This is a genomic window from Stenotrophomonas sp. Br8, from assembly GCF_014763005.1.
In the GTDB taxonomy this organism is placed as follows: Bacteria; Pseudomonadota; Gammaproteobacteria; order Xanthomonadales; family Xanthomonadaceae; genus Stenotrophomonas; species Stenotrophomonas lactitubi.
The window spans coordinates 1-56,693 of record NZ_JACGTN010000013.1 but is presented as its reverse complement, the minus strand read 5'-3'; the positions used below and the strand labels follow the sequence as shown (position 1 = coordinate 56,693).

Below are 56,693 nucleotides of genomic sequence, written 5' to 3'. Positions count from 1 at the left end.
GCGCCAGCCCCACTCGGAGATTTCCGGCTTGGCCCAGAACGTCAGCATCACGAACAGGGTCAGCTGGGCCAGCACATGGCCGCCCACCAGGGTGACGTAGTGGAACGAGGACAGGAAGCCGCGGCGGCCGGGAATGGCGGCCTCGGACATGTACGTGGCGCTGGCACCGTACTCGCCACCGGTGGCGAAGCCCTGCAGCAGACGCGCGAACAGCAGGATGATCGCCGCCCAGATGCCGATGCTGGCAGCGGTGGGGGTGATGGCGATGATGAACGAGCAGAAGGCCATCAGCGTGACCGACACGGTCAACGCCAGGCGACGGCCATGACGGTCGGCGAAACGGCCGAAGAACCATGCGCCGATCGGGCGCATCAGGAAGGTCGCGGCGAAGATCGCCCACACGTACATGGTGGAGTTCTTGTCTTCAGGCGAGAAGAACTGCGATTCGAAGTACACGGCGAACACCGAGTACACGTAGACGTCGTACCACTCCACCAGGTTGCCGGCGGAGCCTTTGAGGGTGTTGGAGATGGAACGCCGCAGGGCGGCGCCATCGCTGGCGGGTACGGCGGGTTGGGACGTGGTGCTCATCTGGGTGGGAATCCTCGATGCGGTGCGTCCATGCGGGAAAGATCGGTGCCAGGGGCGCGCAGTGCGCTGCCGGCCAGCCTCCTGGGTACTGCATCCCACGTCAACGCCGGGTGCCGGAGGGGCGGGCGGGACATGGATGGATGACAGCGTGCCACCACATGGGCTGCCGGACCATAACCAAAACGTCCTAAAATCCGTTTTCCCCCGGCTCCCTGGTGTGTCATGTCGGCTCCCCCCGTTCCGTCTGCGGCTGCCCCCCGGGGTGGCCTTGTCGCGTTGGCGCTGCTGCTGGTCTACGTGGTCTGGGGCTCGACCTACCTGGGTATCGCCAAGGCCCTGCATGGCGGCGCGCTGCCGCTGACGATGGTCTCCGGCAGCCGGTTCATCATTGCCGGCGGCGTGATGTACCTGGCGCTGCGCCTGTTCTGGAAGATGCCGAAACCGAGCCTGCGGCAGTGGCGCAACCTGGCCATCATGGGCGTGACCATGCTGGTGCTGGGCAACGGCATGGTGGTGCTGGCCGAGCGCGAGGTGTCATCCGGCCTGGCCGCCACGGCGGTGGCCTCGGTGCCGCTGTGGATGGCGTTGTTCTCGGCCCTGCGTGGCCAGCACGCCAGCAAGGGCGAATGGCTGGGCATCGCCGTCGGCTTCGTCGGCGTGGTCTGGCTCAACGCCGGCAGCAGCCTGACTGCCTCGCCGACCGGGCTGGTGCTGCTGCTGATCGCACCGGTCGGCTGGGCGTTCGGCTCGGTGTGGGCACGCGGGCAGGACCTGCCGGGCCCGTTCATGACGGCCGCCGGGCAGATGATCTGCGGTGGTGTGCTGCTGGTGCTGATCGGCCTGGTCGTCGGCGAGCGCCCAACCACGCTGCCCGATACCGGTGGCCTGCTGGCGATGGCCTACCTGTGCGTGTTCGGTTCGATCGTGGCGTTCACCGCCTACGTCTGGCTGCTGCAGAACGTACGCCCGGCGCTGGCCGGCAGCTATGCCTACGTCAATCCGGTGATCGCGGTGCTGCTGGGTGCGGCGTTGAACGGCGAACGTTTCGGCTGGCGCGACTTCCTGGCCATGGCAGTGATACTTCTGGGTGTGGTGGTACTGACAATGGCAAGGACACGCAAGCGATGAGCATGGACGAGAAAGAACAACGCCGCGGCCTGCTGGTTACCGCGTCCACCTTCGTGCTGTGGGGGCTGGTGCCGGTCTACTGGCATCTGCTGAACGAGGTGCCGTCGTTCCAGATCATCGCCCACCGCATCATCTGGAGCACGGTGCTGGTGGTGGCCTGGCTGCTGATCGCATCGCGCTTCGGCTGGTGGAAGAAGATCGCTGCGCAGCCGCGCGCGCTGCCGATCCTGGCGGTATCGAGCCTGACCATCGCCTTCAACTGGGGCCTGTACATCTGGGCGGTCAATGCCGGTCACGTGATCGAGACCAGCCTGGGCTACTTCATCAACCCACTGGTGAACGTGCTGCTGGGCGTGCTGGTGCTGAAAGAGCGCCTGCGCCGCGTGCAGTGGGTGGCGGTGGCCATCGCTGCGGTGGGCGTGGCCTGGTTGACCATCGATGCGGGTACGCCGCCGTGGATCGCGCTGGGCCTGGCCTGCTCGTTCGGCCTGTACGGCCTGCTGCGCAAGCTGGTGTCGGTCGATCCGGTGGCCGGGCTGGGGGTGGAAAGCCTGTATCTGTTCCTGCCGGCGCTGGGCTTTGCGCTGTGGGCCGAGAACGGCCATGGCGGCGGCTTCTTCGGTGGCTGGGGCTGGGGCAACGATCTGCTGTTGATCTTCGGTGGCGTGGTCACGGCGGTGCCGCTGATCGGTTTCGCCTACGGGGTGAAGCGCATTCCGCTGTCGCTGGTCGGCATCCTGCAGTACATCGCACCGAGCCTGCAGCTGCTGCTGGGTGTGTTCTTCTTCCACGAGGCCTTCGACACCGGCAAGGCGATTGGTTTTGCGGCGATCTGGGCCGGGTTGATCCTGTTCGTCGCAGACAACGTGCGTGCGATGCGCGCTGCCAGGCGGTAGCACTGCGGGGTCAGAGCCCTCGGCGATGCGCAGGGATCCGACCCTGCAAAAAAGAACGGCGCCCCGAGGGGCGCCGTTCTGCTTCCATCCACGGCCAGGAGAGAGTTGGCCGGGGCGGGAACGCGGTTGCAGGCTTAGAAGCGCTGCTGGTACTTCATGTACATGAAACGACCGATGTCGAAGCCACCGTAGTAGGTGAAGCTGCTGTTCGGCTGGCTGTACATGATCGGACCCTGGTGGTCGAACACGTTGTTCAGGCCCAGCGACACGGTGCCATCCCACGGCAGGCTGTAACGCACCTGCAGGTCGTGGAAGGTGTTGGAACCCACCTTGCGGCTCGGCTGTGCATCGGTATACGGCGAAACGAAGTCGGCCATGTTGCAGTCCGGGCCACCGCCCAGATCGTACGAGCAGGCTTCCTTCATGCCCGAGTAGTAACGGGCGGTCCAGCCGATGCCCAGGTTGCCGTACTGCCAATCCAGGTTGACGGTCGAACGCACGCGGAAGTCGCCGGCCCAGCCCACGCGCTGCTCCACCGGGGTGGTGGCGGCGCTGTCGTTGCGCTGCTCCAGGTAGTCGGTGTAGGTGGTGTTCCAGTTGATGGCGAACTTGCCGTACGCGGTTTCCGGCAGGCGGTAACGCACACCGATGTCATAGCCGGCGGTTTCGCGGTAGCCGGCGTTGACCAGCGAGCGATCCAGCGCCGAGACCTGGCCACGGGTGGCCGCAGCAGTGGAACGGGTGAAGCGACCGCATGCCGAATCCACGCCCTGCACGTAGCACTGGTTGAGGATGTCGGTGGCCGACTCGCCGACGATGGCGTTGTCGATGCGGATCTTCCACCAGTCCAGGCTGACGTCCAGGCCCTGCACGAATTCCGGGCTGTAGACCAGGCCGACGGTCCAGGTCTTGGCGGTTTCCGGCTTCAGTTCCGGGTTGGAACCGGAGTTGAAATCGGAGGTGGCCTGCTGGCCCGGGCGGTTGGCAAGGTTGCCGTCCGAACCGGTCTGCTGACGGAAGTTGGCGGGCACGTTCAGCGCCTGGCAACGTGCCGCCACGGTCGGGCTGCTGGCGGCGATGCCGAACTTCGTATCACACGGATCGGTGAACGAATCGCGGCTGGACACTGCGCCGCCGTAGAGATCGTCGACGGTCGGTGCACGGAAGCCGGTGCCGTAGGTGGCGCGCACCAGCAGGCTGTCGATCGGCTTCCACTTCAGGCCGAACTTGCTGTTGGTGGTCGAACCGAAGGTGTTGTAGTCGGTGTAGCGACCGGCCAGGTCCAGCGACAGCTCGCGGGCGAACGCCATGTCGGCCAGCAGCGGCACCTGCATTTCCAGGTAGACCTCGTTGAGCGAGTAATCGCCACGGGTCGGCTGGCCGGTGGTACCGGCGATCTGGCCCTTCTGCACCATCAGGTCCGGGGTGTAGCTGGCTTCTTCGCTGCGGTGCTCGAAGCCCATCGCGCCCATGATGTCGCCGGCCGGCAGGGTGAACAGCGAGCCGGAGATGTTGGCGCTGGCGACCTTGGTGGTGCTGCGCATCTTGTCGACGAAGCGGGTGAACAGGTAGTCCTGCACATCCTGGTTGCCCAGCGAGCCCGGGCCGGTGTAGCCCATCGGCGCAGCCGGATTCCAAGGCACGCAGCCGGCGATCACCGCACCCGGCGTACCGCAGCGGGCAACGTCGCCGTCCATGAAGGACGGGCCGACGGCCAGGTTGGCGTGCGGCTGGTACATGCTGCCGGTGCCGACGCGCTCGCCTTCATTGCGGTTGTATATGTAGCTGACGTTCCAGTCCCAGTAACGCGAACCGGTTTCGAAGCTGCCTTCCAGGCCGAGGCTGGCACGCTTGGTTTCCAGCGTGTTCTCGGCACCGCGCGGCAGCTCTTCGGTGCGGTGCGAGAACAGCACGTCCTGGCCCCACTTGTTGAAGGTGCTGTCCTTGGACAGCGCAGCGCGGGTGCCGTTGCGCGACTGCGCAGCCGAGACCGAGTACGGGTAGCCGGCCAGGTGCTTGGTCGACTCGCGCTTGCTGTACAGCGCGTCGGCGACGATGCGCAGGTTGTCGGTGATCGAGAAGCCGCCGTTGGCGAACACCGAGGTGCGCTCCAGGCCGCTCAGCAGGCTCATGTTGGTCTTGGCGTTGGCGCCGTCGGCCGGGTTCGGCGTGTGGAAATTGCCAGCGCTGCTCGGGTCGCCGCCCGGGCCAACGGTCAGCGGCTTGCCACCGACGGTGACGGTGCCCCACTGGGTGGTCGGGCTCAGCGCGTCGACGTCGTCGGCGTGGCGCGGGCCACCCGGGTAACGGCTGAACTCGCGCGCATCGCCGAGGATTTCGTCTTCCTTGGTGCGCTCGGCACCGACGCTGAACCAGCCGCGGTCGAAGGTCTTGCCGAAGGTGGCGCTGTAGGAGCGCTTCTGGCCGTCGCCTTCACCGTACTGGCCGACATAGACGCTGGCTTCGCCACCATCGAAGTTCTTGCGGGTGATGATGTTGACCACACCGGCGATGGCGTCCGAGCCGTACAGCGCCGAAGCGCCGTCGGTCAGCACTTCCACGCGCTCGACGATGGCGGACGGAATCGAGGCCAGGTCGGAGTAACCGCCGGCGCTGACGCCCATGCGGCGGCCGTCGATCAGCACCAGGCTGCGTTCCGGGCCGAGGTTGCGCAGGCTGACATACATGCCGCCGAAATCGCGCGAGGAGCTCAGCGAGGACGAACGGCTCAGGCTCGGTGCGCCGGCTGCAGTGACGTCCTGCAGGATGTCGGCAACGTTGACGTAGCCCTTCTTCTCGATGTCGGCGCGGTTGATTGCCACCACCGGCTGCGCGGTCTCGACACTGGCCTGGCGGATGCGCGAGCCGGTGATCTCGATGCGGTCGAGGTTGGTGGGGGTATCACCGGCTTCCTGTGCGAAAGCGGGCGTGGTGCAGCTGGCGGCCAGCGCGATGACGATCGCGTTGCGCAGCGGGGTGGTCTTCAGGGACATCCGTGAAATCTCGTGTTTCAGAAAAAACATGCGTCCGTTCTATGGACGCGTGGGGTGCTGCAAACCAACGTGGGGGCGGGATTCTAGAGTGTTTTCATTGGTAACTGTTTGTCCGCGCGCGCTGTAACGCCGCGAAAATGAATCGCAACCAACAATCCACAGGTGCACTGTGCGCAACGTCACGCGCGTTGTGTCTGCGATGGGCAGAGGCATCGATAGCGGCGGTGTTCGCGCAATCTGTAGCGATGCGAGTGCGCATGCATCCATCCACGCATGGCGTGGATCTACTGGATCCCGCACGCGCCACATCGGTAGATCCACGCCATGCGTGGATGGCCCCACAGTAGATCCACGCCATGCGTGGATAGCCGCACAGTAGATCCACGCCATGCGTGGATAGCCGCACAGTAGATCCACGCCATGCGTGGATAGCCGCACAGTAGATCCACGCCATGCGTGGATAGCCCGCAGTAGATCCACGCCATGCGTGGATAGCCCGCAGTAGATCCACGCCATGCGTGGATGGCGCGCAAACAAAAAGGGACGGAGCCTTCGCTCCGTCCCCTGCGCAACGCTCATTCAATCAATGCCTGGTGCTCAGGTCTCGCGCAGCGCCGTGGTGATCGGCAGCCGTGCCGCGCGCAGCGCCGGGAACAATCCGCCCACCAGGCCGATACCCAGCGCCCACTTCAGTCCACTCCACAGCAGTTCCGGCGATACATGGAACTTGAACACCACCGCGCTGAAGTTGCTGCCGATGGTGGACACGCTGTAGCCGTTGAACAGCAGCCACGCCACCGCACACCCCAGCAGGCCACCGAGCAGCGCCAGCAGCATGGTTTCCAGCATCACCGCAGTCACCACCGGCAGGCCACGGAAGCCGATCGCACGCATCGTGGCGATCTCGCGTGCGCGCGTGGCCACGGCGGCATACATCGTGTTGAGTGCGCCGAACACTGCGCCTACCGCCATGATGGTGCCGATCACCTTGCCGAGGATGTCGATCAGCTTGGTCAACCCGCCACCCTGTTTGCTGTAGTAGACGCGGGTGGTTTCCACGTCCAGCTTCAGGCGCGGATCGGCGGCGACAGCGGTCTTGAACTGCTCGAAGCCGGCCTTGCCGTCGGTGCGCACGCTGATCGACTGCCAGGCACTGCGCTGATAGGTGGTGGCCAGCGTATCGGCGTCGGTCCACAGTTCCGAGTCATGCGCATCGCCGGTAGCGAACACACCCACGACCGTCCAGGTCTGGTTGCCCAGGGTGAGCGTCTTGCCAACGTCCATGTCGCGGAACTGGCTTTTGGCGCCCTGGCCGACCACGATCTCGCGCAGGCCGGCGGCGAACCGGCGGCCTTCGACGATCTTGACCTTGTCATGCACGGCCCACGCCTGCGGGCCGACACCGCGGAACTGTGCGTTGACGTCGGTGCCATCGGCCTTGGACACCAGGTTGACCACTTGCGAGAGCTCCGGCGACAGCAGCGGCCGCCCCTGCGCATCGCGGGTGATGCCGGGCAGGGTGGACAGCGTAGGGGCCTGTTCGCGGGTGATGACCGAGTTGGTCTCGGCCTGCGAACCGCCGCGCAGCACGATCGCGGTGGTGTCATCGCCGGTGTTGTTGAGCGTCGCCTGGAAGCCTTCACCCATCGCCAGCATCGCTACCAGCACGCCGACCACGCCGGCGATGCCGACCACGATCACCGAGGATGCACCCCAGCGCTGCGGCAGGCTGGCAATGCCGATGCGGGTGGCGGCCAGCGCCAGCCGTCCACTGCGGGTGAGCGCCAGCCACAACCCCACCAGCACCGCGATGGCCAGCACGCCGATCCACGGCAGGCCGATCCACACGGCCAGGCCGACGGCCAGCAACAGCACGGTCACCGCGTTTCCCAGCCACTTCTTGAGCTTGTTCATGTCGGTGTCCTCTTCAGCGGCCGGCGAGCGCGTCGACGATCTTCAGGCGCTTGGCACGCAGTGCAGGCAGCAGCCCGACCACGATGCCGATCACCACGATCAGGACGATGCCCACCAGCCAGGTCGGCGTCGGTACGTGCGGCGGCAGCATGCCCATGCTCTTCGGGCTGATGGCCGGCAGGATCAGCGCCGCCAGGCCCATGCCGAGCAGTCCACCGAGGCCGATCAGCAGCACCGATTCGACCATCACCAGGGTCAGCACCGTGCTGTCCTTGAAGCCCAGCGTCTTCAGCGTCGCCAGTTCCGGAACGCGCTCGCGCACCGCCTGCGCCATGGTGTTGCCGGTCAACAGCAGCAGGGTGAAGAACACCGCGCCCATGATCGAGGTGACGATCATGCCGATGTCGGCGAACTGCTTGACGAACGCCTGCTGGAACGCCGACTCGGTCTGGGTCTTGGTTTCGTGGTCGGAGTTGGCCGAGATCGCATCGATGGCCTGCGCCACCCGCGAAGACTGATCCGGGTTGTCCAGCGTCACCGTGTACCAACTCACCTGGTTCTTGATGTAGTCGTTGGACTCATCGAAGTACTTCCAGTTCATCATCAACTGGCGTTCTTCGTTGGCCGCCAACGCGCGATCCTTCGAGCGGTAGATGCCCTTCAGTTCCAGCGGCCAGTCGTTGCTGCCGCCGCGCGGGAAGATGGTGGCCTGCAGCGGGATGGTGTCGCCGACCTTCCAGCCGAACTGCTTGGCCAGCGTCTCGCCGACGATCGCGCCGGTGCGGGTCTGCTGCCAGTCCTGCAGCTGCGCCGGGTCGATCTGCAGTTCTCGGTAGACATCGAAGTAGTTCGGCGCCACCGAGAAATTGGGGAAGAAGTTCTTCGGGTCCTGGTAGATGCCGCCGAACCACATGCCGTAGGTGACATCGCGCACGCCGCTGACCTGGCGGATCTGCGCTTCCAGGCGGATCGGCAGCGACTGGGTGATCGACAGGCGCGAGGCTGTCACCAGCCGGTTGGCGCCTTCCACACTGCCACCGGAAGAGAACGCCACGCGTACCGAGTCGAGCATGCCGAACAGCAGGAACGCGGCCACCACCGACAGCAGCGTCAACAGGGTGCGGGTGCGGCTGCGGAACAGCTGCGCCCAGACCAACGAGAAGTATTTCATCGCTGTGGCCTCCGTCAGTGGGCCAGCGGGGCGTCAGCCAGCTCGCCCTTGTCCAGGTGCACCGTGTGGGTGGCGTACTCGGCGGCCTTCGGGTCATGGGTGACCATGATGATGGTCTTGCCGTGTTCGCGGTTGAGCTGCTGCAGCAGGCCCAGGATCTCTTCGGCGGACTGGCGGTCGAGATCGCCGGTCGGTTCGTCGCAGATCAGGAACGTCGGGTCGGAGACGATCGCGCGGGCAATCGCCACGCGCTGCTGCTGGCCGCCGGACAGTTCGTTGGGGCGATGGCTGCGGCGGTCGGCCAGGCCGACCAGGGTCAGCGCGATCTCGGCGTTGCGCTTGCGCTGCGCCGCGCTGAGGTGGGTCAGCAGCAACGGCAGTTCCACGTTCTTCTGCGCGGTCAGCATCGGCATCAGGTTGTAGAACTGGAACACGAAGCCGACGTGATGGCTGCGCCACGTCGACAGCTGGCCGCCGCTCATCTGGTCGATGCGTTCGCCTTCGATGCTGATCTCGCCGCCCGTGGGGTTGTCCAGGCCGCCGATCAGGTTGAGCAGGGTGGTCTTGCCGGAACCGGACGGGCCCATCAGCGCGACGAAATCGCCGCTGGCGATATCCAGGTCGATGCCGTGCAGCACCTGCACCTTCTCGGGGCCACGCTGGTAGGTCTTGGTGATGTTGCGCAGTGAAACCAGGGTCGACATGGGTGGTTCTCCACGAAAGGCGGGAAACGGGGAAGCGCACCGGCGGAGGCCGCGGGCGTGCGTCGAGCGGTGCTGCCGGCGGCGCCCGCGGGCGCCGGGCCGTTACTGCGCTTGCTTCTGCTTGACCTTGGTGCCGTCGCGCAGGGTGTCCGGCGGGTTGACCACCACTGACTCTCCCGCGCTCACGCCCTTGAGGATCTGGCGGTCCTTGCCCATCGCTTGGCCGGCTTCGACCGTGCGCTGCTGGACGCGGTTCTCGTCGCCCAGCACGAAGGCCACCGACGCGCCCTCGCGCTGGACCACGGCACCGCCCGGCACGCGAACACCCTGCGGCTTGGTCGCCGCCTGTGGCTGCGCCTGTTCCAGGAAGCTGACCCGCACGCCCATCTCCGGCACGATGCGCGGGTCTTTCACTTTCAGCGCCACCCGCACCTTTACCGTGGCCTTGCCGCGATCAGCGGTGGGAATGATGGCAATCACCTCGGCCGGGATCTTCCAGTCCGGGTAGGCGTTGAGCGTAGCTTCCACCGGCATCTTCGGCTGCACGCGGCCGATGAAGGCTTCACCGACCTCGACTTCGATCTCCAGCGATTCCATGTCGACGATGGTGCCGATGCCGGTACGGGTGAAGCCACCGCCGGCCGACAGCGGCGAGACGATCTCACCGGGCTGCGCGGCCTTGGCGGTGACCACGCCGGAGAACGGCGCGCGCACGATGTTGTTGTCCACGCCGAGGTCGGCGATGGACAGCTGGTCGTTGGCAACCTTGACGTTGCGTCGTGCGGTTTCCAGCTGCGCACGCAGGCTGTCGCGCTGGGCCACGGCCTGGTCGTACTGTGAGCGCGAGACCAGCTGCTGGCCGACCAGTGCCTGCAGGCGGCTGGCCTCGGCGGCGGCCTGCTTCTGCTGGGCTTCCAGGCCGGCCACCTGGCTGCGCGCGGACTGCAGCTGCGAGGCATACAGGCTGCGCTGCGCGTCGGCATCGATCGGGTCCAGGGTGGCCATGATCTGCCCCTGTTCCACCCGCATGCCTTCCTCGATCATCACCTCGCGCACCTTGCCGGTGATCTTGGCCGACACCGTGGCCATGCGCCGGGCGACAACGTAGCCGCTGGCATCGAGTACCGAGCTGCTGGCGCTGCCCTGCTGGATGGCCACGGCCGGCGCGGTGTCCACTTCCACGGTGGGCGCGCGGCCGAACAGTGCGAACGCACCGCCGGCCAGCAGCACGATGATCACGACCACGGCGACCCACAGCCAGCGGCGGCCACCACTGCCGCCACTGGAGGCCGGCGGCGGCGATTTGCGGTCAATACGGAGTTCCTTCAACAGCTCGGCAGAAGCGTTCATTCGTTCCATCACAGGCGTTCGGGCGGGTGTGACCGGAAGGGCAGGCAGCGGCGGTTCCGGCGGTGGAGCGTGCGGCACAGCATGAAGGCAGGTGCATCGGCGATGGCAGTGACAGCTGTCATCCGATGTCATTGACGGCGGCAACTGCGAAATGTGACCACGGCGGCACAGGATGGCAACGTCCCCGCTACCGGTACTGCCCATGGATCCGATCGCTCCGTCGCTGGCCCGCCTGCAGCAGGTGCAGGTGCGTTACCGCGACCATACCGCCCTGCACGGCATCGACCTGCAGGTCCGCGCTGGCCAGGTACTGGCCCTGCTGGGCCGCAACGGTGCCGGCAAGAGTACCGCGATCAGCGTGTTGTTGGGCCTGCGTCGCGCCGACGCCGGCCAGGTCGCGCTGCTGGGCGGTGATCCGCAGCAACGCGATCATCGGCTCGGCCTCGGCGTGATGCTGCAGAGCACCAGCCTGCCGCCGATGCTGCAGGTGGATGAACTGGTGGCGCAGGCCAGTGCCTGCTATCCGGATCCGCTGCCGCTGGGCGACGTACTGCAGCGTGTGGGCCTGCAGGACCTTGCCCGGCGTCGCTATGGCCAGCTGTCCGGCGGGCAGCAGCGCTGTGTGCAGTTCGCCATTGCCATCTGCGGCCGCCCGCGCGTGCTGTTCCTCGATGAGCCCACCACCGGCCTGGACATCCAGGCGCGGCAGGCGATGTGGCAGGCGATCCGGCAGCTGGTGGCCGAAGGCTGCGGTGTGCTGCTGACCACCCACTACCTGGAGGAGGCCGAGGCGCTGGCGCAACGGGTGGTGGTGCTGGAGCAGGGCAGGGTAGTGGCCGATGCGCCGCTGTCCGAACTGCGCCTGGCCGACCGGCCGCGACGCATCCGCTGCCGCAGCACGCTGGCTGCCGACGAGGTGCAGCACTGGCCCGGCGTCCAGCAGGTGCAGCGCGATGGCGAACATCTGCAGGTGCTGGCCAGCCCGGCCGAGCCGGTGGTGGCGCGCCTGCTCGCCGCCGATGCGCAGCTGCGTGAACTGGAAGTACAGGGCGCGGCACTGGCCGACGCCTTCCTCGACCTGACCCGGGAGGCAGCATGAACACGTTGACCCGTACCACCGGCGCCGCAGCGCCCTCCGCCTGGCTGCGTGTGCTGCGCCCCTATCGCGCTGAACTGCTGGCCGAGCTGCGTCGCGCCTGGCGCTCGCCATCATTCGTGCTGCCCTCGTTGTTGTTCCCGGTGCTGTTCTACCTGTTGTTCGGCGTACTGCTGGGCCGTGGCCACGCGCCGGTCTATCTGCTGGCGACTTATTGCGTGTTCGGCGCGATGGCGCCCTCGCTGTTTGGCTTCGGCGTGCAGCTGGCGCTGGACCGCGAAGGTGGTCTGCTGACCCTCAAGCGCGCACTGCCGCTGCCTGCCGCAGCGCCGCTGCTGGCGCGGCTGGCAATGGCCCTGCTGTTCGCGGTGCTGATCGCCGCGATGCTGATGGCGGTGGCGTGCCTCTTCGGCGGCGTGCAGCTGCAGGCGGTGCAGGTACTGCAGCTGCTGGTCGTGGCGGCGTTTGCGGCATTGCCGCTGGGGTCGATCGGCCTGCTGATCGGCAGCCATGTCGGCGCCAGCGCGGCACCGGCCATCGTCAACCTGGTCTACCTGCCGCTGGCACTGTTGTCGGGGCTGTGGCTACCGTTGTCGGCGTTGCCGACGGTGTTTTCGACGATGGCGCCGCTGTGGCCGACCTGGCACCTGGCGCAGCTGGCCCTGCCCATTCTTGGCCAGCCGGCACGTGGCGGCACCGTTGGCCATCTGCTGGTGTTGCTGGGTGTGAGTGCGGTCGCACTGCTGCTGGCGCGTCGCCGCCTGCGCCGGGTCGGCTGAACTGGCATGATCGGCAGCGATCGTCCCCGCCTGGAATCTTCCGTGCCACCGAGCTGGCTTGCGTCCCTGCTGCGCCCCGCACCGGATTCGGCGGTGGCCGAACTGCTGCGGCGGGGCAAGTCGCCCTGGAGTGGTGCGATCCATCTGCTGTGGTCGGTCTGGATCTTCCTCACCCCGGTGCTCGGCAATGGCTTCACGCTGCGCTGGTTGTTGCTGACGCTGGCCAGCTATCCGTTGTTCCTGCTGTTCTATGCCAAGGTGATGCTGGCGCCACGGCACCACGCCTGGCGCTACGCGCTGGCCATGATTGCGATGGCCCTTGTACTGCTGCCGTGGTATCCGTCGGGACTGAGCTACTTCGTGTTCGGCTGCGTGATGATCCGCATGAGCAGCCGCGGCGGTTGGTGGGTGTACCTGTTGCAGCTCACTGGCCTGAATCTGCTGTTCTGCAGCACCGCGCTCTACTTCGGTTATCCGTGGCAGGCCATGGTGTGGATGCCGGCGGTATCGTTCATTGTCGGGCTGGTGGTGAACGTGGAGGCCTTGAGCCATCAGCGCGACGTCGCCCTGCAGCTGTCCCAGGATGAGGTGCGGCGCCTGGCGACCACCGCCGAGCGCGAGCGCATCGGCCGTGATCTGCATGACCTGCTGGGGCATACGCTGTCATTGATCACGCTGAAGCTGGAACTGGCGCGCAAGCTGTACGACCGCGATGACGCGCGTGCCCGGCAGGAAATCGGCGAGGCCGAGGACATTGCCCGCGAGGCGCTGGCACAGGTACGCAGTGCGGTCACCGGCATCCGCGCCAGCGACCTGGCCGGCGAACTGGCCTCGGCACGCCTGCTGCTGGAATGCCAACAGGTACACCTGCAGTACATGCCGCCGCCGCCGATGCCGGTGGAGGTAGAGCGTGGGCTGGCACTGGTGCTGCGCGAGGCGGCGACCAACATCGTGCGCCACGCGCAGGCGACCCGGGTGCAGGTGGATTTCATGCTTGAGGACCGACAGTTGGCAATGCAGATACGCGATGACGGCCGTGGTGGTGTGCAGGCCGAGGGCAACGGATTGTGTGGCATGCGTGAGCGGGCAGCGGCGCTGGGTGGCCATTTGACGCTGCAGTCGCCGCGCGGGGAAGGCACGCTGCTGACCGTGCGCGTACCCTTGGTGGCCGCGACTATGCCGCTGTCGCCGGCATCGCTGGCACAGGGGGGCGCGGCATGATCCGCATCCTGCTGGCCGAGGACCAGGCGATGGTGCGTGGTGCATTGTCGGCGCTGCTGAGCCTGGAACCGGATATCGAGGTACTCGGCAGTGCCGCCGACGGCGAAGCCGCCTGGCGCATGCTGCAGCAGCTGCAGCCGGACATCCTGGTCACCGACATTGAAATGCCCGGGCTGAGCGGGCTGGAGCTGGCCCAGCGCATCGCCCGCCATGAACTGCCGATCAAGGTGGTGATCGTGACCACCTTCGCCCGCGCCGGTTTCCTGCGTCGCGCGCTGGAAGCAGGCGTGCTGGGCTATCTGTTGAAGGATGCACCGGCCGAGAACCTGGCCGAGGCACTGCGCAAGGTGAAGCAGGGCATCCGCGCGATCGACCCGCAGTTGGCGCTGGATGCGTGGTCGCAGGCCGATCCGCTGACCGACCGCGAGCGCCGCGTGCTGCGCTTGGCGGGCGAAGGTCGCACCGCCAGCGAGATCGCCGAGCAGCTGGGGTTGTCGCACGGCACAGTGCGCAATTACCTGTCCGAGTGCATCGGCAAGCTGGGCGTGGCCAACAGGATCGAGGCGTATCGGCTGGCGCGGCAGAAGGGGTGGTTGTAGTAGCGTGCGCCGACGCACCGGTAGCGCCGGGCCATGCCCGGCGGATCATTTCCGCGACCGCGGAGGGGTGTCACTTTCTTTGCGCGCAAAGAAAGTAACCAAAGAAACGCTCCGCCGGCCGCGAGCCGGCGTGCTTCGCACGCCGGTGCCCTGCGCTTCTCGGTGAATCAGGGGACGGCGCCGAACTCGCTGCGCTCAGACATCGGCGCCTCTACGCCCCTGATTCCCCTGCGATGCTCGGCTCGCTAGAAGGCGGACCCAACGTCAAAAGCCGATGTTGCACCCAGTAGATCCACGCCATGCGTGGATGCTGTTGCTGTTGCTGTTGCCCTTGCCCCTCCCGTCCGCCTTCAAGCGAGCCGAGCACCGCAGGTCCGGCGAGGGCGCAGAGGCGCGGGTGTCTGAGCGCAGCGAGTTCCCGCGCCGTCCCTCGACGGACCGAGGAGCGCAGGGCACCGGCGTGCGAAGCACGTCGGCTCGCGGTCGGCGGAGCGTTTCTTTGGTTACTTTCTTGATGGCGCACATCCATGTGCGCCACCCTACGGGCCGGCTACGCCGTTCCGCGCTGCTCCTGCAGCGCGGTGCACGAGCAAAGAAAGTGATACCTCCCCGCAGTCGCGGAAATGACCCGCCGGGAACAACCGGCGAACCCAGTCAATCCTTCCCGCGCGCCATCGCCTGGAACACGCCATCGCGGCGCACCCACAAGTGGAACAGTGCCGCACCCACGTGCATCAGCACCGTGGCGAACAACACATAGGCCAGCAGACTGTGCGCATTGCGCAGCGCGGCGTACAGCGCTGGAGTGTGCGGCACGATCGGTGGCAGGTGCAGGCCACCGCCCAGCACGATCGGGTAGCCGCCGGCCGACAGCATTGCCCAGCCGATCAGCGGCATCGCCAGCATCAACGCGTACAGCATCCAGTGCGAAGCCTTCGCCGCCAGCACCTGCCATGCGGGAAGATCCGCCGGCAGCGGTGGTGGACGGTGGCGCAGGCGGTTGTACAGGCGCAGCACCACCAGCAGCAGGATGGCGATGCCCAGCGGCCGGTGCAGGTCGATCAGCATCGGCCGCAGGTGCAGCGAGGCGACCATGGTCACGCCGACGAACAGCATCGCGATGATCATCAGCGCCATGGACCAGTGCAGCACCCGGGCGAGCAGGTTGAAGTGGCCGTTGCCGGTGTTCATTGCGCAGCCTCCTTCGGTTGCTCGACGTTGCCGCTGGCGCGCTCGCGTTCGCGGCGGTTGAAGGATTGCGAATACACCGCCGAGCGCGCCGCCAGGATCGGGTCATCACTGCCGCGCACGCCGCTGGGCACGATCAGTGGGTCGAAGTTGAGCTGGCCGCAGGCACCTTCTTCCTGCGACTGCATGCGGTCGAGGCTGAGCACACCGGCCACCACCTGATCGCGCGATTCCGGCCACGGCACCGAGGGGTCATCGATGGCATCGCCGGGCGCAGCCAGGCTGACCACCAGGTTCCAGCGCACCGGGCCGGTGGCCAGGCGTTGCTGCAGTTCCTGGCTGAGGAAATCGACGTTGGCCTGCTTGCGTGCGTCCGCATCCATCTCCACCACCGCTGCCTGCGGCTGCCAGCGCCAGCGCACCGCGCGCTTCTGTCCCTGCGCGTTGGTGAACCAGAAGCTGTTGACGCTGTTGAAGGTGGTGTTGGCCCAGCTGCTGCTCCACGGTGCGCTCTTGGCCCACTGCTGGAACGCCTGTGCGCTGGGGTACTTCGCCAGCACGGCAGCCATCTTCTGCGGGTCGGGCTTGCCGGTGGCCGGGTCCGGAATCTGCGCGCGGGTCTGCTCGTAGAAGGCTTCGGCGGTGGGCACGGCGAAGAACGGGAAGCTGTTCATCGCCATCCGCCATTCCTGGCCGTCATCGCTGACCATCTGCACCGCGATGCTGCGTACCCGTGCGGTGTTGTCGGCGCCGTAGGGGTCACCGCCGCCGATCGACAGGCGGCCCATCACCGGCACGCGCGCCTGCGAGAACACCCTCGCACTGGACAGCGTGGGTGCCTGCGCGCTGGGTTCGAACCAACCGCTCACGCACACGCCCTTGCTGTGCGCGCGGCGGAAGCCGGGATGCGCAGGGCCGGTGGCCTCGATGGTGTCGGTGAAGCGCTGAGCGGTCAGCCGGTCGCGGCCGATCCAGCCGGCCAGCCAGGCGAAAGCGAGGGCGACGATGCCCAGGATCAGCGCGATCAGGGCGATCCAGGGCAGCGGTGAATGCTTGCGCGGTGACTGCGGCCCTTGGCCGGCGCGGGTGTAGCGGAAGAGCGACATGGTCGGAGTCCTGCCTTCACGGACGTGTGGGTGGGCGACCACCACATCCTCGCAGAACCCGGCCGGAGCCGAAATTCAATTTTTCGTCAGATTTGCCGGGTGATGCGGTGCCGACCAAGGTCGGCACCCACCGGAATTGCGGATCAGCACCCGCCCCGGCATCGGCAGCGCCGGGCCATGCCCGGCGGCTGCATCAGGCGTAACGCGCTTTCAGCATCGCCCAGGCCGAACGCAGGGCGAGGGCTTCGCCACCGGCCGGGCGGCCCGGGCGCTCGCCATCGTTCCAGGCATACACGTCCAGATGTGCCCAGCGCTGGCCATCTTCCAGGAAGCGTTCCAGGTACAGCGCGGCGGTCACCGAGCCGGCCATGCGCGAACCGGCGTTGGCCAGGTCGGCGATGCCGCTGCTCAGGTAACGCAGGTAGGGGCGCCACAGCGGCATGCGCCAGACCGGGTCGCGGGTGGCGTCGCCAGCCTGCAGCCACTGCTGGGCAACCGTGTCATCGTTGCTGAACAGCGCCGGCAGATCCGGGCCCAGCGCGATGCGTGCGGCGCCGGTCAGGGTGGCGAAGTCCAGCACCAGGTCCGGCTTCTGCTCACCGGCGAAGGTCAGCGCGTCGCACAGGATCACCCGGCCTTCGGCGTCGGTGTTGTCGATTTCCACGCTCAGGCCCTTGCGGGTGGCGATCACTTCGCCCGGACGGAACGCATCCGGGCCGATCGCGTTTTCCACCGCCGGCACCAGCAGGGTCAGGCGCACCGGCAACTGCTGGGCCATCACCAGCCCGGCCAGTGCCAGCGCGTGGGCGGCGCCGCCCATGTCCTTCTTCATGTTGCGCATGCCATCGGCCGGCTTGATGTCCAGGCCGCCGGTATCGAAGCACACGCCCTTGCCGACCAGCGCCAGCGCCGGGTCCGTCTCCTTGCCCCAGCGCAGCACGATCAGCCGCGGTGCGCGGTGCGAGGCACGGCCCACCGCATGGATGGCCGGGAAGTTCTGCGCCAGCAGTTCGTCACCGGTGATCGCTTCAACCTGCGCACCATGCGCTTCAGCCAGGGCGCGCGCGGCGTCTTCCAGCTGCTGCGGGCCCATGTCCTCGGTCGGCGTGTTGACCCAATCACGCACGCGCAGGCTGGCGGCGATCAGGTCGGCCACCTCACCGGTCGGTGCGGCAACCAGCTGGGCCGGCGTACGGTTGCGCTTGCGGTAGCGGTCGAAGCGGTAGCTGCCCAGGCCCCAGCCCAGCTGCAGCAGCGCCTGTTCGGCAGCCGGCAGTTCGCTGGCCAACTGCCACACGCTGCCTTCCGGCAGGGCGTGCGGTGCGTGGGCGTAACTGTAGGCATCGGCACGATCGCCGATACCGATCACCGCGCCCGCCAGGCCATCGGCGCCGGGCAACAGGGCAACCGAATGCGCGCCGGCAGTGAACCCCTGCGACTTCAACCACGCCTGGGTTGCAGCGGACTGGCTGTTCTTCCACGCCTCGAACTGACTGCGGTCCAGCACGTGCAACGGCAGCGCGGCGGTGGTGTCGGCGGTGAAACCAGTGATCTCGCTCATGCGTCAGGTACTCCGGGATTCGTCAGCGTCGGCGGCGTCGAGGTTGGCATCGAGCCAATCGGCCAGGCCGGTGAGGGTGTCGAACTGCAGGTCAGGCTGCAGCTGCGGATGGTTCCAGGTGGCCGCTTCGCGGTTGATCCAGCAGCCGCGCAGGCCGGCAGCCATCGCGCCGGCCACGTCCATCTCGACGTGGTCGCCCACGTGCAGCACCTGCGCCGGGGCGACGCCCAGGCGGTCGCAGGCGGCGTGGAAAATGCTTGCTTCGGGCTTGGCAGCGCCATGCTCGCGCGCGCCCAGCTGGAAGCTGAAGTGATGGGCCAGGCCGATCCGTTCCAGGTCGGCGTTGCCGTTGCTCAACGCGGCCACCGGCACCCGCGCGGCGATCCGCGCCAGCGCACCGAGCGCGTCGGGGTAGCACTCCACCTGGTTGCGCGCCGCGTAGAACACTTCATACGCCGGTTCCAGAAGATCCAGGCTGGCGCCACTGTTTTCCAGCGCCTCCTGGATCGTCAGCCGGCGCAGCGCGCTCAGGTCGAAATGCAGGTGGGGGTTGTCGCGGAACGAGCGCTCGCGCAGTTCGCGCATGGCCGCCACCGGATACATCGCGGCGGTGGCGGGGCTGTGTTCACGCATCCAGTCGAACAGGACCTGGTCGATGCGGGCGCCGATCGGAGCGAACGGCCACAGCGTATCGTCGAGGTCGAGGGTGATGGCAAGGACAGGGAATTTCACCCCGCCATTCTACGCCTGCCCGCGCGCGCTTTCATGCGCGCGACGGGCAGGGGGCACTGCAGGGTGCGTCAGCGCAGGTCGTAGGAGCAGCTGATGGTGGTCTGGCCGTCGAACCGCCGCACATCCAGGTTGTGCCGGCCTACTTCCCGCGTGTAGCTGCCCGCCACCGGGTCGGACAGCTTCGCCAGTGCCGCGATCTGTTCGACGCTGGCGGTGCTGAAGTACGCGGTGAAACTGTCGACGCCATCCTCGCCGCTGTCGCCGTCGTACGCCTGCAGGCGGTTCACTGGCTGGCCCAGCACCATCAGCGGCGTGGTCAACAGGAACTCACCGCTGGACTCCCCGTTTTCCGCCCGCAGCGGCGGCGGTGCCAGCAACTGGGCGATCGTTTCAAACTGCCTGGGGGTGAGGTGGCGCTGGCAGGTGACCGCTTCGACCAGCTGGGCACGCGCCTGCTCGATTGCCGGCGGCGTCGCGGCGAAAGCAGGGGTGGCAAGGCAGGCAAGGGCGAGGCAGCGTGTGGCGAACGAGGTCATCCGAACGGATCCATCCGAAAAAAGGGGGACTATTCTGCCAGTTCTGCCCTGGTTTCCGGCCCTGCCATCGGCGCGATCACGGCCCTGGCCCGCTCACTCCAGCAAGCGCGCCCAGCCCTGCATGCCCTCCAGTCGTGCCAGCACCAGCTTGATGCAGACCAGCAGTGGCACCGCCAGCAGCAGGCCGATCATGCCCCAAGCCCAGCCGAACACCATCAGCGCCAGGATCAGCACCAGCGGTGACAGTTTCATCTGCCGGCCAAGCACGATCGGCGTCACCATCTGCCCTTCCAGGGTATGCAGGGTCAGGTAGGCGGCCGCAGGCAGCAGCGCCTGCAGCGGGTCGCGGAACTCGACGAAGCCCATCAGCAGCATCAATGCCACGCCGAGCAGCGGGCCGACATAGGGCGCGAAATTCAGCAGCGCCGCGACGGTGCCCCACAGCAGGGCCTCCTGCAGGCCGATGCCCAGCAGCATCAGCACGCCGGCCAACAGCAGGCCGACCACGGTGTTGATCACGCTGATGGTCAACACGTAGCGCGATACCTCATGCTCGATCGAGCGCAGGATATCGCTGGTAAATCGCTGCTGCTGCCGGTTCGGGAACAGGGCGATCGCCGCGCGCTGCAGGCTCTGGCCGTAGATCATGAAGAACAATGTCAGCAGCACCACGGCCAGCACCGAGGCGGCCAGCCGCGGCGCGCGCGTGAGCATGCGGTACGGATCGTCCAGCTGGGTGCGGATCACCTGCACCTTGCGGTTGCCGTCGCCGCCGGCCACGCGCGCGAAATTCTCTGCCGCCTGGTTGGCCTGCTGCACCGGCTTGGTCAGGTCCTGCACCTGGCGCGCGACCTTGCGCAGCTGCTGCGGTGCTTCCTGTGCCCAGTCCATCGCCGGGCCGATCAGCTGCACCGCCAAGGCGCCGGTCACGCCCAGTCCGGCGCCCAGCACCAGCAGGGCGCCAAGGGCGCGCGGAATCCACAGCTTCTGCAGCAGGCGCAGGATCGGGTTGCCGACCAGGGCGAAGAACATCGCCAGCAGCACCGGCAGGATGATGTCCTGCGCCGCCCACAGGGTGAACGCCACGGCCAGGGTCGCCAGTATCACCAGCGACATCGGGCCACGTGGGCGCGAGGCGGGAGGCAGCGGTGCGGGGGCGTCCGGCGCAGGCGACGACGGGGACAACAGGGACTCGCTCATCGACGTACCGACCGGGAAAAGAAGCCCATTATCGACCCGCCGCGATCAACGCGGCGGGTAAGGATCATCAACGTTCGGACATCTCGGTGGCCGCTTCGGCCGGACGCGGCCCACGCAGCTCGGTGTCCACCGTGGGCGCCGGCTGCGCTGCCGGCCGTGCAGCTGCGGGAGGCGGCTGCTCGGTGGCCTCATCCGCCTGGTCGGCGGCATCGTCTGCGGTTTCCGCCGCCTGCGCCGCCACCACGGTGGCAAACGCGGCCTGTGCGCTGGCGAACAGGCTGGACACCGAACCTACCATCTGCAGCCAACGCGCACCGTTGACCTTGCCTGGAACCTCCAGCTTGCCGGCGATGAAACCGCCGGCCAGGCCGACCAGCACGATGCGCAGTGGTGACCAGCCCTGTCGCCAGACCTGGCTGAGTACGCCCCAGTTGTCCTGGGTCTCGCCGATGCGTACGGCCATCACCTGTTCGCAGCGCTTCACCCGCCGCTGCAGTGCACCGAACTTCATGCCTTGCCCTCCGGAATCTGCACGCCGGCATCGGGATCATCATCGGTGGGCTCATCGAACAGGCCCAACCGGGATAACTGGCGCCGGGTGGCGTGCATGCCGGTGTGGTGGAAGAAGTACGAAACCCGCCAGATCGCATAGCCGGTGACGGCCAGGCTCAGCAACGAGGTGATCAGCAGCGCCTGCAGCCAGCTCAGGCCGAAGCTCTGCAGCAGGGCGATCAGGGTGGCGGCCATCAGCAGCCACGCCGAGGCGCCGAACACGATGGCGACGCCGGCCCAAGCCAACGCACGCCCGAACGCGCTGCGAGCAAGCGCGAAGTCCGCCGACGCCAACCGGCGCAGCGAACGCAGCGAGTGCTTGGCCGAATCGACGGTCGCCCGGCCGGCAGCGCCGACCTGGCGGATGCTCTCGTCCAACGGCGGCGTGGCCGCCGGATCGGGACGTTGCGTGGTGTCTTCGCTCACGCCGCAGCTTACTTGTCGCTGCCGCGGGCCAGCTTGGCGATGATCCAGCCGGTAGCGAAGGCCACGCCGAACGAGGCCAGCGGACGTTCGCGGATCAGTTCAGCGGCGCTGTCGATCAGGTCCTTGCCCTTGTCCATCAGTGCGTCGACCTGTTCCTTGGCGGCGGCACCACCGAACTCGGCAGCAGCCAGGCCCGACAGCGCGCTGTCGGACAGTTCAGCCTTGACGTTGGCCTTGCCGATGCGCAGTTCGTCGGTCGCGGCGCCGGTAGCGCCCTTGATCGCACCGCCGGCAGCGCTGGCGGCCTGCTTCAGGTGGGAACCGGCTTCACCCAGGTGGTCCTTCAGGTTCTCGGTATTGGTGGGGCTCATCGAATCACTCCTGTTGCGATGGGGGAACGGGCGATCGGCTCAGCCGACCTGGACATACAGAGATAACATCACGCGGGTATAGGGGGCGTTACGGCCAGGCGATCACCGCATCACCAACTGGCCCTGCTGCTGGCCATTGTTGCGCAGGACACGCAGCACCAGGGTCGGCGGGCGCTGCTGGAAATTGGCACGCCAGCTGGCCAGGTCGGCGAATTCGCCAACCGTGGCATCGGTGATGATGTCGCCCTGCTGCAGGCCATTGGTCGCCGCGCGGCTGCCGCGCTTGACCTCGCTGACCAGCACGCCGCCCACACCGGACTGACGCAGCGATTCAGGCAGGTCGACGAAGCTGGCACCGGTCAGGCGCGGGTCCAGGCTCTCACCGCTGACGACGCGCGCCTGTTCCTTCAGCGTTGCCTTGATCTGCAACGGCTTGCCTTCGCGGCGAACGTCCAGGGTCAGCACGCTGCCCACCGCCGCCAAGCCTTCCACGTTGTGCAGTGCTTCGGCACTGTCCACACGCTGGCCGTTGGCCGAGACCACCACGTCGCCCGGCTTCAGCCCTGCAGCGGCACCGGCCGAGCCTGCCAGCACGCGGGTCACCAGTGCGCCACGGGTTTCGCCCAGGCCCAGGCCCTGCGCGATCTGCGCGCTCAGGTTCTGGCTTTCGATGCCCAGCGTGCCGCGCACCACCACGCCATGCTTGACCAGCTGGTCGACCACGCTGCGGGCCAGGTTCGACGGAATCGCCAGGCCCAGGCCGATGTTGCCGGCCATGCTGCCCTGCGGGTTGAAGCTGGCGGTGTTGATGCCCACCAGCTGGCCCTGCAGGTTGACCAGCGCGCCACCGGAATTGCCCGGGTTGATCGACGCATCGGTCTGGATGAAGTTCTGGTAGCCCAGCCCGCGGATGCCACTGCGGCCTACCGCCGAGACGATGCCCGAGGTGACCGTCTGGCTGAAACCGAACGGATTGCCGATGGCGACCACGAAGTCGCCCACCCGCAGCTGGTCGCTGTTGCCCAGCTTGATGTCGGTCAGGTTCTGCGCCGGAATGCGGATCAGCGCGATGTCGGTGTCGCGGTCCGAGCCGAGGAATTCGGCCTTGACCGTGCGCCCATCGGCCAGTGTCACCTGCACGTCATCGGCGTTGTCGATGACGTGGTGGTTGGTCAGCACCAGGCCTTCGGTGGCATCGATGATGACACCCGAACCGAGCGATTCGTTGATCCGCTCCTGCGGAATGTCCGGGAACAGGCGGCGGAAGAACGGGTCGTTGAAGAACGGGTTGCGCACCCGTACCACCTGCTTGGTGTTGACGCTGACCACCGCCGGCATCGCCTTTTCCAGCATCGGTGCAAGCGATGGCACCGCCTGCCCGGCGACCGATGCCGGCAGCGCTGCGGTGGTGGGCAGTACCGCCGGCAGCGGAGCGGCATCGGCACGGTTGTCCAGGTGCGCGTTGAGGCCAGTGGCAACGAAGCCGCCGAAGGCAGCAGCGATTGCGAGCGTAAGCAGGGTGGGAAGCGGTCGCATGGGAGTCGGTTCGCAGGCTGGGATGGGGGCCGTTGACGCATACGGTAGAACAAGCTGAATGAGTGTGTCGCGATCTGGATAAATGCCCCATGAAAATCCGACCTCGCGCCGAGGGTGCCGGAGAGGTTCCGAACGCGTCATACCGCTGTTCGCGACAGCCGCGTGCGAGCGCCGCAAGGCAGGCCGACAGCGGCATGACACACCGCGACACTTGCGCAGTTCCGCGCATCCTGACCTTGCAATGACGCTCATTGCTGCGCGGACGTGTTGCGGCGGCCAGTGCCTGCATCGGCATGCCGGCAGCAGGCGGGCTGCGCAGCACACTGCTTAAAAAAAGGGATTTCCTGACTGCGGGGCGCGTCAGTCGCCGCCATCACTTACACCAGTTGCGTCGCACCGGATGCGATTGAGCGGCCGTGCCCGTTCCACGATAGCCATTGTCGGTATAGCATCGCCCCGTTTTGACAATCCAGGCCCCTAGGAGGGCAACATGAGCAACGGTAATGGTGTGTCGGTCGTGACCGACGCCGTCGAGAACGTGAAAGAAACCGCCACCAACGTCGGCGAGACCATCGCCCACGCCGCCGAAGACGCAGTGAAGTCGGTCAAGAAGACCGTCAAGCGCGCCCGCAAGGCTGCCACCACCCGCGTCGCCAAGGCCAAGAAGGTCGTGGCCAAGGTCGAGAAGACCGTTGCCAAGAAGGCCGAGAAGGCCGCCAAGTCGGTCGGCAAGACCGTTGCCAACGCCAAGAAGAAGCTGGAAGCGGCCAAGAAGAACGCCAAGGCCGAAGCGGCTGCCCTGAAGAAGGAAGTGGCCAAGAAGAAGGCGGCTGCCGGCAAGACCGTGACCAAGAAGGCTGCTGCTGCCAAGAAGACCACCAAGGCTGCCGGCAAGAAGGTCGCTACCGTGAAGAAGGCCGCCACCAAGAAGGTTGCGACCGCCAAGAAGGCTGTTGCCAAGAAGACCGCTGCTGCCAAGAAGGTTGTCGGCAAGAAGGTCGCTACCGCCAAGAAGGCTGTAGCCAAGAAGACCGTAGCCGCCAAGAAGGTTGTCGGCAAGAAGGTCGCTACCGCCAAGAAGGCTGTGGCCAAGAAGACTGTCGCTGCCAAGAAGGTCGCCGGCAAGAAGACCGTCGCCGCCAAGAAGGTTGTCGGCAAGAAGACCGTCGCTGCCAAGAAGGTCGTCGGCAAGAAGACCGCCGCTGCCAAGAAGGTCGTCGGCAAGAAGACCGCGGCTGCCAAGAAGGTCGTCGGCAAGAAGACCGCCGTCGCCAAGAAGGTTGTCGGCAAGAAGGTCGCCGCTACCCGCAAGACCGTGGCCAAGAAGGCTGCACCGCTGAAGAAGGCCGTGGCCAAGAAGGCTCCGGCCAAGAAGGCCGTGCGCAAGGCTGCCAAGCGCAAGTAATCGCGCGTGGTTCGAAGGCCCTTCCGCTCATCGGGCGGGAGGGCCTTCTGCGTTTTCGGGGGCGCTCATCCGCGCCTGACGTGGATCTGCGGCAGCAGGCTGGGGCAAGATGAAGGTCTTCCGCAGGAGTCCTGGCCATGCGCGGTATCGATTTCAGTTCCTGGCAGGGCGTGCTGTCCACCCTGGCCGGGTTGGTCCTGATCACCCTGCTCGGCGTGGGCATCCGCCTGCTGGTGATGCAGACCCTGCAGCAGCGCCGCGAACGCGAGAACCGCCAGATCAACGAGCGGCTGCGTACCTTGATGGCGGCCTACAAGACGCTGGGTGGTTCCTTCACCGGTGAGCTGGGGGTCGACCCGACCCATCTGCGCGACCTGCGCCAGCGCGCCCACGAAGAAGGCATCGCCGAGCCGGGCTCGGATCGGGCCAGGCGCATCCGCGATGCGGTCGAAGCGGCCCTGTCGGACATCCTGCTGCTGGGCACCGACGAGCAGGTACGACTGGCTGCGCGCGCTGCCAGTGAACTGGCGCAGGGGCGCCCGGTGCACACACACGAACTGGTGATCTCGCTGCGCGACTTCGTCCGCGAGGCGCTGGACCTCGCGCCGGTGCCGACCGACCTGGAGATCCCGCGCCAAGGGCCTACCCGCCCAGCAGGCAGCGGTGGCGGAAGTGGCAAGGGCCGCAACGAGGGCGAAGCCAAGGGCGGTCGTACCGGTGGTGGTGGCGGCGGCGGTGGCATGGGCGCCGGCATGGGCGGGCTGGGTGTTGGCGCGGGTGCTGCGCTGGGTGCCGGCCATGCGGCCGGCGAGGATGAAGCGGGCGCCCGCTGAGGACGCCCGCCGGGGTCAGCGCTTGAGTTCGAAGATCGGCTCGAATCCGCCGTAGATCATCCGCGCACCGTCGAACGGCATGGGATTCTTCGTCGGGTCCAACCGCGGGTCTTCCATCATTTTCTGCATGCCTGCATCGCGGGTGGCCTTGTCCGGCCACTCGATCCAGGAAAACACCACCGTTTCTTCCGTCGTGGCTTTCACCGCGCCGAAGAAGTCGGTGGTCTTGCCATGTGGCACGTCATCGCCCCAGCCTTCGACTACCCGCAGCGCTCCGTATTCCAGGAACACCACATCGGCGCTGCGGGCGTGGGCGAGGAATTTCTCCTTGTTGGCGGTCGGCACCGCCAGTACGAAACCATCGATGTAACTCATCGCTTGCCTCCGGAATGGACCATGCCAGGTGCACGGCCTTCATTGAGTCGACGCTTCAGGGCGCGGGAAATCGACATCGATTGCCGCACCGTTGAATCGAAGCGCGTGCGCGTACCGCGCGCGTATGCCTGAACCTTGCTGAATCAATGCAAAAAATTCAGCAATGCGAAGACCGCTGTTTTCAGGGAGCGTTGTGGCGAATAACGGAGAATTTACATTCCCGATGCGATGGCGCCCTGGCGCTGCTGCACACCATAAGAAAGTAAAGGTGTACCCCCATGAAGAATTCGCTGATTGCTCTGGCTCTGGCCGCTGCCCTGCCGTTCACCGCTTCGGCCGCCGAGAACCTGTCCTACAACTACGCCGAGGCTGATTACGCCAAGACCGACGTTGACGGCATCAAGGCTGATGGCTGGGGCGTGAAGGGTTCCTACGGCTTCCTGCCGAACTTCCACGCTTTCGGCGAATACAGCCGTCAGGAAGTCGACCACACCAACATCAAGGTTGACCAGTGGAAGGTCGGTGCCGGCTACAACGTCGAAATCGCTCCGTCGACCGACTTCGTTGCCCGCGTTGCCTACCAGAAGTTCGACCGCAAGCACGGCCTGGATTTCAACGGCTACAGCGCTGAAGCCGGTATCCGTACCGCGTTCGGTGCCCACGCTGAGGTCTACGGCCTGGTCGGTTACGAAGACTATTCGAAGAAGCACGGCGTCGACATCGACAGCCAGTGGTACGGCCGCCTGGGTGGTCAGGTCAAGCTGAACCAGAACTGGGGCCTGAACGGCGAGCTGAAGATGAACCGTCACGGCGACAAGGAATACACCGTCGGCCCGCGCTTCAGCTGGTAATTGCATCTACGGCGCGCCCGCGCGCTGTTCGTGCTGCAACAGGCCCGGCATTGCCGGGCCTGTTGCGTTGTGGGGAATCAAAACACAGCCTGACTGCGATACGCGGCGTTATGTTGCATTGCAATGAATTGGATTCCGCCACCGCCGGTGGCCGCCTACGGTGGATATCCCGTGCTGCCGGATACACCGCGATGCCGCCCGTACTCCCACCGCTGCTCCCCGATCGGCCGCGCCGTCTGGCACTGCTGGATCCGCATCCGGTGCTGCGGCTGGGGGTGGAAGTATTGCTGCGCCAGCAGAGCGGTGTGCACGTGCGGGGCAGCTACGCCAACGAACGTGACCTGCTGCAACTGCTGGAAAGCGAACCGGGTTGCGTTGACCTGCTGGTGATCGATGCACTGCCGCTGGGCGATCTTGGCGATGGCCTGCAGCTGCTGCGCGGGTTGTCCCGGCGCTGGCCCAGCGTGCCGATACTGGTCCTGTCCGCGCACTGCAATGCCAGCACCGTGGCCACGACGATGCAGGCCGGTGCACGCGGCTTCCTGTCCAAGGCGACTACGCCGGAAATGCTGCTGCGTGCGGTGGACGTGGTTGCCCGCGGTGGGCGTTTCGTGCCCCCGGATCTGCGCACGCAGCTGAATCGATCACGCTCGCGGCGCATGTCGGCGCCCACCCTGGCGCCCTTGAGCAGGCGTGAGCGCGAAGTGCTGCGGCTGCTGCTGCAGGGCTGCAGCACCGGCGAAGTGGCGCGGCGCTTCCAGCGCTCGGCCAGCACCATCAGCACACAGAAGAAAGCCGCCTACCAGAAGCTGGGCATCCGCAGCGATGTCGAACTGTTCCGCATCCGCCACCTGCTGGAGTGCGGCTGACGGGCGCGCTTACTCGCCCTGGTACTGCTTTTCCTCGACCAGCGCCGAACCGGCGACACGGTTGATCTCGTTCTTCACCTGCACGCGTTCGCCATTGGTGCCGTACACGCCGCGCGCCAGCTGGATGAACGCCGCGTCGAACACCTGCGCCGCTTCCTTGTCGCGCAGCTGGTCCTGGATCTCCCACATGCGCTCGTTGATGGCCTTCAGCTGCGTCTTCAGCGCGGCCAGTGCCGGCTGTGCGTCAAGCTGCTGCTGCAGCAGGGGCAGCAGGCCGTCAAGTTCGGTGCGCACGTTGGCCAGCTTGGTCGCATCGTCGATGCGCTCGGCCTTGATCTCGAGAATGGTGATCTTGTCGATCAGCTCGCCGATCGATACCGGGGTCAGGATGGCGTCCACGTGGTTGGTTCCTGGAAATAGGCCTGCATGATACCGCGCTCGTTGCGGCGCGGATTTACGCTGAATTTGCGCTGGCGCGGCGGCATCGCCATCGAACCGTTACGGCCATGCCGTCGACACTGCCGTCCCGGCGGACAGACCGCCTTCGACGAGGAAGTGAGTGCAGTGAAGAGCAAGGGGATGATCGTGGCCAGCGCGGCCGCACTGGCGGGGCTGCTGTGCGCCGGCAGCGTGCAGGCGCAGGTACAGGTGAGTGGCACGGCGGCATTGACCAGCGACTATGTGTGGCGCGGCAGCTCGCAGAGCGACGGCGATCCGGCCGCGCAGGTGGGGGCAAAGGTGACGGTGGGGTCGGGCTGGTATGCCAGCGCGTGGGGCTCGAATGTCTCGTTCACGCCGGACAACGGTGCACGCAGCGAGTTCGATCTGGTCGCCGGCTGGTCCGGTGCGCTGTCGCCGGACTGGAGCCTGGATGCGAACCTCACCCGGTATGTCTATCCGGGCACCGGCCGCGCACTGGACTGGACCGAACTCAATGTCACCACCACCTGGAAGCAACGCGCCTGGCTGCAGGTCGCGCACTCCAACGATGCGCTGGCCGGCGGCCGTCGCGGCACCTACGCGCAGCTGGGCGTGCGGGTGCCGTTGAACGAGCGCGTGCGCCTGGAAGCAGCGGTGGGGCAGTACTGGCTGGCCACCGCGCAGGGGCCGGACTACCTGCATGGCCAGCTCAGTGCCATCGCCACGTTGACGCCGGCCTGGGAACTGCGCGCCACCGTGCATGACACCGACAGCGCCGCCAAGCGGCTGTTCCCGGGCAATGCCGGTGGACGCTGGGAGCTGGCGCTGCAGGGCAGCTTCTAGTCGGCCGATACTGCCTGGCGGGGGCGCCAGGCAGTGGGCAGTCGCACCAGAAGGGCCAGTACCGCCACCGCGGTACCGGCCGCACGCGCCTTCGTCGATGCCGTGCTGCTCAGCCGCGCAGGCGCAGGCTCAGGCCCTTGAGGAAGTTGCGCAGCATCTGGTCCAGACAGCGCCGATAGTTCTTGTGGCCGGGCTGGCGGAACAGCGCGCCGAGTTCGGATTTGGAGACAGTGAAGCCGATGCTGGTGAAGATCTCCATCATGTCGACGTCGCGCAGCTGGAAGGCCACGCGCAGCTTCTTCAGCACCAGGTTGTTGTCGATGCGGGTTTCCACCGCGCGCGGCGCCTGGCCCTCATCCTGACCGCGCAGGTGCAGGATCAGGCCATCGAGGAAGTGCGCCAGCGCACTGTCGCTCATCGGCTGGAAACCCGGCTCGTCTTCACGCAGCAGCCAGGACTTGGCCTGCTCGACATCCACGTCGAACGCCGGATCGGCCATCTGGCACAGGGTCACCACGTGGTGGTCGCCGAGGTCCAGGGAATAGCGCACGCTGCGCAGTACATCATTATTGATCATGGCCCATTGTAGCGGCCCGGCGGCTGTAACCGGACTGTCACCGGATTGCAGCATCGTGATCGCTGTTTTGCAGGGATTCCCTTCGATGCGCCGGTACCTCCTCTCCCTTCTGCTGGTCGCCAGCAGCTTCGCTGCCACCGCCCAGGACCGCTACGTACCCGTGGAGCAGCGTCTCAGCGCGGCCCAGCTTGCCGAAGTCGGCCTGGACGCGACCCAGCTGCAGACCCTGAACCGCGTGCTGCGCGAGGCCGAAGCATCTGCGCCTGTCCCCACGCGCGCACCGGTTGCCGCCAGCACCGGCGCACCGTTGCCGGCCAACGTTCCCGCCCCGGCGGCGATGCACCTGGGCCTGGAAGAGGGCCCGGTCAGCGCCCGCGTGGTCGGCGACGTTGCGGGCTGGGAGCCGGGCACGGTGTTCACCCTCGACAACGGCCAGCAGTGGCAGGTGATGAAGGGCCAGATGAAGCTGCGCAAGACCCTGCAGGCACCGCAGATCGAGGTGATTCCGGGTATCGCCGGGCGCTGGTTCCTGCAGGTCGACGAAGATCTGCCGAAGGCTCGTGTGTTCCGCCTGCGCTGACCGCGCGCGACGCAGCAGGCCGATCAGGCAACGCAGCCGTGGACCGACGGTGCCAGAATGGCGGTCTGGTTTCCTACGGAGTTGTCTGATGACCCGAACCGTCCTGATTACCGGCGCCACTTCCGGCTTCGGCGCCGCTGCCGTACACCGCTTCGCCCAGGCGGGCTGGAAAGTGATCGCCACCGGCCGTCGCAGCGAACGCCTGCAGCCGCTGGTCGAGCGTTATGGCAAGGAGGTGGTGCACGCTGCCATGTTCGACGTGCGTGATCCGATCGCGATGGAAGCGGCGCTGCTGGCCCTGCCGCCGGCCTTCGGTGACATCGACCTGCTGGTCAACAATGCCGGTCTTGCCCAGGGCACCGCGCCGGCGCAGAGCGCCAGCCTGAAGGACTGGACGACGATGATCGACACCAACATCACCGCGCTGGTCACCCTGACCCATCGCCTGTTGCCGCAACTGGTGGAGCGTAAGGGCGCCATCATCAACATTTCGTCGGTGGCCGGTGTCTATCCGTATCCGGGCGGCAACGCCTATGGCGGCACCAAGGCCTTCGTCAGCCAGTTCTCGCTGGGCCTGCGTTCGGACCTGCACGGTACCGGCGTGCGGGTGACCACCATCGAGCCGGGCATGGCCGAAACCGAGTTCACCGTGGTCCGCACCCATGGCGACCAGGTCGCGTCGGACAAGCTGTACACCGGCGCCAATCCGATGACCGCCGAGGACATCGCCGAGCAGATCTTCTGGGTAGCGAGCCTGCCGCCGCACCTGAACATCAATCGCCTGGAGCTGATGCCGGTCAGCCAGTCGTTCGCCGGCTTCCAGGTTGCCCGCGAGGGCTGATCTGCGCCCTGGATGCGTTCTGTAGAGCCGAGCCGATGCTCGGCTTGATGGGCGATCAGCCGAGCGTGGGCTCGGCTCTACAGGCAAAAAAAAGCCGGGCAACGCCCGGCTTTTCATTCATGCCCGCAGACTTACTGCGCCTTGATCGCCATCGCCTGCAGGCCGGTGCCATCCAGCTTCTGCTTGGCTTCGGAAAGCTCACCGGCGCTGCCATAGGGCCCCATGCGTACGCGGTACACGGTCTTGCCGTTGATCTGCGCCGATTCCACGCGTGCAGCCAGGCCCATCATCGCCAGCTTGGCCTTGGTCGCTTCAGCATCACCGGAAGCGCCGAATGCACCTGCCTGCAGGATGTAGCGGGCATTGTCGGCCGGTGCCGGGGCTGCCGCAGCGCTGGCGGCGGCCGGCGCGGCTTCGCTGCGTGCCGCAGGAGCGGCGGCAACGGTGCTGGCCGGCGCGGTGGTGCCGGCTGCCGGCGTCGCTGCTGCCGGGCGTTCACTTACCGGGGTCGGCAGCGGACGGCTGGTGGCGGTCACCGGCGCGGTGCTGGCAACGCTCGCCGTCGCCGCAGGTGCGGCGGCCGCAACCGCCGGCACCGGCTTGCCTTCCAGTGCGGCCTGCGCGCGCTGCGCTTCGGCCTTGGCCCGGCGCTGGTCTTCGGCACGCGCGCTGGCGGCCAGTTCGGCGTCGGACATTTCAACTTCCTTGCCCGGCAGCAGGGTGTAGAAGTCGTACTGGGTGGCCGCCGGCTTTTCCGGTTCAGCCGGCTTCGGCGTGGCCGGTTGTGCGGCCGGCTGGGTGCCGACATCGCTTTCGCCATCGGCCACCGGCGCCGGCTGCGCGTTCGGGTTCGGCTGCGGACCGGCGCGCAGGAAGCCATCGCCCTCGCCCTTGAACAGGTTCGGCGCCGCCAGGAACACCACGGCGGCGATCGCCACGCCGGCAACCAGCCACACCCATCCGGGCGTGCCTTGGCTGCTGTTGCGCCGAGCCTGTGTCTTGCCGCGTCGTGCTGCCATGTCTACTGCGTCTCCTGAGACTTACATTTTTTCCGGGGCGGAAACGCCCAGGAGGTCGAGGCCGTTGGCCAGTACCTGGCGCGCTGCGCAGGCCAGGGTCAACTTGGCATTGCGATCGGTCGCGTCGTCCACCAGCACCGGCGTCCCGTGATACCACGTGTGGAAGGCGTGTGCCAATTCGCGCAGGTACTGCGCGACCAGGTGCGGCTCCAGCGCCACGCCGGCCGCTTCCACCACTTCCGGATAACGCGAGATCTCGTTCATCAGGGCCAGCGATGCGTCATCGTCCAGACGGCCCAGGTTGGACAGGCCAGTACCCTGTTCGTAGACCAGACCCTTCTCCTGCGCCTGGCGCAGCAGGCTGCACACGCGGGCATGGGCGTACTGCACGTAGAACACCGGGTTGTCGTTGCTCTGCTGGCGGGCCAGGTCGATGTCGAAGGTCAGCTGCGAATCGGGCTTGCGCGCGATCAGGAACCAGCGGGTCGCGTCGCGGCCGGCTTCTTCGATCAGGTCGCGCAGGGTGAAGTAGCTGCCGGCACGCTTGGACAGCTTCACTTCCTCGCCGCCGCGCATGACGGTCACCATCTGGTGCAGCACGTATTCCGGCCAGCCCTGCGGGATGCCCACTTCCATGGCCTGCAGGCCGGCACGCACGCGCGCCAGCGAACCGTGGTGGTCAGCGCCCAGCTCGGTGATCGCGCGCTCGTAGCCGCGCTGCCACTTCGACAGGTGGTAGGCCACGTCCGGCACGAAGTAGGTGAAGGTGCCGTCGGACTTGCGCATCACGCGGTCCTTGTCGTCACCGAAGTCGGTGCTGCGCAGCCACAGCGCACCGCCTTCTTCATAGGTATGGCCCGACGCCTGCAGCTTGGCTACCGCCTCGGCAACCTTGCCGTCGGCGTACAGCGAGCTTTCCAGGAAGTAGATGTCGAAATCCACGCCGAACGCGGCCAGGTCCAGGTTCTGCTCGTTGCGCAGGTAGGCCACGGCGAAGCGACGGATCGCCTGCATGTCGTCCGGGTCCTTGGCACCGACCACGAGGGTGCCTTCCAGGTCGACGCTGGCGCCGGACATGTAGGCGCGCGCCACGTCGGCGATGTAGTCGCCGCGATAGCCGCCTTCCGGCCAGCCTTCCTGGTCCGGAACGATGCCCTTCACCCGGGCCTGGGTCGACAGCGCCAGGTTCTCGATCTGCACGCCGGCATCGTTGTAGTAGAACTCGCGCTTGGCGTTCCAGCCGTTGGCATCGAGCACGCGTGCCACGCAGTCGCCGATGGCCGCAGCGCGGCCGTGGCCGACATGCAGGGGACCGGTCGGGTTGGCCGACACATACTCCACGCCCACCGTGCGGCCATTGCCGGACAGGTTGCGGCCGTAATCGGCGCCTTCCTTGATCACGGTGACGGCTTCACGCTGGTACGCGGCCGGTGCCAGGTGGAAATTGATGAAACCGGGGCCGGCGATCTCGACCTTGCTGACGTCTTCGCTGCGCGGCAGCGCCTCGACCAGCGCCTGCGCCACTGCGCGCGGATTGCTGCGCGCGGCTTTGGCCAGCAGCATCGCGGCGTTGGTGGCGAAGTCGCCATGGTCGCGGGTCTTCGGGCGCTCGACCACGAAGTCCGGCGGCAGGGAGTCGACGGGCAGGGTGCCATTGGCGCGCAAGGCTTCGATGCCTTGGCTGATCAGGGCGCGGAGGAGATTTTTCACGAGGCCTGCTGTGAGAATGAGCGGCGGAATCGCCCATTTTAGCGCAGATGCCGGCCCCAACGCTGACCGGGGCCTGCCTGCCAGGGCAGGTCTGGCCACCGGCTGCTGCCGGGGGCTCATCCGACCAGGCGGGCCTGCAGTGGTGGTAGAAGGCCTCGTTCAGCAAACGAAACGGGACGCCCCTCGCCCACCACGAAGTGGTCCAGCAGGCGGATGTCGACCAGGGCGAGGGCCCGATGCAGCTCTTCGGTGATCTGTGTGTCGGCGGCCGAGGGTTCCGGGTCGCCGGAGGGGTGGTTATGGCTGAGGATGACCGCGGCGGCGTTGTGCAGCAGGGCTCTGCGGACCACTTCGCGGGGGTAGACCGGGGCTGCGTTGATGGTGCCGGCGAACAGTTCCTCGCAGGCGATCAGGCGGTGGCGGTTGTCCAGGAACAGGACCACGAACAGCTCCCGGGCCTGCCCGCGCAGACGGTGCTGCAGGTAGCGGCCGACGGTCACGGGATTGTTGCCGACCGCTTCGCCCTGCTGCAGTTCAGCGGCCAGGTAGCGGTGGGCCAGTTCCAGCCCTGCGGCCAGCGTGCAGCTGCGCGCCGGCCCCAACCCAGGCAGTTTCGACAGTTCGCGGGCGGGGCGGTCCAGCAGCACCCGCAATGGACCGTGGGCGAGCAACAGGTCGCGCGCGGTCTGCACCGCGTCCCGGCCGCCAAAGCCGGAACCCAGGAACAGGGCCAGCAGTTCGGCGTCGGACAGTGACGTGGGCCCCCGGGCCAGCAGCTTCTCGCGGGGGCGCTCTTCTTCGGGCCATTCATGGATGGGCATGGTGCCCATCATGGCGATCATCGCCGACCGCTCCCATAAGCGCTTGCCGTACCCGTGGGTCGGCCAAGTCCTCAATCGCGCCGGGTCTGCAGGTAGTCGTACAGCTCCTGGTTGTTCTGCAGGCCCAGCTTGCGCATGGCTTCGGCCTTCTGCCGGCTGATCGTCTTCGGGCTGCGCCCGCTGCGGTCGGCGATGGCATTGATGTTCAGGCCGTCGGTCAGCAGTTGCAGCACTTCCAGTTCGCGTGTCGACAACGCGGCCGGTGGATGCGGGAACAGCAGATCGCGGGCCTGCAGGTGGCGCCGCAGCTGATCGGAAACGAATATCTGCCCTGCCATGGCGGCATGCAGGGCCTGCGGCAACTCGGCGAAGTCGGCGCTCTTGTCGACCAGGCCGTGTACGCCATCGCGTAGCAGGCCATCGAGCAACCCCGGGTGCCTGGCCCCGGTCAGCACCACCACGGGAAGGTCGGGATGGCGTTGGCGCAGCACGGCCAGCAGTGCGGGACCGTCCGGGCCCGGGCCGGGCATGGACAGGTCGGTGAGTACGGCATGGCAGGGCTGCTGCACCAGCAGCTGCAGCAGTCCAGCACCGTCGGCAGCGGCACCGGCCACGTCCATCTGGTGACGCTCGAGCACGATTCGGATGCCGTGCAGGACGACCGGATGGTCGTCGGCAATGATGATGCGCGGTTGCACGGGGAACTCCTGGGAAATCGAACGGCGCACCAAGGTGGCCTGCGACGATTCTGCAAAGAGGGGACGCGAAGAGGTATAGGAAAGTTCCGAAACGGAGCGCCGCAAACCCGGAAAGCTCCGTGGGGGCTGTCCATGTGCTGATAGCCGCCCGCTATGTGCTGCGTGCACCGGGACGTTGCTGGCCTTCGGGTAAGCTAACGCCCTCGTTTGCACAGGAATTCCAGGTGGCTGATTCTCCCAACGCTTCCCCGACGCGGATCCGCGCGCTGGAAGGCCAGAAACTGCTCTTGTGTGTCGGCGGCGGGATCGCGGCCTACAAGGCCCTGGAACTGGTTCGACGCCTGCGTGATGCCGGTGCGCTGGTGCAGGTGGCGATGACGGCCGGCGCCCAGCAGTTCGTTACACCACTCAGCTTCCAGGCCCTTTCCGGCCAGCCGACCCGCACCACGTTGTGGGACAGCGCGGCCGAACAGGCCATGGGCCACATTGAACTGGCACGCTGGGCCGATCGCATCGTGATTGCGCCGGGCACCGCCGACCTGCTGGCACGCCTTGCCCAGGGCCACGCCGACGACCTGGTCAGCACCCTGTGCCTGGCCAGCACCGCGCCGCTGACCGTGTGCCCGGCGATGAACCATCGGATGTGGCTGCATCCGGCCACCCAGGCCAATATCGCCCTGCTGCGCCAGCGTGGCGCGCAGGTGATCGGTCCGGTCGATGGGCCGCTGGCCGAAGGCGAGTCCGGCCCTGGCCGTCTGGCCGAGCCGGGCGACATCGTCGCCGCCCTGGCCGCCAACGGCACTGCTGCCGCCCTCGCTGCAGCGCCGGAGACGCATGCGCTGCAGGGTCTGCGCCTGCTGATCAGCGCCGGCCCGACCTATGAAGACATCGATCCGGTGCGTTACGTGGGCAACCGCAGCAGCGGCAAGATGGGGTACGCGCTGGCCGCTGCTGCCGCCGGGCTCGGTGCCCAGGTGGTGCTGGTCAGCGGGCCGGTGCAGCTGCCGACGCCGCCCGGCGTGCAGCGCATCGATGTGCGCTCTGCCGCGCAGATGCGCGAGGCGGTACTGAATGCGCTGCCGGCCGACATCTACATCGGTGCTGCCGCCGTTTCCGATTACACCCCGCGCCAGGTGGCCGCGCAGAAGCTGAAGAAGACTGCCGACAGCCAGTCGCTGGTGATCGAGCTGGTGCGCACCCCGGACATCCTCGCCGAGGTTGCCGCGCAGACGCAGTCGTTGAAGCTGGTGGTCGGCTTTGCCGCCGAGACCCACGACGTGGAGAAATATGCGCGCGGCAAGCTGGTCGACAAGCGCCTGGACCTGGTGATCGCCAACCAGGTGGGCATCAGCGGCGGCGGTTTCGAAAGCGACAACAATGCCGCCACGGCCTTCTGGCAGGATGGCGAACAGGTATTCCCGGCTACTTCCAAGCGCGAGCTGGCCGAACAACTGCTGGCGCTGATCGCGCGGAGGCTTCAGGCATGACCCAGGCAAGCAACACCCCCGGATTCTCCCCGCAACCGTTGCAGGTCAAGCTGCTCGACCCGCGCTTCGGCGACGGCTGGCCGTTGCCGGCCTATGCCACCGAAGCCAGCGCCGGCATGGATCTGCGCGCGGCGCTGGAAACCGCACTGACCCTGCAGCCGGGCGATACCGCACTGGTCCCCAGCGGGCTGGCCATCCATATCGCCGACCCGCATCTGTGTGCGGTGATCCTGCCGCGTTCGGGCCTGGGCCACCGCCATGGCATCGTGCTCGGCAACGGCACCGGCCTGATCGACGCCGACTACCAGGGGCCGCTGCTGATCAGTGTCTGGAACCGTGGCCGCGAGGCCTTCACCATCGAGCCGGGCGATCGCATCGCGCAGCTGGTGGTCGTGCCGATTGCCCGCGTCAGCCTGCAGGTGGTGGATACTTTCACCGACAGCGTGCGGGGAACGGGTGGATTCGGCCATACCGGGGTGCGTTGACAGGGGACATCGATGAGCGGCATCGGGGAAGCACAGCGGGGAAAGTCGTTGGGACGGAGCGCGCCATTGCTGGGTGTGCTGCTGGTACTGCTGGCCGCGTGGTTCGGCTGGAGCGCGGTACAGCAGTGGCGGCAGGCAGCCAGCGGGGACGCGCTGGAACAGGCGCGCGACCAGGCCGTGCAAGGGCTGCAGCAGGCCGCCTCCGGCCAGTTGCAGCAGCTGCAGCAGCAGTTGAAGGGCGACCGCGTCCAGCAGGCCCTGCAGGCGGGTGATGCCGCCGGCGCCGCGCTGGCGCTGCGGGAAAGCTGGACCGGCGTCGAGCAGGTGGAGGTGCTGGGCGCTGACCTGGCCGCGGGCTACGCAGATGCGGCCACCTTTGGATATGCACGCCTGGCCCTGCTGGAATCGGCGCTGGCCGATGGCAAGGCAACCCTGCGCGTGGTCCGCGATGGCGGCGGCAACCGCCTGGGTCTGGCCGCGCCGGTACAGCTGGCCGGTGTCGGACCGGCGGTGGTGTATGTGCGCCAGCCGCTGCTGCGGTTGACCGCGCCGCTGGACCAGGTGCGCGCCCCCGGCAACGGCTTCCTGGCGCTGCGCCAGGGAACGCACAACATCGTGGTGCAGGGCGATACCGGCCTGTCCGAGAGCGCCGAGGCAATGGCGCGCCCGGTGGCCGGAACCACGCTGCGACTGGCCGCCGGGGTACCCAATGTGGAACCCGGTCCACTGGGACTGGGAGCCCTGGCCAGCGCGATTGTCGCCCTGCTGCTGGCCTTCATCGCGGTACTGCTGGTGGTAGGCCGTGGCCGACTGCCGAAGTCACTGCCGCTGCCCAGCCGGCGCAGCGCGGTGGCCGACGCCGATCACGGGCCGACCCTGCGTGAAAGCCTGCAGATGGTCCCGCCGACCGTACCCGGCGAGGCAGTGGCCGAGGCTGCGCCGCCTCCGCCGCCACCGGTTCCCGCCGAGGAACTGGCTGCGGGCATCTTCCGCGCCTACGACATCCGCGGCGTGGTCGGCAGCGAACTGACGGCGCGCACCGCCGCGCTGATCGGCCAGGCCATCGGCACCGTCGCCCTCGAGCAGGGACTGCGCGAGGTGGTGATCGGCCGCGATGGCCGCCTGTCCGGTCCGGAACTGTCGGCGGGGCTGGCCGAAGGCCTGCGGCGTGCCGGCTGTGCGGTGATCGATATCGGCCTGGCGCCGACCCCGGTCGTGTATTTCGCCGCCTTCCATCTGCGCACCGGTACCTGCGTAGCGGTCACCGGCAGCCACAACCCGCCGGACTACAACGGTTTCAAGATCGTCATCGGTGGTGAAACCCTGTCCGGCGATGCGATCACCGACCTTTACCAGCGCATTGTCGAAGGCCGTCTGGTGCAGGCGGCGGAGCCGGGTGACTACCAGCAGCGCGAGGTCGCCGCCGATTACATCCAGCGTATTGCCGATGACGTGCAGCTGGACCGCCCGCTGAAGGTGGTCGCCGACGCGGGCAACGGCGTGGCCGGTGCCTTCGCGCCGCAGCTGCTGGAAGCGATCGGCGCCGAAGTCATTCCGTTGTACTGCGATGTCGACGGCACCTTCCCCAACCACCACCCCGATCCCAGCGAACCGGCCAACCTGGAAGACCTGGTGCAGACGGTCAAGCGCTTCGGCGCCGACCTCGGCGTGGCGTTCGATGGTGATGGCGATCGCCTTGGCGTGGTCACCGCTGAAGGCAAGATCATCTACGCCGACCGTCTGCTGATGCTGTTCGCCGCCGACGTGCTGATGCGCAATCCGGGCGCGATGGTGATCTACGACGTGAAGTGCACCGGCAAGTTGTCCGATCACGTGCTGCGCAATGGTGGCAGCCCGTTGATGTGGAAGACCGGGCACTCGCTGATGAAGGCGAAGATGCGCGAGACCGACGCCGAACTGGCGGGCGAGATGAGCGGCCACTTCTTCTTCAAGGAGCGCTGGTTCGGCTTCGACGATGGCCTGTACGCCGCTGCACGCCTGCTGGAGATCCTGGCCCAGCGCGAAGAAACGCCGGACGAAGTGCTGGCCGAACTGCCGGAAATGGTGGCGACGCCGGAGCTGAAGGTGCCAGTGGCCGAGGGAACCCCGCATGCGTTGGTGGCGATGCTGGTGGCTGCTGCGCAGTCGCCGGACAACCCGTATGTCGGCGGTCGCCTGTCGACCATCGACGGCCTGCGGGTGGACTTCGCCGACGGCTGGGGCCTGGTTCGCGCGTCCAACACCACGCCGGTGCTGGTGCTGCGCTTCGAAGGCAACGACGAAGCGGCACTGGAGCGCATCCAGGCATTGTTCCGCAGCCAGCTGCAGCCGGTGCTGGGCGACACCCCGTTGGGCTTCTGAGCAGGGGCCGGGCTGCGCCCGGCACCCGCCGAATCCAAGGCAACAGCCGGAGCAACAGCGTGCATTTCGTGGGATGGCGGGGTGGGTCCGGTTGCGGGGGACGCCGTGAACCCATCCATGGGGGCTTGGCCGCGGCATCCATGCCGCGGACACCCCCGCAACCGGACCCACCCCGCCTTCGACAGATTTCCGCGATCTGTCGGAACAGCGTTCTGTGCTGCTGTTGGTAGGTGTCGACCTTGGTCGACACAGTAGATCCACGCCATGCGTGGATGCGCTTCAATGGATGTCCATCCACGCATGGCGTGGATCCACTTGTCTGGTGGGTGCCGACCGTTGGTCGGCACACCTCATCCCTTGAAACGCAACCCCACACCGGGCTCGGTAAAGAGGTAGCGTGAATCCAGCGCCGAGTCGCCCAGCTTGTGCCGCAGCTTGCCGACCAGGATGCGCAGGTAGTGGGTGTCGTGCTGGTGGGTGGGTCCCCAGATTTCCTGCAGGATCTGCGGCTGGGTCACCACCCGCCCGGCATTGCGCAGCAGCAGCGACAACAGCGCGTACTCCTTGCGGGTCAATGCCACCAGTTCGCCATCAATCGCCACTTCGCGGCGCACCAGGTCCACGTGCAGGTGGCCATCGTCGAACACCGGCGGCGTGCCATCGGTCGGTACGCTGCGTGTGCGCAGCAGCGCCCGCACCCGCGCCATCAGCTCCTGGGTACCGAAGGGTTTGGTCACGTAGTCGTTGGCGCCGTTGTCCAGTGCACGCACCTTCTCGGTTTCACCGGCACGCACGGTCAGCATGATCACCGGCACTTGGCTCCACTGCCGCAGCTGTTCCAGCACCTCGTGGCCTTCCATGTCCGGCAGGCCGATGTCCAGGATCACCAGGTCCATGTCCTCGCTGGCGGCCATCTGCAGGCCTTCCTGGCCGGTCGCAGCCTGGCGCACCTGGTAGCCCTGCGCGCGCAGGCTGATGTCCAGGAACCGGCGGATCTGGGTTTCATCGTCGATCACCAGCACGCGCGGGGCCGGCGCGCTGGCGTCAGTCGGGGTCGGACTCATCGTGGGAGGCTGGCTTGAGCAGGGGCAGGGTGATGCGGATCAGGGTACCGCGACCGTCGCGTCCGGGCAGCGCCTGCACGCTGCCGCCATGTGCGCCGATCATGCCCTGGCAGATGGTCAGGCCGAGGCCGGTGCCGTGGCGGCCGCGGTCGCCGCGTTCGACGCTGTAGAACATGTCGAAGATGCGCGCGCGCTCGTCGTCGGGAATGCCGGGGCCGGCATCGATCACGTCGATACGCAGCTGACCGTCCAGTTCGCGCGCCAGTACCTGCACGGCGGCATCGGCCGGCGAGAACTTGGCAGCGTTCTCCATCACATTGAACACTGCCTGCTCGACCAGTGCCGGATGCACCCAGATCGGCGCCAGCGTCGCCGGAATATCCAGCTCCAGCCGCACCTTCGGCTGGTAGCGCTGCAGGCGGCGGGCGGCCGAACCAATCAGCTCATCCACCCCTATCCAGTCGCGGTTGATCTTCAGGCCCTCGTGGCCCAACCGGGTCATGTCCAGCAGGTTCTGGATGTAGCGGTCCAGGCGTTCGCCTTCGACCAGGATGGTGTCCAGCAAGGCGCGGCGGTCGGCCAGATCCATCGCCGCGCCGTAGCTGGCCAGGCTGTCGGCCGAGCCGATCATCGCCGCCAGTGGCGAACGCAGGTCGTGCGACACCGAGGAGAGCAGGGCAGAGCGCAGCCGTTCGGTCTCGTTGCTGACGTGCGCCTGTTCCAGCTCGGCCACCAGGCGCGTGCGCAAGGCGGCCTGGGCGATGTCATCAACCATCGCTTCGGCCAGTTGGCGCTGTTCGGGCAGCAGCCGCGCCTGCGCACCCGGCAGGTACAGGCCGGCCACGCCGATCGCACGGTCCTCGCCGTCCAGCAGCGGCAGGAACCACCATTGCGCGCCAGCCAGCGTATCGGTGAAGCGGCCACTGGGCTGGCCATGGCGCAGGGCCCAGTCGGCAGCCGCCAGATCGGTGTCACCGGGCAGGTGACGGCCACCGGCCGCGATATCGGCGCCGATCCGCAGCCAGGCCGGCACGTCCATGGCCTGTTCCAGCGCATGCCGGCCGGCCTGTGCCACTTCACCGTTGCCGGCCGCACTGGCCAGCTGCCGGCCCAGCTGCTGGCGCGCGCGCGCATGGCGGTTGGCCGCGCGCAGGGCGATCACCTGCATGCGCAGGCGCGACGCCAGGCGTCCGGCGACCAGTGCCGCCGCCAGGAACAGGAACACGGTGATCACGCCCTGCCGCGCGCCGATGGCGAAGGTGAAGCGTGGCGCGATGAACAGGAAGTTGTAGGCGAGGAAACACAGGATGGCCGCCATCACCGCGACGCTGGCGCGGGTGCGCGCGGCTACCAGCACAACGGCCACGATGAACACCATCGACAGATCGGCCATGCCCACCCAGCGTTCCACCAGCCAAGCGACCGCGCAGGCCAGGCCGGTGGCGATCAGCGCCTGCAACGGCTCGTGGCTGACCCCGCGCATCGGTGGCAGCAGGCCCTCACGACGGGAACGCGCACGCGCCTGCGGCGTGCTGATGATGGTGATCTCGTAGTGCGCGCCGCGCTGGATCAGCTGCTGGGTCAGGGTGCGGTTGAACATCCGCGCCAGTGGTCGCTCGCGGGTGCGGCCCAGGACCAGCGTGGACACGCCGTTGTGCGCGGCGTGGTCGAGCAATGCGTCGGCGATGCTGGAGCCGTGCAGCAGCTCGGCGTCGCCGCCGAGGCGGCGGGCCAGCGCGAACGCAGCATCGATCTCGCGCCGGGTCGCCTCGTCCTGGCGGCGTCCCTGCACCGTCACCACCGTCCACGGTGCATCGCGGCGTTCGGCGATGCGTCGCGCCACCCGCACCAGGTATTCACTCTGGCCGCCGCCATCGATCGCCACCAGCACGCCACGTCGCAGCGGCAGATTGCTCTCACCGCGCGCGGCGCGGGCTTCGCGCAGGCTGCTGTCGACGCGGTCGGCCGCTTCCTGCATCGCCAGTTCGCGCAGCGCGGTCAGGTTGGCCGGCGAGAAAAACGCCTGCAGTGCCTGCGCGGCCTGCTCGGGCACGTACACCTTGCCCTGCTGCAGGCGCGCGATCAGCTCGCGCGGTGGCAGATCGACCAGCACGATGTCGTGCAGGCGGTCGAGCACGCCGTCGGGCACGGTCTCGCTGACGCGTACGCCGGTGATGCGCATCACCACATCGTTGAGGCTTTCCAGATGCTGGATGTTGACCGTGGTCCAGACGTCGATGCCGGCGTCCAGCAGTTCCATCACGTCCTGCCAGCGCCGTTCATGGCGGCTGCCCGGCGCATTGCGATGGGCCAGCTCGTCCACCAGCACCAGCGCCGGCCTGCGTGCCAGCACGGCGTCCAGATCCATCTCCTGCAGGTCGTGGCCATGGTAGGCCACGTCCTTCAGCGGCAACCGCGGCAACCCTTCCAGCAGGGCCTGGGTATCGGCACGGCCGTGGGTCTCCACCAGCCCCACTACCAGGTCCACGCCACGTCGCAGCTGTTCCTGCGCGCGGGTCAGCATCGCGTAGGTCTTGCCTACGCCGGGCGCAGCGCCGAGGAACACGGTGAGCTTGCCACCGGCTTCGCGTTGCAGGCCTTCCACCAGGGCATTGGCCTGGCGGGTCCGCAGATCAGTCATGGGAGCCGCTGTCATGGCCGCCATTGTGCGCGCAGCGGGTGCAGCCCTGCATCACGGCGCGCGTGCCGCGTGGTCCAGGGCGAAGTTCAGTGTCACCACGTTCACCCGTGGCTGGCCGAACACGCCCCATTGCCGGCCCTGCGTGTTGGCCTTCACCAGCGCCTGCACGCGCTCCACCGGCAGGCCTCGTGCACGCGCCACGCGTGCCACCTGCAGCTGTGCTGCCGCCGGCGACAGCTGGGGATCGAGGCCGCCGCCGGACTGGGTGACCAGATCGGCAGGTACCTGCGCAGGCGTTACGCCTTCGCGCGCGGCCACTGCCGCAGTGCTCGCCGCCACGCGTTCGGCCAGCGCCGGGTTGCTGCGAGCCAGGTTGGAACCGGCCGCTGCCATCGGGTCGTAGTTGGCCGCCGACGGTCGTGCCTGGAAGTAGCCATCGCCGGTGAATGGCTGCGACAGCCATGCCGAAGCACGCACCTGGCCGCTGCCATCACGCAGCAGGCTGCCTTCGGCCTGCGCCGGGAAGGACAGGCCGGCGAAACCGGTGGCGATGCCGGCGTAGACCGCACCGGCCAGCAGCAGGGTGGCCACGCCCAGGCCGATGGCCGGGCGCCAGCTGGCGCCATCCTGCAACGTGGCCACGCGCGCCTCGCTTTTCAGCTCGCGGGAAAGGGAAGGGGAGTCAGAACGGTTCATGCGCCGAATACCAGGACAAGAAGAAGGTCGATCAACTTGATTGCCGCGAACGGCAGCAGCACGCCACCCAGGCCGTACACCAGCATGTTCCGGCGCAGCAGCGCCGTTGCGGTGGCCGGGCGGAAGCGCACACCGCGCAACGCCAGCGGAATCAGGGCGGGAATCACCAGCGCATTGAAGATCAGCGCCGCCAGCACCGCATTGCGCGGGCTCGACAGCTGCATCACGTTCAACGCGGCCATCGCAGGCACGGTGGCGGCAAACAACGCCGGCAGGATCGCGAAGTACTTGGACACATCGTTGGCCAGCGAGAACGTGGTCAGCGCGCCGCGGGTGATCAGCTGCTGCTTGCCCACCTCCACCACCGCCAGCAGCTTGGCCGGATCCGAATCCAGGTCGACCATGTTGCCGGCTTCCTTGGCCGCCTGCGTGCCCGAGTTCATCGCCAGGCCGATGTCGGCCTGGGCCAGCGCCGGCGCATCGTTGGTACCGTCGCCGACCATCGCCACCAAGCGGCCACCGGCCTGCTCGGCACGGATGCGTGCCAGCTTGTCCTCCGGCCGCGCCTCGGCGATGTAGTCGTCCACACCGGCTTCGGCAGCGATCGCGGCGGCCGTCAGCGGGTTGTCGCCGGTGATCATCACCGTGCGGATACCCATCGCCCGCAGCTGTGCGAACTTCTCGCGCATGCCGTGCTTGACCACGTCCGACAGCTCGATCACGCCCAGCACATGGCGACCCTCGGCCACCACCAGCGGCGTAGCACCGTTGCGTGCGACCTGCTCCACGCGACCGGCCAGTTCCGCCGGTACGGTGCCGCCGAGCGCCTGCACATGGGCGCGGATCGCGTCGGCAGCGCCCTTGCGGATCTGCCGGCCGTGCAGCAGGTCGACACCGGACATGCGGGTCTGCGCGCTGAAGGCCAGGTAGTCGGCCCGATCCGGCTCGGCGGTGGTGCAGCCCTGTTCGCGGGCCAGGCGCACGATCGACTTGCCTTCCGGGGTCGGGTCGGCCAGCGAAGAGAGCAGCGCCGCTTCACGCAGCTGGTCGGCGTCGATCCCGGCCAGTGCATGGAAGTGGCTCGCCTGGCGGTCGCCGTAGGTGATGGTGCCGGTCTTGTCGAGCAGCAGCACGTCGACGTCACCGGCCACTTCCACCGCCTTGCCCGACTTGGCCAGTACGTTGGCGGCCAGCGCACGGTTCATGCCGGCGATGCCGATGGCCGGCAGCAGGCCACCGATGGTGGTCGGTATCAGGCACACCAGCAGCGCGATCAGCAGCAGCGGATCCACCTTGACGCCCACCGAAGCACCGATCGCCGGCAGCGTCGCCACCACCACCAGGAAGGTCAGCGTCATCGCCGCCAGCAGCAGGGTCAGCGCGATTTCATTCGGCGTCTTCTGCCGGTTGGCACCTTCCACCAGCGCGATCATCCGGTCCAGGAAACTGTGCCCCGGCTCGGCGGTGATGCGCACGACGATCTGGTCGGACAGCACCTTGGTGCCGCCGATCACGCCGGAGCGATCCGTACCCGCCTCGCGCAGCACCGGTGCCGACTCGCCGGTCACCGCTGCTTCGTTGATGGTGGCCAGGCCCTGCACGATCTCGCCGTCGGCCGGTACCAGCTCGCCGGCACTGACGATCACGTGGTCGCCGGGGCGCAGTTCCGCGGCGGGCACCTGGGTTTCACTTGCACCGGCCTGCGCCGACGCCAGACGGCGCGCCACCAGGTCCTGGCGGGCGCGGCGCAGCGAGGCGGCCTGACCACGGCCGCGTGCTTCGGCCACGGCCTCGGCGAAATTGCCGAACAGCACGGTGACCAGCAGGATCGCCGTCACCGCCAGGCCGAAGCCCAGTGGCGCGTTGCCGGTCAGGGTGATGATCGCGGCGACGACCGTGCCGGCCATCACCACCGCCATCACCGGGCTGCGCACCAGGTGCATCGGCGACAGCTTGCGTACGGCCTCGATGAGCGCGCGGCGCAGGCCGGCGGCATCGAGCAGGGCCGGGCGGGACGCCACGGAGGAGGAATGGTTTGCGGTTGCGTGACTACTCATGGGGTGTCCTCAGTGCAGTCCCAGGCTCAGGTGGTCGGCGATAGGGCCGAGTACCAGCGCCGGCATGAACTGCAGCACGGTCAGGATGACGATCACCGAGACCAGAGTCAGGGCGAAGGTCGGGGTTTCGATCTGCAGGCTGCCAGCCGATTCAGGGGCCTGCCGCTTGGCGGCCAGCTGCGCGGCCACCACCAGCGGGATGATCAGCAGCGGGAAGCGGCCCAGCAGCAACACCAGCGAGCAGCTCAGGTTCCACCACGGCGTGGCGTCGCCCAGGCCCTCGAAGCCCGAGCCGTTGTTGGCGTAGGCCGAGACATACTCGTAGAACACCTGGCTGATGCCGTGGAAACCGGGATTGGAGGTACCGGCCAGACCGGGCACGGCCAGCGTGATCGCGGTGAACAGCAGCAGGGTGATCGGCTGCAGCAGCACCAGCAGGGCCAGCAGGCGCACCTGTGGCGTCTCCAGCTTGCGACCGAACAGTTCCGGCGTACGGCCGGTCATCAGCCCGGCCAGGAACACGCCCAGCAGCAGGTACACGATGAACTGCTGCAGGCCGCAGCCGATGCCGCCCCAGATCGCGCTGACCAGCATGTTGACCATCGCCAGGCCGCCAGACAGCGGGCTCAGCGAATCGTGCATGCCGTTGACCGAACCGTTGGAGACCTGGGTGGTCACCGCCGCCCACAGCGCGGTGCCATCGGCGCCGAAGCGCACTTCCTTGCCTTCCATCAGCAGCGGCGTGGCCGCGCTGGCGCTATGGCCCTCGCTCCACACCATCGCGCCGGTGGACAGCAGCGACATGCCGAGCATGCAGCTGAACACCAGCGCGCCGAAACGACGGCGCCCGGTGAACGCACCGATCATGAAGATCACCGCCATCGGCACCAGCAGGATGCCGATCACTTCCAGCATGTTCGACACCGGGGTCGGGTTCTCCAGCGGGAAGCTGCTGTTCGGGCCATACCAGCCGCCACCATTGGCGCCCAGTTGCTTGGCCGCGACCATCGCCGCAACCGGGCCCAGCGGCAGCTTCTGCTGCGCCATGCCGGCACTGGCGTCGATCGGTGTGGCCTGCGGGCCACCGGCCATCGTGGAGGGCACGCCCTGGCTGGTCAGCAGCAGCGTCCATACCAGGCACAACGGCAACAGGAAGCGCACGCACAGGCGCACGACGTCCGCGTAGTAATTGCCCACCGCCACCTGGCGGTCATCGCCCGCGACAGGCGCGGTGACCGATTTCGGCGCACGCGAGAACAACGCACGCAGCGTCGCCACGGCCAGCGCCAGGCCCATCATCGGCGTCACCACCTGCAGGCCGGTGATGCCGGTCATCTGCGAGAAATAGGACAGCTGTGCCTGGCCGGAGTAGTGCTGCTGGTTGGTGTTGGTCAGGAACGAGATCATCGTGTGCAGCGCCGTGTCCCAGCGCATGTTCGGGATCTGGTCCGGATTCAACGGCAACCATGCCTGGGTCATGAACACGGCCTGGGTCAGCACCGCGATCACCACGTTGCTGAGCACGAACGCCAGCACGTAACCCCGCCAGGACATCGAGCGAGAGGGATCGACGCCGAGCACCCTGTACAGCGGCTTTTCGATCCAGTGGAACAGCACGTCGACCTTCATCGGCGTGCCGCGCATCACCCGGGCGAGGTACAGGCCCAAGGGCCAGGCCAGCAGCAGGCTGGCGGCAAGAATGGCAAGAATTTCAGTCATGGCAGGCTCCGCTCAGAACGACTCGGGCCGCAGCACGACATAAAGAAGATAGGCGGCGGCAACCAGCACCAGCACGCCACACAGCAACGACAGCCAGGGGGACATGGAATTGAGACCTGGTGGAACCCCTCCACCTCAGGCCGTCATCGTCGTCCCCACCCCCATAAACGCACTACGCGCCGGACCGGGCCGACGCGTAAAGAGTGCATAAATTCCGTGGGCCAACCCGTAACCAGCCCCGCCTGCTGTAGAGCCGAGCCTACGCTCGGCTGCTCATTCCCGAGGTCAAGCGGAGCCGAGCGTGGGCTCGGCTCTACCGGCAATCACGGGGCTTGGCTCGCCGGTGCCACGCCCTTCAGCTCGCGATAGCGCTGCAGGCTGCTCTCGATCTCGACCTTCAATGCCTGCTGCTGCTGTTCGAAACTGGCCAGCAGCCGCTGCTGCGACTGCAGCTGCGCATGGCGCTGGCTGATCGCCTGGGCCTGCTTGTCGGCCACCTTGCCGCCGGCCAGTTCGCGGTCACCGGCGGCAGCAAGCAGGGCCACCAGCGAATCGCGCAGGCTGGCCACGTTGTACTGGGCGGTCTTGAGGTTGTTGTCGAGCACCTCCTGGCGCTCGGCGAACACGCGCCGCAGCGCGTTCTCATCACCGTAGGTGGTCAGCATCGCCTGTTCGGTGCGCTGGCGGGTCTGTTCGGCCATCTGGTCCAGCTGGGCCTGCGCCGCCGCCGTGCTGGCGGCAGCGCGTTCCTCATCGCTCAACGCGCGCTGCACCTGCGCGTTGCGCAGGCCGCTGTTGGCGCTGAACTCATCGCGGGCGTGGTTGACCGCATCGGCCGGCAGCGCATCGCTGCAGATCCGCTCCTTGCCCTCGTTCCAGCAGTACAGCTTCTTGTCTGCGGCCTTGCCGCCGGACTGTGCCAGCAGCGTCTGCGGCATCACCAGCAGCAGGCTGGCAGCAACGATGGCAGGAACTCGGAACATGCGACCTTCCCCCTGGTGGTCAGCGCGTGGAACGGACGCCGTACTGGGCGCGATAGGCCTCCAGCGGCTGCCGGTAGCCTACAAGTTCCGGATTTCCGGACGCGAAATCAAGCAGGTCGGCCAGCGTCGCCACGGCGATCACCGGGATGCCGGCTTCTTCGGCCACGGCCTGTGCGGCGGAGCGATGGTCGCTGTCCGAGGCGATCTCCTGGCGGTCCAGGGCCACCACGATGCCGGCCGGAATGCCGCCCGCGGCGCGGATGATCGCCAGCGCCTCGCGGATGGCGGTGCCCGCGGTGATCACGTCGTCGACGATCAGCACGCGCTTGCCGGTCATGTCGGCGCCGATCAGCTGGCCGCCTTCACCATGGTCCTTCACTTCCTTGCGGTTGAACGACAGCGGCAGATCGCGGCCACGCTGGGCCAGCTCGCAGGCCATTGCGGTGGCCAGCGGAATGCCCTTGTAGGCCGGGCCGAACACCACGTCGTACTTGATCCCGGTGGCGTCGATGGCGTCGGAATAGCACGCCCCCAGCTGCGACAGCAGGGAGCCGGAGTCGAAACGGCCGGCGTTGAAGAAATAGGGGCTCAGCCGGCCGGACTTGAGGGTGAACTGGCCGAAGCGCAGGGCATCGGCGGTCAGGGCCAGCTGCAGGAAACGGTGACGGTGGTCGCTCATCAAAACTCGATTCATCTTCATTTGGAGCGCAAATCCTAATCCAGCTGGACTTTCCGCGCTCGTCCGGCCCCTTCACGCGGGAGTCCGGGGCGGCTCCCGCGGGCTGCTCAGCCCGGCAGGCAACCGGTATGCTTGCCCGGTTTCCCGCCGTAGGTTCTTCCGCATGCGCATCATCAGTTTCAATGCCAATGGCATCCGTTCGGCCGCCACCAAGGGCTTCCTCGACTGGTTCCGTGGCCAGGACGCCGACGTCCTCTGCATCCAGGAGACCAAGGCCCAGGAAGACCAGCTGACCGACCCGATGTTCCGCCCGGATGGCCACCATTGCTTCTACCGCGATGCCATCACCAAGAAGGGCTACAGCGGCGTGGCGATCTACAGCAAGCGCGAACCGGACCAGGTCATCACCTCGCTGGGCTGGGCACCGTTCGACGACGAAGGCCGCTACATCGAGGCACGCTTCGGCAACCTCAGCGTGGTCTCCTTCTATATTCCGTCCGGCAGCTCGGGTGACCTGCGGCAGGGCTTCAAGTTCGAAGTGATGGAGTGGCTGCGGCCGATCCTTGAGGAGTGGGCGCGCAGCGGCCGCGACTACGTGCTGTGTGGCGACTGGAACATCGTCCGCTCGGCGCTGGACATCAAGAACTGGAAGTCCAACCAGAAGAACTCCGGCTGCCTGCCCGAGGAGCGCGACTGGCTCAACGCCCTGTGCGCCGACCACGGCCAGGCCACCGACGTAGCCACCGGTCGCGGCTGGGCCGATGCCTACCGCCTGCTCAATCCGACCGGCGAGGACTACACCTGGTGGAGCAACCGTGGTGCCGCCCGCGCCAACAACGTGGGTTGGCGCATCGACTACCAGTTCATCACCCCGGGCCTGCGTGACCGCCTGCGCAGCTGCTCGATCTACCGCGACCAGCGCTTCTCCGACCACGCACCGTTCATCGTGGACTACGACCTGTGACCGAGGCTGCCAAGCCGGCCGGCTACAAGGGCTGGGCCGGCATCAAGCGTGCGTTCGGCACGCCCTCGGCGCTCACCATGGCCCTGCTGGGCTTCGGCAGCGGCCTGCCGTTCCTGCTGATCGCCTCGCAGACCCTGTCCACCCGCTTGCGCGATGTCGGCCTCGATCTGGGCAGCATCGGCCTGATCAGCCTGGCCAGCTTCTTCTACCTGCTCAAATTCGTCTGGGCTCCCCTGCTGGATCGCTACGCGTTTCCGTTGCTGGGTTTCCTGGGTCGCCGCCGCTCGTGGCTGCTGGTCTCGCAGATCCTGGTGCTGGTGGGCCTGGTTGCACTGGCGTTCGTTCGGCCAGAGCAGGGTGTGTGGCCGCTGGTGGCCTGGGTACTGGTGGCGTCCTTTGCAGGCGCCACCCAGGATTCGGTGGTCGACGCCTACCGCATCGAGATCGCCCCGCAGACCGCGCAGGCCGCGTTGGCCGCCACGTATACGCTGGGCTATCGCATCGGCCTGATCCTGGCCGGTGCCGGCGCCTTGTACCTGGCACAGTTCGAAGGCTGGATCATTGCCTATCTGGCCATGGCTGCACTGATGATCCTGCCGATCATCACCACCCTGTTCTGCCGCGAGCCCGAGCGTCCGGCCAACGCCGTCCAGCGCCGCATCGACATTGCCGAAGCGTTCGTGCAGCCGATCACCAGCTTCTTCAGCCGCAACGGCATGGGGCTGGCACTGGCGCTGCTGGCGTTCGTCGGGTTCTTCAAGTTTCCCGACCAGGTCATCGGCGTGATGGCCGGACCCTTCTATCTCGACTCGGGCTTCGACAAGGCCGACATCGCTACGGTCTCCAAGCTGTTCGGCGTGTGGATGGGTATTGGTGGGGCGTTCATTGGCGGTATCGCCGTTGCCGCCTTCGGTTTCCGCCGGATGCTGCTTGTCGCGGCGCTGGGCGTAGCCCTGTCCAACCTGGCCTTCCTGCTGATGGCGCACAATCCGGGGCAGTTGTGGGCGTTCTACGCTGCGCTCAGTGCCGACAACCTGTTCCAGGGCTTCGCCGGCACGGTACTGGTGGCGTTCATGTCTTCGCTGACCGATCGCAACTTCACCGCGACCCAGTACGCCCTGCTGGTATCACTGGCCAATCTGCCGGGCAAGTTCGTCGGCGGCGTCTCCGGCTACATCGTGGAGGCCACCTCGTACAGCACCTTCTTCATGCTCAGCGCTGTCACGGTGGTGCCGACCATGCTGCTGCTGGCTTGGCTGTGGCCACGCATCCTTGATCGTGGGCCGTCACCCGCCGCCTGATTGCCTGTCCGCGCTTACTGCGGGATGATCGCCCCGACGCGCCGAGGGGGCGGTGCCTTGCGAACGGGGAAGTGAGCATGGCCGACGTAGTGCTGCGGGACCTGGACCCGCTGCTGCTGGAACGCATCAAACGGGTCTCGGTTGCCCGAGGCTGGACCCATGAACAGACCTGCGCGGTCCTGCTGGAGCAGGGCCTGTTCAGCAGTGAACTGGAGGTCCGCTCCGGCTTCGGTGATCCCGAAGTCGACGCCCTGTCCGATGCGATCGCCGCACTGCAGGCCCTCCCTGCCGGCCAAGGCTTCGATTAGCTGCCGCAGGGCCGGCTAACAGTAGATCCACGCCATGCGTGGATGGCGCCAACCTCTACGCCAAATGGATCGCCCCGAGAATCCGCGGCCCCTTCGCCCCGGTCACGCTCGGCAGGTTGCCCGCCAGCCCGTCCATCGTCCGCTGCGCCAGCCACGCAAACCCCATCGCCTCCACATACTCCGGGTCCAGCCCGTGCAGTGCCGTGGATTCGACCACCACGCCCGGCAGTCGCGCCGCCAGCCGCCGCATCAACTGCGCGTTGCGCACACCGCCGCCGCATACCAGTACCCGGCGGGTGTCCGGCTGCTGGGCCAGCAGCGCATCCACCACCGTCGCCGCGGTCAGCTCCAGCAGCGTCGCCTGTACATCGGCGGCGGCAAACTGGCCTTCCTCCATGTGCGCTTCGGCCCACGGCAGGTGGAACTGCTCGCGCCCGGTGCTCTTGGGCGGTGGCAGCGCAAACCACGGGTCGGCGCGCCAGCCGGCCAGCAGGCTGTCATCCACCGCACCACTGGCCGCGTAGGCACCGTCAGCGTCGAAGCTGCGCCCGGTATGGCGTTGGCACCAGGCATCCATCAGCGCGTTGGCCGGGCCGGTATCGAAGCCACGCACGACGCCTTCGCGCGGAATCAGGGTCAGGTTGGCGATCCCGCCCAGGTTCAGCACCGCGCGGTCTTCATCGGCCGCACCCAGCATGCCCAGGTGGAAGGCCGGCATCAGCGGAGCACCATGACCGCCGGCGGCAACGTCGCGGCGGCGGAAATCGCACACCGTGGTGATGCCGGTCAGTTCGGCGATGCGGTTGCCGTCACCCAGCTGCAGGGTGAACGCCGGATCGGCCAGCGGTCGATGGCGCACCGTCTGCCCGTGCGAGCCGATGGCCCGCACCTGCGAACGGTCGACACCGGCTTCGTCCAGCAGCTGGTTGGCGGCGGCGGCGAAGCTGATCGCAATCCGCGCGTCCAGCTCGCCCAGCTCCTCCAGCGACTGCAGCGGACCGCCTTCACCGAGGGCTACCAGCCGCGCCCGCAGTACCGGCTCCCAGCGGGCGGTCAGCCCATGCACGAAGCGGCAACCTCCGTCGGCTGGGAACTGCACCAGCGCGGCATCGATGCCGTCAGCACTGGTGCCCGACATCAGGCCCAAGTAAAGGGGAAGGGACGGATCGGCAGTGGTGTTCATGGCGGGCATAAAAAAAGGACACGGCAAGCTTGTGCTGCCGTGTCCTCCTTCGTCAACGCAGGGCTCAGCCGCGCTTGCGGCCTGCCGGCGCCTTGTCCTTGGTGCTGGCCACCTCGGTGGTCGCGCTTTCGGCGGCCGGTGCGGGGCTGGCGTCGGCGTAGATCAGCTTCTCCATGCCCTGGATGCGGGCCATTGCCGGCGCGGTCTGTGCCCGGAACGCCACCAGCTCGGCGCCCTTCAGCGGCTCCGGCGGCGGCATGGTCACCGTCAGCGGGTTGCGGTGCTCGCCATTGACCCGGAATTCGTAGTGCAGGTGCGGGCCGGTCGCCAGGCCGGTCGAGCCGACGTAGCCGATCACCGTGCCCTGGGCCACGCGCTGGCCGTTCTTGATCCCGGCAAAGCGCGACATGTGGCCGTACAGGGTGGTGTGGCCGCGGCCATGGTCGAGGATCACCACGTTGCCGTAACCGCGCTGCACGCCGACAAACTGCACCCGCGCGTCGCCGGCGGCCATGATCGGGGTACCGGTGCGCGCGGCATAGTCCACGCCCTTGTGCATGCGCATCTTGCCCAGCACCGGGTGCTTGCGCGCGCCGAAGGTCGAGCTCAGCCGCGCAAACGGGATCGGCATGCGGATGAAGCTCTTCTTCAGCGAACGGCCACTGATGTCGTAGTACTCGGACTTGCCGTTGCGGTCGAAGCGGAAGCCGGAATAGGTCTTGCCGCCAGTAGTGAAGGTCGCGGCCAGGATCTTGCTGGTATCGACCTTCTCGCCCTCGCGCCAGGTCTCGTCCATCACCACGCTGAAGCGGTCGCCCGGCTGCAGGTCCTTGGAGAAGTCGATGTCGTACTTGAAGATGTCGTCGGTCATCGTCGCGATTGCCGATGGCGACAGTCCTGCGCGACGTGCAGCCGCATACAGCGAACTGGTGATCTCGCCACTGGTGACCACCGTCCGCGTGGACGTCTCGCGCTTGGTCACCGTTTCCTTGATGTCATCGCCGCTCAGGCTCAGCTCGACCCGGTTGTCGGCATCGCGGTCGAAGCGGATGCTGCGCAGGTCACCGGACAGCGGCATGTCGAAGGCGATCTCGGCGCCCGGGCGCAGCTTGGTCAGCGATTCGCGCGCACCTGGATGGTCCAGCACCCGGTGCAGGGTGGTCGCGGAGATACCGGCCTTGTCGAACAGGTCGCTCAGGGTCTGCCCGCGCTGTACCCGCAGCACCTGCCAGCTGTCACCGGGGATCTGCTGCTGGCGGGCCATTGCCAGCGGGGGCAACGGCAGGGCCAGGCTGGTGTGGCTGTCGGCGTAGGGGGCATCGATGGTGTGCGAGAAGCCCGGCACGATCGTGGCCACCAGTGCGCCGATGGTCACAAACAGGCTGGCGTGCATCCAATGACGGCGCGTCCAGCGCTCATTGAACGCAGCGGGGAGGTGTTGCCTCAGCTTCCGGTGCAGGGCGTTGTCGTGCAGGACATGGAGTCGTTCCTGGAAGCGCTGCTTGCGTGCGCGGCCTTGATCGGAATTGAGCATCAGATGTCGGTCTCTGGCTGACCCGGGAACGCGGGCCCAAACGCCGGTAACATAGACACCTAACAAATTCGCGTCAAACCCTTGTGCCTATTGGCTTTTGTGAAGCCGATCGGGTTAACTTCGCTTTAACACCCCACATAAGAAACGGCGTTGCCGGGAGTAGTCACGTGTCCTCGATTGAAGAAGCCCTTGCCCTGATCGGCCGCGGTGCCGACGAGATCCTCAAGCTCGAGGATCTGCGCGCGCGCCTGCAGGAAGGCCGCCCGCTGCGCATCAAGGCCGGCTTCGACCCCACCGCGCCTGACCTGCACCTGGGCCACACGGTGCTGCTGAACAAGATGCGTCAGTTCCAGGACCTCGGCCACCAGGTCATTTTCCTGATCGGCGACTTCACCGGCATGATCGGCGACCCCTCCGGCAAGAGCCTGACCCGCAAGCCGCTCAGCCGCGACGACGTGCTGGCCAACGCCCGTACCTATGAAGAGCAGGTGTTCAAGGTGCTGGACCGCAGCCGCACCGAGGTCCGCTTCAATTCGGAGTGGTTCGGCAAGATGAGCGCGGCCGACATGATCCGCCTGGCCGGCCAGCACACCGTGGCGCGCATGCTCGAGCGCGACGACTTCGCCAAGCGCTACGCCGCCCAGCAGTCCATCGCCATCCACGAATTCCTGTACCCGCTGGTGCAGGGCTACGACTCGGTGGCCCTGGAAGCGGACGTCGAGCTGGGGGGTACCGACCAGAAGTTCAACCTGCTGATGGGCCGTGGCCTGCAGGAGCACCACGGCCAGAAGCCGCAGGTGGTGCTGACCATGCCGTTGCTGGAAGGCCTGGATGGCGTCAACAAGATGTCCAAGTCGCTGGGCAACTACATCGGCATCAGCGAACCGGCCATCGACATCGTCACCAAGACCATGAAGGTGGATGACGCCCTGATGTGGCGTTGGATCGAGCTGCTGTCCTTCAATATCAGCCAGGCCGAAGCGGCCTCCCTGCGCGAGCAGATCGCCGCTGGCCTGAACCCGCGCGTGGTGAAGCTGCGCTTGGCGCGTGAACTGGCCACCCGCTTCCATGACGCCGCAGCGGCCGAACAGGCGATTGCCGGCTGGGAAGCGGCTGTTACGGGGCAGGGCGATATCACCCAGCTGCCGCTGCAGGACGTGGCGATCCCGGCCGAGGGGCTGCGTATTGCCGCACTGCTGACCGCTGCCGGCCTGACTCCGAGCAACTCCGAGGCCAATCGCAAGCTCAAGGAGCGTGCGGTGAAGGTGGACGGCGAAGTGGTGGAAGACGGCCAGCAGGTGCTGCAGCCTGGCTTTGAGGGCCTGCTGCAGGTCGGCAAGCGCACCTTCGCCCGCGTGCGCCTGGTCGCTGCCTGACCGGGCGCAGGGGCCGGCGCAGCCGGCCCCTGCTTCTGCTCTTGTACAGCCGAGCCCACGCTCGGCTGCTTCTGCTCTCCGCGGAACAGTCCCTGCCAGGACCTTCTGGATGAACAGATGCAATATCCGATGAAAAAAGTTGCCACACCCCCTTCACAAAGGCCGCGAATAGGGACATACTTTCCCTCCCCCGTCGCAGGGGTCGCCAACAAGGGGCTTCAGCGACACAAGGGACGCCATCACCGCCGAACGAGATGATCGAACGAAAGGTGTTGACGGACTCGAAAAGTCCGGCATAATAGGCGGCTCGCTACGAAGGAAACTTCGCAGCACACGGGAACGGCGCTGAGGCCACTTCCCAGG

53 protein-coding genes (1 of these 53 running past the window's edge) are annotated in these 56,693 nt (G+C 67.1%); 20 read left to right on the top strand and 33 right to left on the bottom strand.

What is annotated here, in order from left to right; genetic code table 11:
* Positions 1–591, bottom strand: partial view of an MFS transporter gene (locus tag H3005_RS12105; protein WP_099819627.1) — the start only. The gene continues 744 nt to the left of window position 1, outside the view; the window shows 591 of its 1,335 coding nt (coding positions 1–591); its start codon is at positions 589–591; its stop codon lies off the left edge, out of view.
* A gap of 222 nt (positions 592–813) precedes the next feature.
* On the opposite strand from H3005_RS12105, the gene yedA reads away from it, so the two are divergent.
* Together yedA and rarD are read left to right on the top strand one after the other, a co-directional pair.
* Positions 814–1,719, top strand: coding sequence for a drug/metabolite exporter YedA (gene yedA, locus H3005_RS12100; protein ID WP_191078284.1), 906 nt, complete (start codon positions 814–816; stop codon positions 1,717–1,719).
* Positions 1,716–2,615 carry an EamA family transporter RarD gene (gene rarD, locus H3005_RS12095; protein ID WP_191078283.1) on the top strand — a complete coding sequence of 300 codons (900 nt, stop codon included), beginning with the start codon at positions 1,716–1,718 and terminating at the stop codon, positions 2,613–2,615. Before yedA ends, rarD begins: the two co-directional genes overlap by 4 nt.
* 134 nt (positions 2,616–2,749) lie before the next feature.
* Here the strand turns inward: rarD and H3005_RS12090 are convergent, their stop codons facing one another.
* The 5 genes from H3005_RS12090 to H3005_RS12070 form a co-directional block, all read right to left on the bottom strand.
* Positions 2,750–5,608, bottom strand: coding sequence for a TonB-dependent receptor (locus H3005_RS12090; RefSeq protein ID WP_191078282.1), 2,859 nt, complete (start codon positions 5,606–5,608; stop codon positions 2,750–2,752).
* Positions 5,609–6,205: 597 nt separating this feature from the next.
* Entirely contained in the window at positions 6,206–7,522 is a 1,317-nt protein-coding gene (locus H3005_RS12085; protein ID WP_191078281.1) for an ABC transporter permease, read from the bottom strand.
* Positions 7,523–7,535: 13 nt separating this feature from the next.
* On the bottom strand, positions 7,536–8,693 hold the full coding sequence (locus tag H3005_RS12080; RefSeq protein ID WP_191078280.1) for an FtsX-like permease family protein: 1,158 nt from the start codon (positions 8,691–8,693) through the stop codon (positions 7,536–7,538).
* Positions 8,694–8,707: 14 nt separating this feature from the next.
* Positions 8,708–9,397 carry an ABC transporter ATP-binding protein gene (locus tag H3005_RS12075; RefSeq protein WP_025878346.1) on the bottom strand — a complete coding sequence of 230 codons (690 nt, stop codon included), beginning with the start codon at positions 9,395–9,397 and terminating at the stop codon, positions 8,708–8,710.
* Positions 9,398–9,499: 102 nt separating this feature from the next.
* Positions 9,500–10,747, bottom strand: a complete 1,248-nt coding sequence (locus H3005_RS12070) for an efflux RND transporter periplasmic adaptor subunit (RefSeq protein WP_191078279.1) — start codon at positions 10,745–10,747, stop codon at positions 9,500–9,502.
* Positions 10,748–10,949: 202 nt separating this feature from the next.
* Here H3005_RS12070 and H3005_RS12065 point away from each other — a divergent pair, with 202 nt between their 5' ends.
* From H3005_RS12065 to H3005_RS12050, 4 genes are read left to right on the top strand one after another with little or no spacing between them, the layout of a single operon-like run.
* Positions 10,950–11,846, top strand: coding sequence for an ABC transporter ATP-binding protein (locus H3005_RS12065; protein WP_191078278.1), 897 nt, complete (start codon positions 10,950–10,952; stop codon positions 11,844–11,846).
* The gene (locus H3005_RS12060) at positions 11,843–12,622 is read left to right on the top strand and encodes an ABC transporter permease (protein ID WP_191078277.1); all 780 of its coding nucleotides are present in this window, start codon (positions 11,843–11,845) and stop codon (positions 12,620–12,622) included. Before H3005_RS12065 ends, H3005_RS12060 begins: the two co-directional genes overlap by 4 nt.
* Positions 12,623–12,628: 6 nt before the next feature.
* Entirely contained in the window at positions 12,629–13,843 is a 1,215-nt protein-coding gene (locus H3005_RS12055; RefSeq protein WP_180164391.1) for a sensor histidine kinase, read from the top strand.
* Complete coding sequence (locus H3005_RS12050) at positions 13,840–14,442, top strand: response regulator transcription factor (RefSeq protein WP_180164389.1); 603 nt, start codon at positions 13,840–13,842, stop codon at positions 14,440–14,442. The genes H3005_RS12055 and H3005_RS12050 overlap by 4 nt, the downstream gene beginning before the upstream one ends.
* Positions 14,443–15,096: 654 nt before the next feature.
* Here H3005_RS12050 and H3005_RS12045 read toward each other — a convergent pair.
* The 10 genes from H3005_RS12045 to H3005_RS12000 form a co-directional block, all read right to left on the bottom strand.
* Positions 15,097–15,633, bottom strand: coding sequence for a cytochrome b (locus tag H3005_RS12045; protein WP_100554479.1), 537 nt, complete (start codon positions 15,631–15,633; stop codon positions 15,097–15,099).
* Positions 15,630–16,736, bottom strand: coding sequence for a catalase family peroxidase (locus H3005_RS12040; protein ID WP_191078276.1), 1,107 nt, complete (start codon positions 16,734–16,736; stop codon positions 15,630–15,632). The genes H3005_RS12045 and H3005_RS12040 overlap by 4 nt, the downstream gene beginning before the upstream one ends.
* Before the next feature lie 193 nt (positions 16,737–16,929).
* On the bottom strand, positions 16,930–18,297 hold the full coding sequence (locus H3005_RS12035) for a M17 family metallopeptidase (RefSeq protein ID WP_191078275.1): 1,368 nt from the start codon (positions 18,295–18,297) through the stop codon (positions 16,930–16,932).
* A 3-nt stretch (positions 18,298–18,300) separates the two neighbouring features.
* Positions 18,301–19,029 carry an HAD-IA family hydrolase gene (locus tag H3005_RS12030; protein ID WP_191078274.1) on the bottom strand — a complete coding sequence of 243 codons (729 nt, stop codon included), beginning with the start codon at positions 19,027–19,029 and terminating at the stop codon, positions 18,301–18,303.
* Positions 19,030–19,097: 68 nt separating this feature from the next.
* Positions 19,098–19,565 carry a hypothetical protein gene (locus H3005_RS12025; protein WP_191078273.1) on the bottom strand — a complete coding sequence of 156 codons (468 nt, stop codon included), beginning with the start codon at positions 19,563–19,565 and terminating at the stop codon, positions 19,098–19,100.
* Between the two features lie 93 nt (positions 19,566–19,658).
* Positions 19,659–20,765, bottom strand: a complete 1,107-nt coding sequence (locus tag H3005_RS12020; protein WP_191078272.1) for an AI-2E family transporter — start codon at positions 20,763–20,765, stop codon at positions 19,659–19,661.
* Between the two features lie 67 nt (positions 20,766–20,832).
* A complete protein-coding gene (locus tag H3005_RS12015) occupies positions 20,833–21,276 on the bottom strand; it encodes a protein sip-5 (RefSeq protein ID WP_191078271.1) in 444 nt (147 codons plus the stop codon).
* A complete protein-coding gene (locus H3005_RS12010; protein WP_191078270.1) occupies positions 21,273–21,743 on the bottom strand; it encodes a phage holin family protein in 471 nt (156 codons plus the stop codon). The genes H3005_RS12015 and H3005_RS12010 overlap by 4 nt, the downstream gene beginning before the upstream one ends.
* Positions 21,744–21,751: 8 nt before the next feature.
* Positions 21,752–22,114 (bottom strand): hypothetical protein, encoded by a 363-nt coding sequence (locus H3005_RS12005; protein WP_025878359.1) that lies wholly within the window; start codon positions 22,112–22,114, stop codon positions 21,752–21,754.
* A 102-nt stretch (positions 22,115–22,216) separates the two neighbouring features.
* Complete coding sequence (locus H3005_RS12000; protein WP_099819644.1) at positions 22,217–23,650, bottom strand: Do family serine endopeptidase; 1,434 nt, start codon at positions 23,648–23,650, stop codon at positions 22,217–22,219.
* A gap of 490 nt (positions 23,651–24,140) precedes the next feature.
* On the opposite strand from H3005_RS12000, the gene H3005_RS11995 reads away from it, so the two are divergent.
* Both H3005_RS11995 and H3005_RS11990 read left to right on the top strand, forming a co-directional pair.
* Positions 24,141–25,055: a histone gene (locus tag H3005_RS11995; RefSeq protein WP_191078269.1), complete on the top strand. Its 915-nt coding sequence runs from the start codon at positions 24,141–24,143 to the stop codon at positions 25,053–25,055.
* 137 nt (positions 25,056–25,192) lie between these two features.
* Positions 25,193–25,888: a hypothetical protein gene (locus tag H3005_RS11990; RefSeq protein WP_191078268.1), complete on the top strand. Its 696-nt coding sequence runs from the start codon at positions 25,193–25,195 to the stop codon at positions 25,886–25,888.
* A gap of 15 nt (positions 25,889–25,903) precedes the next feature.
* On the opposite strand, the gene H3005_RS11985 is transcribed toward H3005_RS11990, so the two are convergent.
* Complete coding sequence (locus H3005_RS11985; protein ID WP_089241371.1) at positions 25,904–26,263, bottom strand: DUF1428 domain-containing protein; 360 nt, start codon at positions 26,261–26,263, stop codon at positions 25,904–25,906.
* A 278-nt stretch (positions 26,264–26,541) separates the two neighbouring features.
* Here H3005_RS11985 and H3005_RS11980 point away from each other — a divergent pair, with 278 nt between their 5' ends.
* Entirely contained in the window at positions 26,542–27,114 is a 573-nt protein-coding gene (locus H3005_RS11980; RefSeq protein ID WP_089241369.1) for an Ax21 family protein, read from the top strand.
* 191 nt (positions 27,115–27,305) lie between these two features.
* Positions 27,306–27,983 carry a response regulator transcription factor gene (locus tag H3005_RS11975; protein WP_100554487.1) on the top strand — a complete coding sequence of 226 codons (678 nt, stop codon included), beginning with the start codon at positions 27,306–27,308 and terminating at the stop codon, positions 27,981–27,983.
* A 9-nt stretch (positions 27,984–27,992) separates the two neighbouring features.
* Here the strand turns inward: H3005_RS11975 and H3005_RS11970 are convergent, their stop codons facing one another.
* Entirely contained in the window at positions 27,993–28,382 is a 390-nt protein-coding gene (locus H3005_RS11970; protein ID WP_089241365.1) for a DUF6165 family protein, read from the bottom strand.
* 165 nt (positions 28,383–28,547) lie between these two features.
* On the opposite strand from H3005_RS11970, the gene H3005_RS11965 reads away from it, so the two are divergent.
* A complete protein-coding gene (locus H3005_RS11965) occupies positions 28,548–29,246 on the top strand; it encodes a TorF family putative porin (protein ID WP_100461937.1) in 699 nt (232 codons plus the stop codon).
* Positions 29,247–29,355: 109 nt separating this feature from the next.
* Here the strand turns inward: H3005_RS11965 and H3005_RS11960 are convergent, their stop codons facing one another.
* Positions 29,356–29,823: a DUF1456 family protein gene (locus H3005_RS11960; RefSeq protein ID WP_191078266.1), complete on the bottom strand. Its 468-nt coding sequence runs from the start codon at positions 29,821–29,823 to the stop codon at positions 29,356–29,358.
* Between the two features lie 85 nt (positions 29,824–29,908).
* Between H3005_RS11960 and H3005_RS11955 the strand changes: the two genes are divergently transcribed.
* Both H3005_RS11955 and H3005_RS11950 read left to right on the top strand, forming a co-directional pair.
* Positions 29,909–30,403 (top strand): hypothetical protein, encoded by a 495-nt coding sequence (locus H3005_RS11955; RefSeq protein ID WP_191078265.1) that lies wholly within the window; start codon positions 29,909–29,911, stop codon positions 30,401–30,403.
* 88 nt (positions 30,404–30,491) lie between these two features.
* Positions 30,492–31,244, top strand: a complete 753-nt coding sequence (locus H3005_RS11950; RefSeq protein WP_191078264.1) for an SDR family NAD(P)-dependent oxidoreductase — start codon at positions 30,492–30,494, stop codon at positions 31,242–31,244.
* 131 nt (positions 31,245–31,375) lie between these two features.
* On the opposite strand, the gene H3005_RS11945 is transcribed toward H3005_RS11950, so the two are convergent.
* The 4 genes from H3005_RS11945 to H3005_RS11930 all read right to left on the bottom strand — a co-directional run bounded on the left by H3005_RS11945 (position 31,376) and on the right by H3005_RS11930 (position 35,492).
* Positions 31,376–32,263, bottom strand: coding sequence for an SPOR domain-containing protein (locus H3005_RS11945; protein ID WP_191078263.1), 888 nt, complete (start codon positions 32,261–32,263; stop codon positions 31,376–31,378).
* Positions 32,264–32,284: 21 nt separating this feature from the next.
* Complete coding sequence (gene argS, locus H3005_RS11940; protein WP_100554494.1) at positions 32,285–33,973, bottom strand: arginine--tRNA ligase; 1,689 nt, start codon at positions 33,971–33,973, stop codon at positions 32,285–32,287.
* 116 nt (positions 33,974–34,089) lie between these two features.
* The gene (gene radC / locus H3005_RS11935; protein WP_191078262.1) at positions 34,090–34,794 is read right to left on the bottom strand and encodes a DNA repair protein RadC; all 705 of its coding nucleotides are present in this window, start codon (positions 34,792–34,794) and stop codon (positions 34,090–34,092) included.
* 71 nt (positions 34,795–34,865) lie between these two features.
* Positions 34,866–35,492 carry a response regulator transcription factor gene (locus tag H3005_RS11930; RefSeq protein ID WP_191078261.1) on the bottom strand — a complete coding sequence of 209 codons (627 nt, stop codon included), beginning with the start codon at positions 35,490–35,492 and terminating at the stop codon, positions 34,866–34,868.
* A 224-nt stretch (positions 35,493–35,716) separates the two neighbouring features.
* Between H3005_RS11930 and coaBC the strand changes: the two genes are divergently transcribed.
* The 3 genes from coaBC to H3005_RS11915 are packed head-to-tail and all read left to right on the top strand — an operon-like array spanning position 35,717 to position 39,825.
* Entirely contained in the window at positions 35,717–36,979 is a 1,263-nt protein-coding gene (coaBC, locus tag H3005_RS11925; RefSeq protein ID WP_191078260.1) for a bifunctional phosphopantothenoylcysteine decarboxylase/phosphopantothenate--cysteine ligase CoaBC, read from the top strand.
* A complete protein-coding gene (dut, locus tag H3005_RS11920; RefSeq protein WP_191078259.1) occupies positions 36,976–37,464 on the top strand; it encodes a dUTP diphosphatase in 489 nt (162 codons plus the stop codon). The genes coaBC and dut overlap by 4 nt, the downstream gene beginning before the upstream one ends.
* 12 nt (positions 37,465–37,476) lie before the next feature.
* Complete coding sequence (locus H3005_RS11915; RefSeq protein ID WP_191078258.1) at positions 37,477–39,825, top strand: phosphomannomutase/phosphoglucomutase; 2,349 nt, start codon at positions 37,477–37,479, stop codon at positions 39,823–39,825.
* 350 nt (positions 39,826–40,175) lie between these two features.
* On the opposite strand, the gene H3005_RS11910 is transcribed toward H3005_RS11915, so the two are convergent.
* The 8 genes from H3005_RS11910 to pyrE all read right to left on the bottom strand — a co-directional run bounded on the left by H3005_RS11910 (position 40,176) and on the right by pyrE (position 49,664).
* Complete coding sequence (locus tag H3005_RS11910; RefSeq protein WP_025879418.1) at positions 40,176–40,889, bottom strand: response regulator transcription factor; 714 nt, start codon at positions 40,887–40,889, stop codon at positions 40,176–40,178.
* Entirely contained in the window at positions 40,870–43,530 is a 2,661-nt protein-coding gene (locus tag H3005_RS11905) for a sensor histidine kinase KdpD (RefSeq protein WP_191078257.1), read from the bottom strand. Before H3005_RS11905 ends, H3005_RS11910 begins: the two co-directional genes overlap by 20 nt.
* A 51-nt stretch (positions 43,531–43,581) precedes the next feature.
* Positions 43,582–44,226, bottom strand: coding sequence for a potassium-transporting ATPase subunit KdpC (gene kdpC, locus H3005_RS11900; RefSeq protein ID WP_180164350.1), 645 nt, complete (start codon positions 44,224–44,226; stop codon positions 43,582–43,584).
* Positions 44,223–46,283 carry a potassium-transporting ATPase subunit KdpB gene (gene kdpB / locus H3005_RS11895; RefSeq protein WP_191078256.1) on the bottom strand — a complete coding sequence of 687 codons (2,061 nt, stop codon included), beginning with the start codon at positions 46,281–46,283 and terminating at the stop codon, positions 44,223–44,225. The genes kdpC and kdpB overlap by 4 nt, the downstream gene beginning before the upstream one ends.
* Positions 46,284–46,292: 9 nt before the next feature.
* Entirely contained in the window at positions 46,293–48,002 is a 1,710-nt protein-coding gene (gene kdpA / locus H3005_RS11890; protein ID WP_099819666.1) for a potassium-transporting ATPase subunit KdpA, read from the bottom strand.
* Positions 48,003–48,014: 12 nt separating this feature from the next.
* Positions 48,015–48,107, bottom strand: coding sequence for a potassium-transporting ATPase subunit F (locus H3005_RS11885; protein WP_005407770.1), 93 nt, complete (start codon positions 48,105–48,107; stop codon positions 48,015–48,017).
* Positions 48,108–48,325: 218 nt separating this feature from the next.
* On the bottom strand, positions 48,326–48,985 hold the full coding sequence (locus H3005_RS11880) for a hypothetical protein (protein WP_191078255.1): 660 nt from the start codon (positions 48,983–48,985) through the stop codon (positions 48,326–48,328).
* Positions 48,986–49,004: 19 nt separating this feature from the next.
* Positions 49,005–49,664: an orotate phosphoribosyltransferase gene (pyrE, locus tag H3005_RS11875; protein ID WP_025879424.1), complete on the bottom strand. Its 660-nt coding sequence runs from the start codon at positions 49,662–49,664 to the stop codon at positions 49,005–49,007.
* Between the two features lie 163 nt (positions 49,665–49,827).
* Between pyrE and H3005_RS11870 the strand changes: the two genes are divergently transcribed.
* The 3 genes from H3005_RS11870 (at position 49,828) to H3005_RS11860 (ending at position 52,237) form a co-directional block, all read left to right on the top strand.
* Positions 49,828–50,628 carry an exodeoxyribonuclease III gene (locus H3005_RS11870; RefSeq protein ID WP_089241327.1) on the top strand — a complete coding sequence of 267 codons (801 nt, stop codon included), beginning with the start codon at positions 49,828–49,830 and terminating at the stop codon, positions 50,626–50,628.
* Positions 50,625–51,929, top strand: coding sequence for an MFS transporter (locus H3005_RS11865; protein ID WP_100554500.1), 1,305 nt, complete (start codon positions 50,625–50,627; stop codon positions 51,927–51,929). Before H3005_RS11870 ends, H3005_RS11865 begins: the two co-directional genes overlap by 4 nt.
* Positions 51,930–52,006: 77 nt before the next feature.
* On the top strand, positions 52,007–52,237 hold the full coding sequence (locus H3005_RS11860) for a hypothetical protein (RefSeq protein ID WP_025879428.1): 231 nt from the start codon (positions 52,007–52,009) through the stop codon (positions 52,235–52,237).
* 55 nt (positions 52,238–52,292) lie between these two features.
* Here H3005_RS11860 and H3005_RS11855 read toward each other — a convergent pair whose 3' ends face one another.
* Both H3005_RS11855 and H3005_RS11850 read right to left on the bottom strand, forming a co-directional pair.
* Positions 52,293–53,420: an anhydro-N-acetylmuramic acid kinase gene (locus H3005_RS11855; RefSeq protein WP_100554527.1), complete on the bottom strand. Its 1,128-nt coding sequence runs from the start codon at positions 53,418–53,420 to the stop codon at positions 52,293–52,295.
* Between the two features lie 64 nt (positions 53,421–53,484).
* Positions 53,485–54,954, bottom strand: coding sequence for a peptidoglycan DD-metalloendopeptidase family protein (locus H3005_RS11850; RefSeq protein ID WP_100554501.1), 1,470 nt, complete (start codon positions 54,952–54,954; stop codon positions 53,485–53,487).
* Positions 54,955–55,121: 167 nt separating this feature from the next.
* Here H3005_RS11850 and tyrS point away from each other — a divergent pair, with 167 nt between their 5' ends.
* Positions 55,122–56,330 (top strand): tyrosine--tRNA ligase, encoded by a 1,209-nt coding sequence (gene tyrS / locus H3005_RS11845; RefSeq protein ID WP_100554502.1) that lies wholly within the window; start codon positions 55,122–55,124, stop codon positions 56,328–56,330.
* Positions 56,331–56,693: the final 363 nt, after the last annotated feature.

Coding starts and splice junctions, on each gene's coding strand:
- yedA (WP_191078284.1), top strand. CDS start 814: ATGTCGGCTCCCCCCGTTCCGTCTGCGGCTGCCCCCCGGGGTGGCCTT.
- rarD (WP_191078283.1), top strand. CDS start 1,716: ATGAGCATGGACGAGAAAGAACAACGCCGCGGCCTGCTGGTTACCGCG.
- H3005_RS12090 (WP_191078282.1), bottom strand. CDS start 5,608: ATGTCCCTGAAGACCACCCCGCTGCGCAACGCGATCGTCATCGCGCTG.
- H3005_RS12085 (WP_191078281.1), bottom strand. CDS start 7,522: ATGAACAAGCTCAAGAAGTGGCTGGGAAACGCGGTGACCGTGCTGTTG.
- H3005_RS12080 (WP_191078280.1), bottom strand. CDS start 8,693: ATGAAATACTTCTCGTTGGTCTGGGCGCAGCTGTTCCGCAGCCGCACC.
- H3005_RS12075 (WP_025878346.1), bottom strand. CDS start 9,397: ATGTCGACCCTGGTTTCACTGCGCAACATCACCAAGACCTACCAGCGT.
- H3005_RS12070 (WP_191078279.1), bottom strand. CDS start 10,747: ATGAACGCTTCTGCCGAGCTGTTGAAGGAACTCCGTATTGACCGCAAA.
- H3005_RS12065 (WP_191078278.1), top strand. CDS start 10,950: ATGGATCCGATCGCTCCGTCGCTGGCCCGCCTGCAGCAGGTGCAGGTG.
- H3005_RS12060 (WP_191078277.1), top strand. CDS start 11,843: ATGAACACGTTGACCCGTACCACCGGCGCCGCAGCGCCCTCCGCCTGG.
- H3005_RS12055 (WP_180164391.1), top strand. CDS start 12,629: ATGATCGGCAGCGATCGTCCCCGCCTGGAATCTTCCGTGCCACCGAGC.
- H3005_RS12050 (WP_180164389.1), top strand. CDS start 13,840: ATGATCCGCATCCTGCTGGCCGAGGACCAGGCGATGGTGCGTGGTGCA.
- H3005_RS12045 (WP_100554479.1), bottom strand. CDS start 15,633: ATGAACACCGGCAACGGCCACTTCAACCTGCTCGCCCGGGTGCTGCAC.
- H3005_RS12040 (WP_191078276.1), bottom strand. CDS start 16,736: ATGTCGCTCTTCCGCTACACCCGCGCCGGCCAAGGGCCGCAGTCACCG.
- H3005_RS12035 (WP_191078275.1), bottom strand. CDS start 18,297: ATGAGCGAGATCACTGGTTTCACCGCCGACACCACCGCCGCGCTGCCG.
- H3005_RS12025 (WP_191078273.1), bottom strand. CDS start 19,565: ATGACCTCGTTCGCCACACGCTGCCTCGCCCTTGCCTGCCTTGCCACC.
- H3005_RS12020 (WP_191078272.1), bottom strand. CDS start 20,765: ATGAGCGAGTCCCTGTTGTCCCCGTCGTCGCCTGCGCCGGACGCCCCC.
- H3005_RS12015 (WP_191078271.1), bottom strand. CDS start 21,276: ATGAAGTTCGGTGCACTGCAGCGGCGGGTGAAGCGCTGCGAACAGGTG.
- H3005_RS12005 (WP_025878359.1), bottom strand. CDS start 22,114: ATGAGCCCCACCAATACCGAGAACCTGAAGGACCACCTGGGTGAAGCC.
- H3005_RS12000 (WP_099819644.1), bottom strand. CDS start 23,650: ATGCGACCGCTTCCCACCCTGCTTACGCTCGCAATCGCTGCTGCCTTC.
- H3005_RS11995 (WP_191078269.1), top strand. CDS start 24,141: ATGAGCAACGGTAATGGTGTGTCGGTCGTGACCGACGCCGTCGAGAAC.
- H3005_RS11990 (WP_191078268.1), top strand. CDS start 25,193: ATGCGCGGTATCGATTTCAGTTCCTGGCAGGGCGTGCTGTCCACCCTG.
- H3005_RS11985 (WP_089241371.1), bottom strand. CDS start 26,263: ATGAGTTACATCGATGGTTTCGTACTGGCGGTGCCGACCGCCAACAAG.
- H3005_RS11980 (WP_089241369.1), top strand. CDS start 26,542: ATGAAGAATTCGCTGATTGCTCTGGCTCTGGCCGCTGCCCTGCCGTTC.
- H3005_RS11975 (WP_100554487.1), top strand. CDS start 27,306: ATGCCGCCCGTACTCCCACCGCTGCTCCCCGATCGGCCGCGCCGTCTG.
- H3005_RS11960 (WP_191078266.1), bottom strand. CDS start 29,823: ATGATCAATAATGATGTACTGCGCAGCGTGCGCTATTCCCTGGACCTC.
- H3005_RS11955 (WP_191078265.1), top strand. CDS start 29,909: ATGCGCCGGTACCTCCTCTCCCTTCTGCTGGTCGCCAGCAGCTTCGCT.
- H3005_RS11950 (WP_191078264.1), top strand. CDS start 30,492: ATGACCCGAACCGTCCTGATTACCGGCGCCACTTCCGGCTTCGGCGCC.
- H3005_RS11945 (WP_191078263.1), bottom strand. CDS start 32,263: ATGGCAGCACGACGCGGCAAGACACAGGCTCGGCGCAACAGCAGCCAA.
- radC (WP_191078262.1), bottom strand. CDS start 34,794: ATGCCCATCCATGAATGGCCCGAAGAAGAGCGCCCCCGCGAGAAGCTG.
- dut (WP_191078259.1), top strand. CDS start 36,976: ATGACCCAGGCAAGCAACACCCCCGGATTCTCCCCGCAACCGTTGCAG.
- H3005_RS11915 (WP_191078258.1), top strand. CDS start 37,477: ATGAGCGGCATCGGGGAAGCACAGCGGGGAAAGTCGTTGGGACGGAGC.
- H3005_RS11910 (WP_025879418.1), bottom strand. CDS start 40,889: ATGAGTCCGACCCCGACTGACGCCAGCGCGCCGGCCCCGCGCGTGCTG.
- H3005_RS11905 (WP_191078257.1), bottom strand. CDS start 43,530: ATGACTGATCTGCGGACCCGCCAGGCCAATGCCCTGGTGGAAGGCCTG.
- kdpC (WP_180164350.1), bottom strand. CDS start 44,226: ATGAACCGTTCTGACTCCCCTTCCCTTTCCCGCGAGCTGAAAAGCGAG.
- kdpB (WP_191078256.1), bottom strand. CDS start 46,283: ATGAGTAGTCACGCAACCGCAAACCATTCCTCCTCCGTGGCGTCCCGC.
- kdpA (WP_099819666.1), bottom strand. CDS start 48,002: ATGACTGAAATTCTTGCCATTCTTGCCGCCAGCCTGCTGCTGGCCTGG.
- H3005_RS11885 (WP_005407770.1), bottom strand. CDS start 48,107: ATGTCCCCCTGGCTGTCGTTGCTGTGTGGCGTGCTGGTGCTGGTTGCC.
- H3005_RS11880 (WP_191078255.1), bottom strand. CDS start 48,985: ATGTTCCGAGTTCCTGCCATCGTTGCTGCCAGCCTGCTGCTGGTGATG.
- pyrE (WP_025879424.1), bottom strand. CDS start 49,664: ATGAGCGACCACCGTCACCGTTTCCTGCAGCTGGCCCTGACCGCCGAT.
- H3005_RS11870 (WP_089241327.1), top strand. CDS start 49,828: ATGCGCATCATCAGTTTCAATGCCAATGGCATCCGTTCGGCCGCCACC.
- H3005_RS11860 (WP_025879428.1), top strand. CDS start 52,007: ATGGCCGACGTAGTGCTGCGGGACCTGGACCCGCTGCTGCTGGAACGC.
- H3005_RS11855 (WP_100554527.1), bottom strand. CDS start 53,420: ATGAACACCACTGCCGATCCGTCCCTTCCCCTTTACTTGGGCCTGATG.
- H3005_RS11850 (WP_100554501.1), bottom strand. CDS start 54,954: ATGCTCAATTCCGATCAAGGCCGCGCACGCAAGCAGCGCTTCCAGGAA.